Genomic DNA, 55,390 nt, shown 5'->3' on the forward strand with positions numbered 1-55,390 from the left:
GAATTGTTCGACGCACTGATCGACGATCCGCGTTTGTTGCCGCCGGATTTTTATGCCGACGCGCAACAATACGAGCGGAACGAAGGCCCAGCGGGTCGCGCGCGCGTGGTCGCTGATTACATCGCAGGGATGACGGATCGCTACGCGCTCGATGAGTACGAGCGTCTCTTCGACCCTCGCCGTCTCCGATAACGCCGCGATCCGCGGCCGACTCACGGGCCGCGAAGATCCCGCGGCGCGACATCCTCGCCGGGGTTCGCAGGCGTAGCGCCAGCGCTTGATCGGTACGCGCGTGTTTGCGGTCTGCGTTGCCTCCGCTGCGCCGGCTTCAGGATCGGTAACTAGTGCGGCTGTTGATGGCGATGATCATCCTGCCTTTTCGGCGGCGCGGCGTGTCGCTGCGCCGGCGAATTCGCCTGATGTCGTTGTGGCGATGACGATGTTCGGTGTTGCGGTTTCGGCGTCGGTGCGTGATGGGGTGCACTGCCGTGTGAGGAACTCCGCGGCTGCGAGTGGTGGCCGCTTTGCGGCGCTCGCTGAGGTGCTTGTGTCCGATGCTGCGGGGCGTGGCCGCTGCCGTGACTCGGACTGTGACGGCTGTCGTTGTTGTTGCGTGAGGCCTCGTGGGCCGGCGACCGGGGCCGCTGCTGTGTGGCTGCGTGATCGACATGCTGCTGCTGTGCATGGGGCATGCTGCGGTGGTGCTGGCGCGCGTAGTCGACGTCACGAGCGCTCGGCCGTGCACGCGTGCCGCCATGCCCGCCGTTGTAACTGACGCGATTGACCGTGACGTGCACATCGCGACGGTAGACGTTGTGCACACGCGTAACATCGACGTGATTGACGCTGCGGTTGTAGTAGAAATGCCGGTCGCGCCAGTAGCCGCCGGAATAGCCGCTACCGAAATAGCCATAGCCGTAGTTGATACCGCCGTAGTAGCCGACGCGCGGTCCCCAGTAGCCGGCGTGCCAGGTGTAGGCGCTGCCGCCCCAGCCCCAGTAGCCCGGCGTCCACAACATGCCGATCGGCGCCACGACCCAGGCGCCGGGCACCCAATACCAGGCGCCATTCCAGGCCCAGTAACCCGGCGTCCAGACATAGCCGGGTCCCGGACACAGCGGCTGCTGGTAGACGCGCAGTGCCGGCGGTGGCGTGTTGACGGAAATGTAGACCGAGGTGGCGGCTGATGCCGGTGCGGCCAGCGGCAGCGCCAGGACCAGGCCACAGGCCATGACAAGTGAACGGAGGATCTTGGGCATCGTGACGCCCTCATGTGGTGTTGCCGGCACGCTAGGTCTGCTCGGCTGAACCCCTCATGAAGTCCTGCGCAGGGTTCACGGGCGGAACCAATCCTCGACCCGCAGGCCGGTCAGGCCGGCAAACGCACTGGCGTTGCGCGTGACCAGGGTCAGGTCGCGCGTCGCGGCGATCGCCGCGGTCTGCGCGTCCAGTCCATTCCAGTTGCGCCGCTGGCGCGCCTGCTCCGCCTCGGGCCGTGCCAGCCACACCGCGGCGTCGCCGTCGAACGGCAGCACGCTGGGGCCGGCCATCAGCAACTCCTGGGCGAAGGTCTGCAACTGGATGCGCCGTGTCGACTCCAACAGTTCACCGATGCCGCGCAGCAAGGCATACGTGGTGGGTGCCCCGATCGCACAGACCGCCTGGCGCTGCTGGAACAGGGTGAAGATGCGGCGGTTGCCGTTGGGCCGCGTCAGTTCGGCCAGCACCGGCAGGTCGAGCAAGTAGACGAGCTTGGCCATCAGTCCCGCGCTTCGGCTGGCAGTGAACGGGCGCGCTTCATAGTTCTCGCCAGCGCTCCAGTTCGGCAGCGGTGATGCCTTCGATGCCGGCTGGCAGGCGCTGGCGCCAGGTCTGTGCCCAGATCGCGAAGTCGGCGGCACCGGCGGCGGCATTGCGCAGCCGCGCGTATTCGGCGTCCGACAGCAGTACGGCGACGGCTTGGCCACGGCGTGTGACCTGCACGGGCTGGCCTTCTTCGGCCTGATAGAGCAGCTCCGTCAGGCGGTTCTTGGCATCGGCAATCGAGACCTTTTTCATGCTGCAGCTGCGCGAAATCTACAAGATGGCTATTTAGATGGCCATATTGTAGCGCGCCAAGCCCTTGATTCAATTGGCTCTGAATTTGCGTGCCGGTTCCGGCCTAAAGACGGTTTGCGGTGCAGCAAACCGCTCCTTATGTTCGCTTCCCCGCCATCCCCGGCGGCTTGCCGCGCGTGGCGCGGCTGTTTTCCAGGAGCCAGCTCATGATCGACCGCCAGCCCGTCGGCCTTTATCGGCCCGACTTTGAAAAGGACAGCTGTGGCTTCGGCCTGATTGCCCACATGGACGATCAGCCGTCGCACAAGCTCGTGCAGACGGCGATTACGGCGTTGACGCGGATGACGCACCGCGGCGCCGTTGCAGCCGACGGCAAGACCGGTGACGGCTGCGGTCTGTTGATGAAGAAGCCCGACGCGTTCCTGCGCAAGGTGGCCGCCGATCTCGGCATCGACCTGGGCAACGGCGAATACGGTGCCGGCAACGTCTTTTTCTCGCGCGACGACAAGCGTCGCGAGCGCGCCCGGGCGCTGCTCAAGGAAAGCATCGAGCTGCAGGGTCTGAAGGTCGCCGGCTTCCGCGAAGTGCCGACCGACAACGGTGCGTTGGGCGAAGAAGCGATGAAGACCGTGCCGGCCATCGAGCAGGTGTTCATCACGCCGCCGGCCGGTCTGCACAAGTTCGCGTTCGAGCTGAAGCTGTTCAAGGCGCGTCGCCGCGTCGAGAAGCTGGTTGCGGCCGACGGCGACAGCGAGTTCTACGTGACGCATCTGTCGTGCCGCGTGATCGTCTACAAGGGCCTGGTCATGCCGGAGTACCTGCCGACGTTCTATCCGGACCTCGCCGACGCGTCGCTCGAATCGTCGATGTGCGTTTTCCATCAGCGCTTCTCGACCAACACCACGCCGCAGTGGCGCCTCTGCCATCCGTTCCGCTACCTCGCGCACAACGGCGAGATCAACACGATCTCCGGCAACCGCAAGTGGGCGCAGGCGCGCGCCAAGAAGTTCCAGTGCGAATCGTTGCCGGACATCGAGGAAATCGCGCCGCTGGTGAATTTGTCGGGTTCGGACTCGCAGTCGCTCGACAACATGCTCGAAGTGCTGCTCGCCGGCGGCATGGACATCTTTGCGTCGATGCGTGCGCTGATCCCGCCCGCGTGGCAGAACGTCGAGGATCTCGACTCGGACGTGCGCGCGTTCTATGAGTACAACTCGGTCAACATGGAACCGTGGGATGGTCCGGCCGGCGTGGTCATCACCGACGGTCGCTATGCGGCCTGCACGCTGGACCGTAACGGCCTGCGTCCAGCGCGCTATGTCATCACCACCGACCGCCACATCGTGCTGGCGTCTGAAATCGGCGTGCACGATTTCAAGATTCAGGACGTCGTCGAGAAGGGCCGGTTGCGCCCCGGCGAGATTCTCGCCGTCGACACCGAATCCGGCGCGCTGCTGCGCCCGGAAGACATCGACCGCATGCTGGCGTCGCGCAAGCCGTACAAGCAGTGGCTGAAGTCGAAGATGAAGCGCGTCGAGGCGTCGCTGTCGGACGACCCGAGCTCGCTGGACGTGATGCCGCCGGATACGGTGGCGACGTATCACAAGATGTTCCAGCTGACCTTTGAAGAGCGTGACCAGGTGCTGCGCCCGGCCGCCGAAGCCGGCCAGGAAGCGGTCGGTTCGATGGGCGACGACACACCGTTCGCGGTGCTCTCCGAACGTCCGCGTTCGGTCTACGACTACTTCCGGCAGATGTTCGCGCAGGTCACCAACCCGCCGATCGATCCGCTGCGTGAGCAGATCGTCATGAGCCTCGAGTGCCAGCTTGGCGCCGAAAAGGGCATGTTCGAGGAAACACCCGAACACGTCGCACGTCTGCTCGTTGACTCGCCAGTGCTGTCGGAAGCCAAGTTCAAGAAGCTGCTGGCGATCGGCGATGAAGATCCGGCGTTTGCCAGCCACGTCATCGACCTCAACTACGATCCGGCGCATGGCATCGCGGCCGCCTTGCAGGCGCTGTGCGAGGAAGCGGCGTCGGCGGTGCGCGGCGGCAAGGTCGTGCTGGTGTTGTCGGACCGCGCGATCGAGCGTGGCAAGCTGCCGTTGCATGCATTGCTCGCGGTCGGCGCGGTCAACAACTATCTGGTGCATGAAGGCCTGCGCTGCGACTGCAACATCGTCGTCGAGACCGCGACCGCGCGCGACCCGCATCAGTTCGCGTGCCTGATCGGCTATGGCGCGTCTTGCATCTATCCGTACCTGGCCTACGCCACGCTGTATGAAATGGCGCGCTCCGGGCAGATCAAGAACAAGCCGGTCGAAGCGCTTGCGCAGTCGTACCGCAAGAGCATCAACAAGGGCCTCTACAAGATCATCTCGAAGATGGGCATCAGCACCATCTCCAGCTACCGCGGTGCGCAGCTGTTCGAAATCGTCGGCCTGTCCGACGAGATCGTCGACCGCTGCTTCGAGGACACGGTGTCGCGTATTCAGGGCGCCAAGTTCGCCGATCTGCAGGTCGAGCAGCAGGAGCTGGCCGAGCTGGCGTGGAGCGCACGCAAGCCGATCGAACAAGGTGGCCTGTACAAGTACATCCACGGCGGCGAATACCACGCGTACAACCCGGATGTGATCGCGACCCTGCAGAAGGCCGTGAAGACCGGCGAATACGACGACTACAAGGTGTTCGCCACGCACGTCAACGAGCGGCCGGTCGCAGCGATCCGCGATCTGTTCAAGCTCAAGGACGCGACGCCGGTGCCGATCGAGGAAGTCGAACCGATCGAGTCCATCTTCAAGCGTTTCGATTCGGCCGGCATGTCGCTGGGCGCGCTGTCGCCCGAGGCGCACGAGGCCTTGGCGATCGCGATGAACCGCCTTGGCGGCCGCAGCAATTCGGGCGAAGGCGGTGAGGATCGCGCGCGCTTCGGCACCGACAAGATGTCGAAGATCAAGCAGGTCGCATCGGGTCGCTTTGGCGTCACGCCGGAATACCTGGTCAATGCTGAAGTGCTGCAGATCAAGGTCGCACAGGGCGCCAAGCCGGGCGAAGGCGGCCAGCTGCCGGGTGACAAGGTCAACGACACCATCGCGCGGCTGCGTTACTCGAAGCCCGGCATCTCGCTGATCTCGCCGCCGCCGCATCACGACATCTACTCGATCGAAGATCTCGCGCAGCTGATCTTTGACCTCAAGCAGGTCAATCCGCAGGCGTTGGTGTCGGTCAAGCTGGTGTCTGGTCCGGGTGTCGGCACGATCGCCGCCGGCGTCGCCAAGGCCTACGCCGACCTGATCACGATTTCTGGCTACGACGGTGGCACCGGTGCTTCGCCGCTGACCTCGGTCAAGTACGCCGGCACGCCGTGGGAACTCGGCCTGTCGGAAACGCACCAGACGTTGCGCATGAACAATCTGCGCGACAAGGTGCGCGTGCAGACCGATGGCGGCCTCAAGACCGGCCTCGACGTCATCAAGGCGGCGATCCTTGGCGCCGAGTCGTTCGGTTTCGGCACCGGGCCGATGGTGGCGCTCGGCTGCAAGTATTTGCGCATCTGCCATCTCAACAACTGCGCGACCGGCGTTGCCACGCAGAACGCGACGCTGCGCAGCAACTACTTCATCGGCCTGCCGGAAATGGTGATGAACTATTTCCGCTTCGTCGCCGAGGAGACGCGCGAGTGGATGGCGCGTCTGGGCGTGCGCACGATCAAGGAGCTGATCGGCCGCACCGACCTGCTCGAAATGGCCGAGGCCCCGCACGACAAGGCCAAGCATCTCGATCTGTCGCCGATTCTCGAGTCGGCCGGCATGGTGCTGCCGAGCGCGCAGTACTGCATGTTCAACAACGAGCCGTTCGACAAGGGCGAACTGGCCGAAGCGATGCTGCAGGACTGCCTGCCGGCGATCGAACACATGACCGGTGGCATCTTCCATTACTCGGTGCAGAACCGGCATCGCTCGATCGGTGCGCGCCTGTCCGGTGAGATTGCGCGCCTGCACGGCAACCTCGGCATGAGTGACAAGCCGATCACCGTGCGCCTCAAGGGTGCGGCCGGCCAGAGTTTCGGCGTCTGGAACGCCGGCGGTCTGCATCTGGAACTCGAGGGCGACGCCAACGACTACGTCGGCAAGGGCATGGCCGGCGGCCGCATCGTCGTCAAGCCGCCGCGCGGCGCGCGTTATGAAACGCGCGAAGCCGCGATCATCGGCAACACCTGCCTGTACGGCGCGACCGGCGGCTCGCTGTACGCCGCGGGCATGGCCGGCGAGCGCTTCGCGGTCCGCAACTCGGGCGCGCATGCGGTCGTCGAAGGCTGCGGCGATCACGGTTGCGAATACATGACCGGCGGCAGCGTCGTCATCCTCGGCCGCACCGGCGTCAACTTCGGTGCCGGCATGACCGGTGGCTTCGCCTACGTGCTCGATGAGAAGCGGACCTTCGTCGATCGCTACAACCACGAGCTGATCGACATTCATCGCGTCGTCTCCGAGTCGATGGAAGCGCATGAGAACCATCTGCGCCGTGTCGTTCAGGACTACGCCAACGTCACCGGCTCGAAGTGGGCGCAGACCATCCTCGCCGACTGGGCCGACTACGTCGGCAAGTTCTGGCTGGTCAAGCCGAAGGCGGCCGAAATCGGCTCGCTCATCGACTCCGTCCGTGCCGCGGCTTAAGACCAAGCACCCACTCTAGGAAGAACCCACATGGGCGCCAAGAACGTCAACCAGTTTCTCGACCTGCCGCGTCAGGACCCGAAGAAAGTCCAGGCCGAAGTCCGCATTCACGACTTCCGCGAAATCTATGGTCAGTTCCAGCCGGATCAGGCCAAGTCTCAGTCGGGCCGCTGCCTGTCTTGCGGCAACCCGTACTGCGAGTGGAAGTGCCCGGTGCACAACTTCATTCCGAACTGGCTCAAGCTGGTCGAGGAAGGCAACCTCTTCGCCGCCGCCGAACTGTCGCATCGCACCAACACCTTGCCGGAGATCTGCGGCCGCGTGTGCCCGCAGGATCGCCTGTGTGAAGGCGCTTGCACGCTCAACGACGGCTTCGGCGCGGTGACCATCGGCAGTGTCGAAAAGTACATCGCCGACGAGGCGCTCAAGCAGGGCTGGCGCCCGGACATGTCGAAGGTGCGCTGGACCAAGAAGCGCGTTGCCATCATCGGTGCCGGCCCGGCCGGCCTCGGCTGTGCCGACATCCTCGTGCGCAACGGCGTCAAGCCGGTGGTGTTCGACAAGTACAGCCAGATCGGCGGCCTGCTGACCTTCGGCATCCCGCCGTTCAAGCTGGAAAAGGAAGTGATCCAGCGCCGCCGCGAAGTGCTCGAAGGTATGGGCGTCGAATTCCGTCTCAATACCGAGATCGGCAAGGACATCGACTTCGACACGCTGCTCGCCGATTACGACGCCGTGTTCCTCGGCATGGGCACCTACACCTATATGAAGGGCGGCTTCCCGGGCGAAGAGCTGCCGGGCGTCTACGAGGCACTGCCGTTCTTGATCGCCAACATCAATCGCGTGATGGACCGCGCCAGCGATGCCGACATGGCGTTCGACATGAAGGGCCAGCGTGTCGTCGTGCTCGGCGGCGGCGATACCGCGATGGACTGCAACCGTACGTCGGTGCGCCAGGGCGCCGACAGCGTCGTCTGCGCGTACCGCCGCGACGAAGAGAACATGCCGGGCTCCAAGCGCGAAGTCGCCAACGCCAAGGAAGAAGGCGTCGAGTTCCTGTTCAACCGCTCGCCGGTCGAGATCGTTGGCGACGGCAAGGTCGAGGGCGTCAAGGTCGTCGAAACCAAGCTCGGCGCGCCGGATGCGCGCGGCCGCCGCAAGCCGGAAGTGATTCCCGGCTCCGAGCAGATCATCCCGGCCGATCGCGTCGTCGTCGCCTTCGGTTTTCGTCCGAGCCCGGCGTCCTGGTTCGAGCAGCACACTGTTGAGCTGCATGAGGACGGTCGCGTCAAGGTGCACGGCGAAGTGCTGGCCAAGCACAAGTTCCAGACCAAGAATCCGAAGGTGTTTGCGGGCGGCGATATGGTCCGCGGCTCGGACCTCGTCGTTACCGCCGTCTTCGATGGCCGCGAAGCCGCGGAAGGCATCCTCGACTACCTGGGCGTCTGAGGGTCGAGGTCCGAAAGCGCGCCGCAGCCCCTATCGCCGCCTGCGGGCGGCACCGTCGTTCGATCTGGGGTTCCGCGGCTCGGGCCTCGTCGTTACCGCCGTGTTCGAGGGCCGCGAAGCCGCGGAAGGCATCCTCGACTATCTGGGCGTCTGAGGGTCGAGGTCCGAAAGCGCGCCGCAGCCCCTATCGCCGCCTGCGGGCGGCACCGTCGTTCGATTTGGGGTTCCGCGGTTCGGACCTCGTCGTCACCGCTGTCTTCGAGGGCCGCGAAGCCGCGGAAGGCATCCTCGACTACCTGGGCGTCTGAGGGTCGAGGTCCGAAAGCGCGCCGCGGCCCCTATCGCCGCCTGCGGGCGGCACCGTCGTTCGATCTGGGGCTCCGCGGCTCGGACCTCGTCGTCACCGCCGTCTTCGAGGGCCGCGAAGCCGCGGAAGGCATCCTCGACTATCTGGGCGTCTGAGGGTCGAGGTCCGAAAGCACGCCGCGGCCCCTATCGCCGCCTGACGCGGGGTTTCGCGGCTCCTGTCAGAGGTAGCGGGTCCAGACCGTCGTTGCGCTGCCGGCAGTTGGTGTACTTGATGTTGTGCAGTCCGACGACGGCAACTGTGTCTGGCTGCTCGACAGACCGTCGGTGACGACCTTGATGCCACCCTGGCTGACCGTGGTGGTCGACGTACCGTTGGCGCCAACGGTAACCGTGCCGTAGATCGTCGTCGTCGCGCCGCCGGTGTCGACCGTGCCGCCGATGATGACGTTGCCGTGGATCTCCCAGCCGGAACTGCTCAGTGCGCCGTCGGTGAGAATGGCGACATTGCCGATCGGCAGTCCGGTATAGGTGGTGCCATCCGACGCGGTCCAGGTCACGAACGCCGGCTCGGTGCCGCTCATGTCGCATAGGTCCGATGGATAGAAATCGCCGCCGCAGATTTCGCTCGCCGTCGCGTAATTTGGCGCGTACAGCGGCACATGTCCGCTGCTGGTGAGGTCGACATCGCCCGTTGCGATCAGCGAATCGTAGAGGTTCGCCTGTGTCCCGGAATTGACGCCATTGACCGTCACCGGCCCGTCGAACCAGGCGACGCCCGGCGGAAATTTGTAGACGCCGGTCAGCGTCCAGCCGCTGCTTGGTGTCGCACTTCTCAGGCAGTAGCTGTCATACCAATTGCATTGCATGAAATCCTTGCCGTCGATGGTACGCACGTCGGCCGTGGTCAGGTCGTAGGGGCCGGCGTCGACCGCCGTGCCGTCGGCCGTCTTCACGTTCTGAATGCGCAGCATCGGGTGCGACGTCGTGCTGTCGAAATAGAACACGTAGTTCGCCGACGATTCGAGAGACGCGGCATCGACGCTGTCGACGCGCGTGTCACAGTACGGAATGCCGGGTAGGCCCGGCGAGGTACCGGTTTGTGAGCGGCTGACATTCATGCCAGACACGGCGGTGCCGGTCGCCAGCGCGGTTTGCGCGCTGCTGTAATAAATCGTGCCGGCGATCTTGCCGCTGGTGACGGTCGGGAAATTCCAGGTACTGGAGCCGGACGCGCCGGCGCTGGTCGCCCACAGGTAGCCGCCGCCGACCAGGTTCGAGATCGTGCCAGTGACGATCTTCAGGTTGCCGTTCGACAACAGGTTCGTATAGGTGCCGCCGTAGCCCTGGATGGTCAGCGTATGGCCCCAAAGTGTCGTGATGGTCTGCACGTAGAGGCTGATATTGCCGCCGTCGATACCGGTTGCGACGAAGCTGAGATTGTCCGGCAGCGAACCGCTGCCACTCAGCAGCTCAGCGGCACTGGCACCGCTGACGGCGCCGGTGCTGCTGTCGATGCTGACGTCGCTCATCGGCAGCAAGAAGCTGCCGCTGCCGTCGTCGAGGGTGATGACGATCGAATCGGAGGCCTGCGGCACGATCGTGCCCGTGGTCCACGGAATGTCACTGCCGGCGGTCGACGCGATGATGCTGCCGCCGACATTCGTGGTGCCGATCTTGGCGCTGCCGGAATAGACATCGGCGGTATAGGCGCCGGCTTCCATTGCCGTGAACGTGCCGGAGCCGGTATTGCCGTAGACGATGTTCTTCGCCCACATCGTCGCGCTGCTCGGCGCCGACATGCTGTTGACGGTGATCGTGCCGCCGGCCTTCAGGGTCGCGCCGGTTTCGATACCACCGCCGGACAGGCTGATGTCGCCGCTGGCGCAGCCGGAAATCTTCGCGCTGGCGCCACTGCCGACGGTGATATCGCCGGCGACCGCGACGTTGGTGAAGTCATCGGCGCTGTCGGTGACCACCAGCGAGCCGCCGCTGTAGGTGAGATCGCCGTTGAAAACCATGGCTGCGGCCGGCGTTGTTGATGCGCAGCTGGCGGTACTGCTGCCGGTACTCGCCGGCGTGACGCTGTAGACGGCGCGCACCGTGGACGTTGAATCGGCGCCGCTGCCGGTGATATTGGCGGTGACGGTGTAGGTGGTGCCGGAACCGCTCACGCTGAGGCCGCTGATCGCGACCCCCGATTCGCCGCCGACGGTGAGCGCGCTCGGCAAGCTGTCGAGCGTGGTGGTGTCGAGCGTTGCGAGATAGTCGCGCAGCAGCTCGACGCCGGACCACGCACGCGATTGCACCAGCGTCGCGGTATGGACCGCCAGGGTTTTGTCCTGGGTGCCGCGGATTTCCCACATCACGCCCAGCGTCGTCACGGTGATCGCCAAACCGACCAGCAGCACGGTCAACAACGTAGCGATCCCGCGCTGACGCTGCGCCGATGGGCGATATCGGGATCGAGGCAAGGCGGGCATGGTGGCTAACTCGGCAGATTGGAGAGGCACAGCGTTGCCGATGAGCTGAGGCCGGAGACGGCGCTGACGGCCGTCAGCCGCACGATGACGGCGGTGGCCGTGGTGCCGGCTTTGCCGAACGGCGAACAGGTGCCGACGCTGGCGGTGAAGCTCGAACTCTGATCGCCGAGCATGTCGTCGGCGACCAGCTGCGCGCTCTGCGTCCAACTGACGCTGCTCCAGCTCGCCGCGGAGTTGCAATCGCTGCCTTTTAGCATCAGCAGACCGCCATCGACGGCCAGCGCCGCCTGGCAGCTGTAGGTTGTCAGATCGTCCTTGCTGCCCCAGACCACGGCATTGCCGATCGCGCTGCCGCCGCTGGCGAGGGTTTGCAGGGTACCGCTGAGCTGGCCGTCATCATTCAGGCTGGCCCCGCTGAGCACGACGAAGTCGGTGCCGGATGCCGCGCCGGCACTGCCGCTGCCAATGCCGTAGCCGGCGCCCTGCAGATCGATCTGCTCGGCAAGCAACCCGGCGCTGATCTGGCCGTCGCTACTGGCGCGCTGCGCCGAGATGATCGATTGGCGAATCAGGTTTTTGTACAGCGACAACATTGCCACGAGTCCGAGCAACGAGATCACCATGCCGACCATCAAACTGATCAGCGTCACGCCGCGCTGTTGCCGCGCGCAGGGGCGGCGACGCTCAGCTGTCATCGTCGAGATCGCCGACAACGATCGTCCCGCTGCCGCCGAACCCATCGGCGGACGTCGCCGACAGCGTTACCGACGATGGTGCGTCGCTGACGCTGGTGCCGTTGACGCTGGCCGATGCGGTGCTGCAGCTGACCGTCAGGTCCAGCGATGTGGCCGGCGGCAGGGTGATCACCGCCAGCGACGTGTCGTCACACAGCGCCGTGCCGTAGCGCTGCAGTAGATTGCGCATTTGTGTGATCGCGATTTCGCTCGCATTGAGCTGCCGCTGGCTGACCACCGCGCGCGCCGCCGCATAGCTCATGCCGAGCCCAACGATGCCGATCAGCAACATGCCGATCAGGGCTTCGAGCAAGGCGTCGCCGCGCTCAGTAATACGCTGCCGTGACAGTGCCGGACTCCTTGGTGAGCGTAAAACCGTTGCCGGTCGAGCAGCTGTTGCCGCCGTCGCTGGCCGACGCGCTGATCGCACGCGAGCGGTTGTCGAACGCCACGCAGGTGAAAGCGGTCCCGCTCGGAGCCTGTACGCTGACGCTGTCTGCAATCTCGGTGCTCCACGTCGCGGTGCCGCTGCAAGCGGCAGCGGTGTTGCTGTCGCTCGCGGCATACAACGACAGCGTCGTGCCGCTCAGACAGACGATCGTCGCCGCCAGGCTGTCCGATACCCCGCCGGGATTACGCAGCGCCATTGCCTTGCCGCGCGCGTAGGCCTGGCCGATCTGCGCCTGTGCGTCGTGCAACTGCGTCGACACCACCCAGGCGCGGGTCAAGGGCGCGCCGAGCACCAGCATCAGGCCGACGATCGCGATGACGATCATCAGCTCGATCAGCGTGAAACCGGCCGCAGCGCGCCGCGTCACCATGTGCTGCTGCTGCCGCTTGGCGGGGTGACGGTCCGTGTGTTGTCCTGGCCCAGCGTGATGACGTAGCCGGCGACGCGGGAGCCGGTCCCGGTGGCAGCGACGACGTATGCGCTGTCCGAGCTGCTTTGCACCGTATAGGTGAAGTTGTCCCCTTCGGCCGGGTACCAACCACTAAACAAGGCCTCGGTCTGCGCGGTGGTGCTGGTCGCCGACGGATAGCTGAGCTGCTGCTGGTAGTAGTTCTCCAGGTTCAGGCTCAGCGCCACCAGGTCCGCCTCGGCAGCGCGGACCTGGCTACGCGTGATGTAAGCGCCGTAGGCCGGCAACGCGATCGCCGCGAGAATCGCGACGATGATGACCGTCACGAGCAGCTCGATCAGCGTGAAACCGGATGCGGCTTGGCGCATGGCGCAGTGCGGCGTCGCGAATGGAAATGGCTCCATTGTCGGTCGAGCCGCGATGCGCGTCCCTCTCATTTTGTAAGCAATTGCTTACGTCAGTGCCGGGGTGCCATCGCCGACACCGGCCGCGCGTTTGCCATCGCGGCGCTCGGCCCGACCTTCGGGAAAACCCCTAATTGCCGACCCGTTGCGAACCGTTTACTGACATATCGGTCAGACTGGCGTCGTTACTACTGCAGGATTGCTGCCACCATGACCTTGCTTCTTCCTCGCCCGCTGGCCCTCGCCGGGCTGATGCTGACGGCGCTGTCGTTCGTGCGACCCGCCGCTGCCGACGACGATGCGACGCTGATGCGCTTCCCGACCTTGCATGGTCAGCAGCTGGTGTTCGAGGCGCACGGCAATCTCTGGCAGGTCGATCGTACGGGTGGCGTGGCGCGGCGTCTGACCACCGAAGCCGGCTACGAGGTCATGCCGCGTTTCTCGCCGGACGGCAAGTGGATTGCGTTTACCGGCCAGTACCAGGGCAATCGCGACGTCTATGTGATGCCGGCCGGCGGCGGCACAGCCCGGCGCCTGACCTTCCATTCCGATGTGGTCCCGGACGCGCCGCTGCGCTGGGGACCGAACAACATGGTGTTGGGCTGGACGCCGGATTCGAAGAACGTCGTCTTCCTGTCGCGCGCCGAGGCTTGGAACTCGTGGTACGGCAAGCTGTTCTCGGTGCCCTTGACCGGCGGTCTGCCGACCGCGCTGCCGCTCGATCGCGGCGGTCTGATGAGCTACAGCCCGGATGGCAAGCAGATCGCCTATAACCGCATTTTCCGCAACTTCCGCACCTGGAAGCGTTACGACGGCGGTCTCGCGCAGGACGTCTACACCTACGATTTCGCCAGCAAGCAGCTGACGCGCATCACCGACTGGAAGGGCACCGACACCGCACCGATGTGGTACGGCCACACGATTTACTTCCTCTCGGATCGCGACGCCAACCGCCGCGAGAACATCTGGGCCTACGATCTCGACACCAAGCAATATCGCGAGGTCACGCACTTCAGCGACTATGACGTCGATTTCCCGTCGATCGGCATCGGCGCTGGCGCGGATGGCATCGCCTTCCAGCAAGGCGGCCACCTTTACGTGCTCGATCTGCCGAGCGAAAAGCTGCACGAGCTGAGCGTGGCGGTGCCCGACGACGGCTTGCAGACCAGCCCGCGTTACGTCGATGCTGCCGACACCATTCGCTATACGGACGTCGCTCAGCAGCCGGATTTCGACTTGTCGTCAAACGGCAAGCGCTTGCTGCTCAGTGCACGTGGCGACCTGTTCAGCGTGCCAGCCGAGCACGGCAACACGCGCAACCTCACTGAAACCTCGAATGCCGACGAGGACCATCCGGCCTGGTCGCCGGACGGCAGCGAACTGGCCTATACCACCGACGTCGACGGTGAGCAGCAGATCGCCGTGCGCCCGTCGGGCGGTGGCGCCGAGAAAATTCTCACCCACTTCAAGCGTGGCTACGCCTATCAGCCGCTGTGGTCGCCCGACGGCAAGCACCTCGCGTTTTCCGACAACGAGCACCGCCTGTGGGTGATGGATGTCGACGCCGGCGCGCCGAAGCAGATCGCGCAGGATCAGATTCAGGAGATGCACGACTACAGCTGGTCGCCGGATGGCCGCTGGCTGGCTTACAGCCTGACCGGCGCCAATCAGGTGCGGTCGATCTGGCTCTACAACCTGACGTCTGGCAAGGCGACGCGCGTCAGCGATGCGCGCGACAACGACTTCGCCCCGGTCTTCGACCCCAAGGGCCGTTGGCTGTATTTCGTTTCCACGCGGCACGAGCTGCCGACCTTCAGCGAGAGCGAATTCAATATCGCGACGCTGAAGAGTACCGGTATCTACGTCGCGACCTTGAAGGCCGACGCCCCATCGCCATTCGCCCCGCGCTCGGACGAAGCGCGCTACCCATCGGACGACGACAAGAAGGACAAGGGCAAGGACGATGGTGGCGACGAGCACTGGAAGCCGGGCGCGAGCAAACCGATCGACGTCGATCTTGATGGCCTGATGCAGCGCGCGGTGCCGATGCCGATCGCGCCGAACGACATCACCGAGCTCGAAGTGCGCGGCGATCTCGTCTACTACATGACCAGCCCGAGCCAGACCATAGACGGGCCGCTGCCCGGCGAAGATTCGGCGCTGCACATCTACGACATGCACAAGCGCAAGGACGCGACGCTGACCGAAGGCCTAGACGGCTTCCATGTGGCGGCCGATGACAGCAAGCTGCTGTACGTCAAGCATGACGAGTTCTACATCGTCGATGCCAAGCCGAACCCGGACAAGGATCAGGGCAAGAGCGACGACAAGCCGGTCGACCTGTCACACATGCGCACACGCGTCGATCCGCGTGCCGAATGGCGCGAGATGTTTGCGTCGGCCTGGCGCCTGGAACGGGACTTCTTCTTCAATCCGAAGATGAACGGTGTCGACTGGAATGCGGTGCGCGCGTCGTACGAAAAGCTGCTGCCGCTAGTGGGGTCGCGCGAGGATCTCAATTACGTGATCGGTGAGGTGCAGGGCGAGCTCGGCAACTCACACACCTACGTCGGTGGCGGCGACGACAACGACACACGGCCACACGTCGGCACCGCCATGCTCGGTGCCGATCTCGAACTCGACGCCGCATCGGGCCGCTATCGCATCGCCAAGATCTACCACGGCGACAACACGCGCGAGCGCTACCGCGCGCCGCTGACGGCGCCGGGGATCAAGGTCAAGGAGGGCGACTATCTGCTGGCGATCGACGACCACGAGCTGAAGGCGCCGACCGATCCGTACAGCCTGCTCGTCAACAAGGCCGATGGCACGGTGAAGCTGACGCTGGCGTCCAGCGTCAACGGCAAGCGTCACGACGTGGTCGTCAAACCGGTGAACAACGAGTTGGCGCTGCGCGAGCAGGCGTGGATCGATCACAACCGCGAAACCGTCGATCGGCTATCGGGCGGCAAGATCGGCTACATCTACCTGTCGGACATGGAAGCGCTGGGCATGGAGCAGTTCATCCGCCAGTTCTACAGCCAGCTCGACAAGCAGGCGCTGATCGTCGACGACCGCTGGAATGGCGGCGGCTTCATCGACCAGATCGTGCTCGAACGCCTGCGCCGCATCCTGGTCGGCATGTCGACCAATCGCGAGCGAGCGACGATGTCGATTCCCGAACAGCTGATCAACGGACCCAAGGTCTGCCTGATCAATCACTATTCCGCATCGGATGGCGACATCTTCCCGTACTACTTCCGCAAATACGGTCTCGGCAAGCTGATCGGTACCCGGACCTGGGGCGGCGTGCGCGGCATTCGCGGTTCCTGGACGCTGCTCGATGGCGGTTACATCACCGTGCCGGAGGCCAGCCTCTACGGCCTGGATTCGAACTGGGTGATCGAGAATCACGGCGTTGACCCCGACATTGAAGTCGAGGACGCGCCGGGGCCGATGCTGGCCGGTCACGACCCGCAACTCGAAACCGCCGTGAACGTGCTGCTCGACGAACTCAAGCAGCATCCGGTGAGCGTGCCGCAACCGCCGCCGCTACTGCCGGCTTATCCGCCGGCGGGCGAGCGCTGAGGGCCGCGCGGTCTGGGTGCGCTCATTGGTAGCGTGTCCAGACCGCGACGGCGGCGCCCGTCCCGCCGCTCGATGTCGTGCTGCAGTCGGCCATGCACGGCAGTGCGCCAGGCACGAACGATGACGGCAGGTTGGTCAGGTCGAGGGTCGTGCTACCGGCCCACTTGGTGGGGGTGAGCAGGCTATCGGCGCCCTGCGCGGCGACCGTGATATAGCCATGAATGGTCGTGCTGCCGGTGGTCGACAATTCGTTGCCGGCAATGACGCTGCCGTACACATCGTTTGATGCGGTGAGCTTGATATCGCCGCCGGAAAACACGCCGAGCTGATAGCCGCCCGCGAGAAACGCAATGTTGCCGAGCGGGTTCGATGTCAGCGCTTGCGTCGACAGATCGCAGAAATTGTTTGGATACAGGCCATCGAAGCGCGTATACGGCGTCGTGTCGGTCGGTTGATTGAGACATACCGCGGCATAACCGGCGTAGTTCACCGCGACCGTCTTGTTGCTGCCGCTGGTGCGGATATCCCCGCTGGCAATAAAGCTGTCGTGGTAGATGCCGTTTCCGGCGTTCAGATCACCGGCAAACCACATCACGCCAGGCGCCAGACTGGTGCCATTGAGGCTCCACTCGCCAGCGCTGTAAGAGATGCAGCTGTTGTTGTCGGACGAACCTTCGCAGATCGTGTGCTGGGGGGTGCTCGGCGTCGCGCAGCTGCTGCCGTCGGAGGCCAGCGATGTGCACAGATAATCCTTGTAGGGGCCACTGTAATTGCCGAGGTAATAAACACCATCGGTAATGCCGTTGACGTTGCGCACGGTGACTTGGCGGTGGCCGGCGCTGTCGATCTCGAACACGTAGTTCGCATCGTCCTTGAGCGCGTACGCATCGACCTTGCGATCGGTGACCTGATTGGCCTCGACCGGCGTCACCGACACCACCGCCACGTCGACCTGATAGCCGAGTTGCGTATTGACGTTGACGCTGTTGTTCCACAGCGGCTTGATGATCAAGCCGCCGACTGTGCCGCTGGCGACGGCGCCGCTGCCGGTGACCGTCAGCAGACCCTGGCCGGCGAGCCGGTTGCTGATGCTGCCGTATGACAGGGTCGTATCGCTTTTGGTGTTGACGTTGCTGACGCCGGCGCCGGTCAGGTTGACCGCACCGATCGCGTTGATGGTGGTGGAAAGATTGCCGCCGCCGTAGACCACGTAGCTGTTGGCATTGATCAGTTTGCCGGAGCCCGAGCTGGTCCAGGTGACGCTGCCATCGGTATTGATGGTCTGCACCGAAGCACCGCCGCCGGTCACGCTGACCCCGAGTATCGAGTTGACGCTGGTAGCCGACGAACTGCCGCCGAAGCTGACCAGGCCATTGCTGTTGATCGTTGTCGCCGAGGCGCTGCCGGCCAGCGTCACACTGCCCATCGCATTGATGCTCTGCAGCGCCGCCGATCCAGACAGCGACACGTTGCCGTTGGCGTTGACGGTCTTGACGGCGATCGCGCTATTGATCGAGACGTTGCCGGTCGACACGATGGTGTCGACGCCAGTGATGCTGGCGCTGGTCAGCGTGACGTTGCCGTCGACAACGAATTTCGCGTTGCCATTGCCGACCACGGTGATGTTGCCGTTCATGGTCAGATCGTTGTAGATGTTGATGACGTCGAGATCTGAATACGGTGCCGTGACGATCTCGCCGCTGCTGCCGCCGGCATAGAGCGATACGTCGTAAACCGTGCGCAGCGTCGCCGTGGCGCCGGCGCCCTCGCCGGTCACGTCAGCGACGACGCGAATATTGCCGGTGACGTCGGGGCCGGACATCGACACGATGTCGATCGAGACGCCGTCGATGCCCGTGATCGGAATCACACCATTGAGTGCCACCGTCAGCAGGGTGCCGATCTGCGAACCGAGATAGACGCGCAGCAGCTCGACACCGGACCACGCGCGTGACTCGGCCAGCGTTGCCGCATGCACCGACAGCGTCTTGTCCTGGGTGCCGCGTATCGTCGACATGACGCCGAGCGTACTGGCCGTCAGCGCCATGCCGACCAGCAGGATGGTCAGGATCGTCGCGTAACCGCGCTGGCCTCTGCGCGTCTTCATGTCAGGTAGTTGGTGATGCACAGCGCAGCGCCGGTCGGATAACCGGCGTCGACGCCGTGCGCACGCATCGTCAGGATCAAGGCCGGCAGCGGCAGCCCCTTGCCGAACGGGGCACAGCTACCGTGACTGACCGAAAATGTCGTGTCGGCCTGATCGAGCGCTCCGCTCGACACCAGATCGGCACGGCGCTGCCACTGTGCGCTGGCCCAGTCGGTCGCAGCCGCACAGCCGGACGTTGCGCGCAACAGCGTCAGGCCACCATCGCTGACGATCAGTGCGTTGCAGCGATAGGCGCTCAACGTCGGGTTGTCACCCCAGACAATGGCATTGCCGCTGACCGCCGACGAACCGATGGTCAGCGCCGTGCCATGCAGCTTCAGCTGCGCATCGAGCGTCGCGCCGCTGACCACGATGAAATCGGTGTTGCTTTTCGCCGCGCCGCTGGCGGTGGCGACGCCGTAGCCGGCGCCCTGCAATTCGATCTGTGCGGTCAGCAGACCGGCCGCAATTTCGCCGTCGTGGCCACTGCGCTGCGCCGAAGCGACGGTCTGGTAAATCAAATTCTTGTAGAGCGACAGCATCGAGACGATGCCGATCATTGAAATCGCCATGCCGGTCAGCAGGCTGATCATCGTCACACCGTGCTGGCGCTTCAGTGCCAGCATCAGCCGTTATCTCCGACCACAATGGTCCCGACCCCGCCGAACAATTCCGGCGACGTCACCGACAGTTTCACCGCCGACGGCAGTACGGTGAGGTCGATGCTGTTGATCTTCACCGACAGCAGCGCATCGCATTGCACGTCGACGCCGAGCTGGCGGTCCGGCGGCATGGTGATGACGGCCAGCGAATCGTCCGTGCACAGCGTTGTGCCATAGCGCTGCATCAATGCGCGCATTTGCGAGATCGCGATGCCCTGCGCGTTCTGGTAGCGCTGACCGACCATGACCCGTGAAGCGGTGTAGCTCATGCCGAGGCCGACAATGCCGATCAGCAGCGTGCCGATCAGCGCCTCGAGCAGCATGTCGCCGCGCTGACGACGCCGCGTCGCGCGGTCAATGAAAGCTGACCTGTTCATCGACCGACGCCTTGCTCAAGGTGAAGTCCAGCGACGTCAGGCAGTGGTCACTGCCGCTGCCGGCGACACTGGGGTTCAGCGTCAAACCACGGTTGTCGAAGGCCACGCAGCTGAAGGCGCCACCGCCGGCTTCGATCGTCGTTTGTGTCGACAACGCCGCCGACCACTGCGTCGTGTCGCTGCACGTGGCGCCGTCGGCATCGGCGGCCGTGATCAGCCGCAGTTGGTCGTTGCTGCGGCAGAGAATCGCCGCCGCTACGTCGTCGCCAACGGCGCCTGGATTGCGCAGTGAAATCGCCTTGGCACGTGCGATGCCCTGCGCCAGCGCCGCCTGCGTTTCACGTAGCTGCGCCGAGGCGACCCAATTGCTCGTCAGCGGCACGCCGAGCATGGTCAGCATGCTGATGATCGCGATGACCACCATCATCTCGATCAACGAAAACCCCCGATCCTGGCATCCCCCTTTCGTCACCAGGTCTCCGTCGTTCCGCTGGGGTGGGTCAGTACGCGGTCGTTGCCGTCATTGAGGGTCAGTACATAGCCGCTGGTGCGGCCGCTGCCGCTGGCTTTCAACGTGTAGCCGGTCGCGTCGCTGGCAGCGATGACGTAGCTGAACGTCGACGCCGCCGGATACCAGCCCTTGAACAGCGCCTCGGTCTGCGCGGTGGTCGTGGTCACCGCGGGATAGCTGAGCTGCTGCTGGTAGTAGTTTTCGAGATTGAGGCTGAGCGCGACGAGATCGGCTTCCGCGGCGCGGATCTGGCTGCGCGTGATGTATGCGCTGTACGACGGGATCGCGATCGCCGCCAGGATCGCGACGATCACGACCGTCACGATCAGCTCGATCAGCGTGAAGCCCGAGGAACGGAGCCGCCGTTGGCCCGATGAGGTTTTCATGCAGACCACGCTACTCGCGCGCGCACGGCCTGGAGGTCTACGGCGACCGGCGGTGGCGAAGAAATGACCGGCGTTCGTTATCCACCGATGCGTAGAGAAATCACACCAAGCACGCCCCGGACGCGCTGACGGTGATCATCCTGCCGCGCTGCAGAACGGCAGGGTGGGCGTGATCAGGTGTCCGAGGCGCGCCAGCAGCGATTCGAACTGCAGCGGGTGCAGCGGGCCGAACAGCGCAAGGACCAGCAGCGTGGTCGCGCCGCCGAACAGGAACAGCGGAAAGTGCATGCGCGGCAGCTCGCCACGCAGTGCGACGAACACCACCAGGCCGATTGCGCCGAGCATCATGCCGAGTATCAATTCGATGATGCTGTGCGCATGTAATGCATAGCGGCTCCAGGCGATCAACAGTACCCAGAAGACGGCGCATGCAATGACGACGAGTCGCAACCACAGGGGACGACTACGCCCGGTCAGCAGGCTGATGCCACCGTAGACGAACAGGCTGAAGCCGGCATGGCCGCTGGGGCTGTGCAGGCTGAAATGCGGCAGCGGGCAATTGAGGAAATAGGCTTTCAGCAGCGTGATCGCGCCGATGCCGACGGCAAAGCCGGCCAGCCACGCCAGGGCCGGACGGCGACCGCCGACATGGGCCAGCCACAGCAGAATCAACAAGGTGAGCGGCAACAGGACGGCGCTGTTGCCGAAGGCGGTGAGATCTCGAAGCATGGAATCGGTGTGAGCGCGACGATGGTCGCGCCCGCACACGATACGGCAGCGCTGTACTCGATGTATACGTCGCTCAGGTGCCGGATGATGGCGTCGGTCCCGCGGCCGTCAGCGGCTTGCGTTCACCGTAACGGCGATCCAGCCACAGGCGGGCGGCGAACATCACCGCCAACGGTCCGAACCATGCCAGCAGGTGCGCGCTATCGGCCCAGGCCGCCGGCAGCAGACGATTGAGGCCGATCGACAGGAAAGCGATGTGCGTGGCGACGCCGTTGCCGAGCATCGAGCCGTAGTGCTCGGTCAGCCACCAGTGTGGCGACAGTGTCCGGCGCAGGAAGCGCACCATGCACAGGCCGCGATAGATGCCGAACGCCGAGAAGCCGATCAGCAAGACCTGGCCAAGGTGCAAGCCGATCGCCAGCACCACGAGACTGCCGAGCAGCGTCGCTGCCGTGAGCGCGCGATACCAGCCGCCACGATAGGCATTGGCGTCGCGCTTCAGGCGCAACGATCGCCAGCCGGTCAGGCATGCGGACGTCGTCAGTAGCAGCAGCAAGAACAGAAAGGTCGCGGTGATGATCTGGCCGCGCAGGCCGAGGATCACGGCCATCGGCAGGGCGGTGGCGCCGATCCCGCACATCGAGATGAAGAACACGCGGCCAGCGCGCACATGCAGCCAGCCGCCCTTGCGTGCCAGGCCTGCTGTCCAGAACGACAACAGGGCACCGGTCCCGGCGATGACGTGCAGCAGCAAGAGGGTCTGGTACATGAGGATCTCCGAGGCGGCGAGCGGGAACGTGGACCGCGAATCAGGCGGCGACGGGGGTGGTTTGCGGATCGCGTCGATGGACCAGGCGCAAGCGCAGTGCGCGGCCGAGCATCGAGCCGCTGAGTGCGCCGTAGGTGAAACAAACCGCGAGCATGAAGTCCGCGTCGTGACGCCACGCCGGGTGGATCGCCATCGACACGGCGACGCCGTACTTCACTGCGAAGATCAGCAGCATCAACGCCAAGGGCGCATAGCTGCCCGGCAGATGAAAGCGGCGCGTGGTGGCGTCATACCGTGCGCCGCGGGGCGCGCCGAGGCTGCGCAAGCTCAGCGCCATCGCGCCGAGGCCGGCGGCCCAGCAGGCCAGCGCTGCAGGGTGGACGCCGAACGTCGAGCAGACCCCGAGCAGCGAGAGCACGACGAATACCCCAGGTAGCAGGAAGGCACGCGCGAGGTGGATGTCCTGCGCGCGGCGCATCGCCAGGCCGCGCTGGATCAGCACGGCCAATGCGATCCAGACCCAGATCGGTGTGTGGCGGACGATGTCGAGTGCCATGACGCGGCTCCTGTTGTTGATGACCTGAGCCCATTGTCGGCAGCCGTGGCGCGCCGCGGCAGATGACAAATGACACTTTGGGGGGTGACAAAACGCACTCCCGGCGCCGCGCGTCGCGCTCCTATACTGCGGCGATGGAACCCGATTCGACTGCGATGTTGCGGACCCGCTGGCTGGCGCCGACCGCGCCGATGAACATTGCGGTCTACGTCACCTGGGGGGTCGTGGCGTTGCAGCCGCTGCTCGGTGCGGCGCGCGGCACACTGAGCCTGACGGGGCCGACCGCCGTTGGACTCGTTGCCTTGCTCAGCACCGTTCCGCTGTGGTGGTGGCGCACGCGTTGCAGCGGCGGCCAGAGCCGCGCCGCGCTACTCCTGGTGGGCCTGCAGGCGCTGGCCGTGCTGTGTGCGTGCTGGGGCCTGCGCAATGGTGCGATCCCGATCCTGCTGATCATCGTCGCGGCGCAGCTCGGCGCCCTGTGCCCGATGCGCAGGGTTGCCGGCCTGATGTTGCCGGTCAATCTGGCGCTGCTGCTGATTCTGGCGCAGCGCTGGGGCTGGAGCGACGCCGTGCAAAGCGTGCTGTCGACAGCCGCATTCCAGACCTTCGCGGCGCTGATGACGGCCTATGCGCATCGCGCCGAGGATGCGCGCGACGACATGCTGCGCATCAACGGCGAACTGCTGGCGACGCGCCAGCTGTTGCTGGAGAGCACGCGCGGCGAAGAGCGCCTGCGTCTGTCGCGCGAGCTGCACGATGTGGTGGGCCATAAGTTGACCGCGTTGAACCTGTTGCTGCGGCTGCAGGCGCGCGACAACGGCAGAACCCCGGCGCTGGACGATTGCGAGCGGTTGGCCGGTGAACTGTTGGCCGACGTACGCGGCGTCGTCAGCACTTTGCGCGAGCACGACGGTATCGATCTGCATGGCGCGCTGCAGGCCCTGGTACCGGCCATTCCGGAGCCGCGCGTTGTGCTCGATCTGGCGCCGCGGGTGCGGGTGACAGGGCTGGCGCAGGCGCAGACGCTGCTGCGTTGTGCGCAGGAAGGCCTGACGAATGCGATGCGTCATAGCGGCGCCGAACGGGTGACCATTCAGCTGCGGGAGGCCGACGGCGGCGTCGTGCTCGAAGTCGACGACGACGGCACCGCCCGTGCGTTGCCGACGCCCGGCAACGGGCTGCGTGGCATGCGCGAGCGGGTCGAGGCGGTCGACGGACGTCTGGATTTCACGTTGCGAGCGGGTGGCGGACTCGGCTTGCGGGTCTGGTTGCCGCAGGCGGTGGCGGCATGAGTGCGACGGTACGCATCGCCCTGGCCGATGATCAGGCCCTGGTGCGCCATGGTTTGCGCGCGCTACTCGAAGGGCTGGGCGGCATCGAGGTCGCGGTCGAAGCCGAAGATGGCGCGGCGCTACTGCAGGCGCTGCAGCATCAACGTGTCGATGTTGTCGTCAGCGACGTGCGCATGCCCGGGCACTCGGGGATCGAGGTGGCCCGCGCACTGCGTGCGCGCGGCGACTACACGCCGGTCTTGTTGCTGACCACCTTCGACGAGCCGGCGCTGATGCACGGCGCGCGCAATGCCGGCGCACAGGGCTTCATGCTCAAGGACGCGGCGCCGGAGGAACTGCAACACGCGATCGCGCAGCTCGCCGCCGGTGCCACATTGTTCGCGCCGGTCAGCACGACGAAACTGGCGAGCGTCGCCGACGATGCGACGCCGGCCCACCTCACGGCGCGCGAGGCGGATGTCCTGCGCCTGGTCGCCGGCGGCTATTCGAACAAGGAGATCGGCCGCACGCTCGGCATTTCCGACGGCACGGTGCGCAACCACCTCACCGACATCATGGCGCGTCTCGAGGCACGCGACCGTACGCACGCGGTGATGAAGGCGATCGCCGCGCGCTTGATCTGACGCCGGCTCAGATGCCGATGCGCTGCAGGGCGCCGTCGATCAATGCTCGCGTCAGCGCTTCGGCATCGAGACCGCGCGCCAGGGTGCGGCTCAGCGCCGCCGCCTGACCGGCCCACAAGGACTGAAAGTCGCCGCTGCCGCCGGCTTCAGTGGCGGCGCGCAACGGGGCCAGCGCCGTGCCGGCCAGCGGAAAAGGTGGCGCATCGGCGCTGAGCGGACCGAGTTCGCGCATGACGCGATTCATCAGCCCGCGCGCCGGTCGGCCGCTGAAGACATTGGTCAGCGCGGTGTTGTCGTCGCGGGCCGCCGCCAGCGCGTCGCGATGCAAGGCGGCAATGCGCGTCTCCGGTGTATACAGATAGGCGGTGCCGATCTGCACCGCGGCGGCGCCGAGCGCGAACGCCGCGGCAATGCCCCGCGCGTCGCCGATGCCGCCGGCGGCGATGACCGGGACGTCGACGGCATCGACAAGTTGCGGCAACAGTGCGAACAGGCCGGGCTGCGTCGCCACGTCGTCGCTCAGAAACAGCCCACGATGACCACCGGCCTCGCTGCCCTGCGCGATGATGGCGTCGACGCCGCGCGCGGCCAGCCAGCGGCCTTCGGCGACGGTGGTCGCCGAGGCCAGCACCTTGGCGCCGCTGGCTTGCACACGGGCCAGCAGTGCCGCGTCGGGCAGACCGAAGTGGAAGCTGACCACGCCGGGCTGCAAGTCCTCGACGAGCGCGCAGGCCGCATCGTCGAACGGCTGGCGGTTGGCGCTGCTGACCTGCGCGTCGGTGCTGATGCCGAATTCGGCATAGTAGGGCGCTAGCCTGGCTTGCCAGCGCGCGAGTGCCGCATCGGCGTCGTGCGGTGGCGTGTGGCAGAAGAAATTGAGATTGAGCGGCGCCGTCGGCAGCGCCGCGCGAAACGCCGCCAGTTCGGCGCGGATCTGCGCCGCTGACAACATCGCGCACGGCAGCGCGCCGAGCGCACCGGCCCTGGCCGCCGCAATCGCCAGCGGTGCGGTTTGGGCGCCGGCCATCGGTGCCTGAATCAGCGGATGTTCGATGCGCAGCAAATCGCTGATGCGCGTGTCGGGCCATCGAGTCATCGATGTCTCCTGAGGTGGCGCCGGCCGGGGGTGCCGGCGCGCGCATCATCGCAGACTCGGCGCCATACGGACGGAACCCGGCGCGGCATACAAGGTCAAGGTTACGATTCGCCTTTCGAATCAGAGCCGCCGAGCCGTCATGTCTGAAATCCTGCTGAGCCCGCACGAAGCCCGCGTCGTTGCCGTCCTCGTCGAGAAGTCGATCACCACGCCGCAGTACTACCCGATGACGGTCAACGCGATCATGCTCGCGGCCAATCAGAAGACCTCGCGCAACCCGGTCATGAGCCTCAGCGAGGGCGATGTCGGCAACGCGCTGAACCTGCTGGAAGAACGCAAGTTCGTCGGCCGCGACAGCTTCAGTTCCCGCGCGCAGAAATGGCGTCAGCAGTTCCTGCACCAGATGTTGCTGAAGCCGGCCACGCAGGCACTGCTGGTGACGCTGATGCTGCGTGGCCCGCAGACCCTGGCCGAGTTGCGCAGCAACGCACAGCCGCTCGGCGGTCCCGGCGACGAGGACGCGGTGCGTACCGCGCTCGACGATCTGAGCGATCGCGCACAGCCGCTGGTGGCGACGCTGCCGCGTGCGGCGGGCCAGTCGGCAGTCCGTTACGGCCACACCCTCTGCGGTGCCGAAGCCTTTGCCGCGGCGGCCGAAATGGTTGCGCATGCGCCGGAACGGCGCGCCGAAAGCGGCGGCCGGGTCGATGCCCTGGAAGCCCGCGTCGCCGCGCTAGAGGCCAGAATTGCCGAGCTTGAACAGGCGCTTGGCGTCGGTACCGCCGATAGCTGATGCCGCGCGGCAGCGCTTGGCAAAGCCTGTGCATGTCAAAGCGGACATGTTCAATCGCGGTCCTGCATGGCGCGCTACCAGACCCGCATCGGTGCTCGCGGTTACCACTTTGATGATCTGAAAGCTGTCATGGCCTGCGCGTCGCCGCGACGCTCGGGCGACGAACTGGCGGGTCTGGCCGCGGCCGACGACGAAACACGAGTGGCGGCGCGCGAGGTCTTGGCGGCGCTGCCGCTGCGGCACTTTCTCGACGAGGCGCTGATTCCGTACGAGGCCGACGAGGTCACGCAGCTGATCGTCGACACGCATGACGTCGAGGCGTTCGCGCCGGTCGCCGGCATGACGGTCGGCGAGTTCCGCGACTGGCTGCTGTCGTACGCGGCGACGCCGGCCGCGCTCAGCGCGCTGGCGCCGGGCCTGACGCCGGAAATGGTCGCCGCGGTGTCGAAGCTGATGCGCAATGCCGACCTGATCGCGGTCGGCGCCAAGTGCCGGGTCGTCACCCGTTTTCGCACCACGCTGGGCTTGCCTGGTCGGCTCGCCGCGCGCCTGCAGCCGAATCATCCGACCGACGATCCGCTCGGCATCGCCGCGTCGACGCTGGACGGCCTGCTGTTCGGCATGGGTGACGCGGTGATCGGCATCAATCCGGCCGGCGACTCGCTGCCGGAAACCGTGCGTCTGCTGCAGATGCTCGACGAACTGCGCATGCGCTTCGCGATCCCGATGCAGTCCTGTGTGCTCGCGCACGTCACGACGTCGATCCGCGCCATCGAGCGCGGCGCGCCGGTCGACCTGGTGTTTCAGTCGATCGCCGGCAGCGAAAAGGCCAATCGCGGCTTCGGCGTCGACCTTGCCGTACTGCGCGAAGGCTACGACGCCGTCAACGGCCTGCAGCGCGCCGGCATCGGCGCCAACACCATGTATTTCGAAACCGGCCAGGGCAGTGCGCTGTCGGCCGACGCGCATCACGGCGTCGATCAACAGACCATGGAAGTGCGCGCCTATGCCGTCGCGCGCGCATTCCGGCCGCTGATCGTCAACACCGTGGTCGGCTTCATCGGCCCGGAATACCTCTACGACAGCAAGCAGATCATTCGCGCCGGCCTCGAGGATCATTGCTGCGGCAAGCTGCTCGGCCTGCCGATGGGCGTCGACGTTTGCTACACCAATCACGCCGAGGCCGATCAGGACGACATGGACACGCTGGCGACGACGCTCGCCGCCGCCGGTGTCACCTTCCTGATCGCCGTGCCCGGCGCCGACGACGTGATGCTCAACTATCAGAGCCTGTCGTATCACGACGTGCTCGGCCTGCGGCATCTGCTGAAGCTGCAGCCGGCGCCGGAATTCCAGGACTGGCTGGCGCGCATGGGCTTGCTCGACGAACAGGGCGCGCTGCCGCCGCCGAAGCCGAACGCGGTGCGCCAGTTGTTGGCGCTGCACTGAATGGCGATGTGTTCCGTCTTTCCTGCCGTTCACCCCGAGTGCCACGCGCAGCGTGGTGTATCGAGGGGGTTCAGCGCGGGTCGAAAGCTGCCGATCGCGAGGCTGCTGCCATGAGCGACGCGCCGGCCGAAAGTCCGAACGATCCGTTTGCGCGGCTGCGCATCGCCACGCGCGCGCGCATCGGCCTCGGTCGCGCCGGCGATGCCTTGCCGACGCGCGCGCTGCTCGACTTCCAGGCCGCACACAGTCGCGCGCGTGACGCGGTCCATGGCGTCGTCGACTTCGATGCGATCGCCGAGCAGCTCGACGCACAAGGCTTGCGCAGCCTGCGCATCCGCTCGCAGGTGACCGACCGCGCGAGCTATCTGCGTCGCCCCGACCTTGGCCGCCGCGTGTACGTCGACGATCTGCCCACGCTGGAGGCGGCGCACGGCGATTACGACCTCGCGTTCGTCGTCGCCGATGGCCTGTCGGCCGCCGCCGTCAACGCACACGCGGCGGCGCTGATCGGCGAGACCCGCGCCCGGCTTTCAACACTGACGCTGGCACCGGTGGTGCTGGCGCAGCAGGCGCGCGTCGCGCTCGGCGACGAGGTTGGTGCCGTGCTCGGCGCGCGCATCGTCGCGCTGCTGGTCGGCGAGCGGCCGGGCCTGTCGGTCGCCGACAGCCTCGGCGTCTATCTGACCTGGGCGCCGCGCGTCGGCCGCAGCGACGCCGAGCGCAACTGCATTTCCAACATTCACGCCGATGGCCTGACGTATGCGCAAGCCGCCGACACGCTGGCGTGGCTCATCACCGAATCGCGCCGCCGCCAGCTCAGCGGTGTGCAATTGAAACTCGACGCGGCCCCGACCGCCGTGATCGAGGCCGCCACACCGTAACGATCGAATACGCCAAGGGAGCGTAGCGCTGGGGCCGCGGTGGGGATCGCGGCCTCCTTTTTGTGGCCCGCCGTTCCTGGCGGTCACTCCCGGGGGCCATCGCTGCGCGATGTCAAGAAGTTCTCCCGGAAATATTGATGCCGGCATCGTGTGCCCGAGTGCCGGACGGGATCGGCCCGTCCGGTGCCCGAAGTGTGTTCAAGCTGCGATGCGCTCGCCGACGGACAGCGGCCGGAAGTCGATTTTCTCGCGCACCGCGCAGTTCGGGCACGGCCAGTCGGCCGGCAGGCGCGCCCACGGCGTGCCGGGGGCGATGCCTTCGTGCGCGCAGCCGATCGTTTCGTCGTAGACGTAGCCGCAGTTCGGACAGCCGTGGCGGACGGCATCCGCCGTCGCCGCGACATCGGCCGGCTGTGCATCGGTCCCGGTCGCCGGCGCCGGCGCCGGCGTCGCCGCAGTCTGCCAGCGGGCCAGCAGCGCCTCGCGCTTCGGGGGGTGCAGATTGGCCTGTCGCAGATCGCCGCGATGATGCCCGGCGACACGCTCGTCCATCAGCCGGAACCACAGCGGCGGCAGGTAGGCGACGAGGATCATCGACATGTAGCCGGACGGCAGCTGCGGGCTTTCGTCGAAGTGACGCAGCGCCTGGTAGCGCCGCGTCGGATTGGCGTGATGATCCGAATGGCGCTGCAGCTGGTAGAGGAACAGGTTGGTGACGATGTGATTGCTGTTCCACGAATGGCGCGGCGCGCAACGCTCATAGCGCTTCGTCCGTTCGTTGTAGCGGCGCAGCAGGCCGTAGTGCTCGATGTAGTTGACGACCTCGAGCAGGCTCGCGCCGACGAACGCCTGCACGGCAAGAAACAGCAGCGCCACGGGGCCGAGCCAGACCGTCAGCGCACCGAACAGCACGGCCGTCATCGCCCAGGATTGCAGGTTCTCGTTCGCAAGGCTCCAGGCCGGCTTGCCGTTGCGCGCGAGGCGTCCGGCCTCGATCCGCCACGCCGAGCGCAGGCTGCCGATCATCGTGCGCGGCAGGAAGGCCCAGAAGCTCTCGCCCATTCGCGAGCTCGCTGGGTCGTCGGGCGTCGCCACGTTCTTGTGATGGCCCTTGTTGTGCTCGATGAAGAAGTGGCCGTAAGCGACCGGCGCCAGCGTCAGCCGCGCGAACCAGCGCTCCAGCGGATCGGTCTTGTGTCCGAGCTCGTGCGCGGTGTTGATTGCCACCCCGTTGATGATGCCGACGCTCCACACGGCGCCGATCAGCGCCCACCAGCTGTAGCCGCCGGTCGCGACCAGCCAGGTGCCGAAGATCGTCGCCGCGAATTGCGCCGGGATGTAGGCGAAGACGATCGCACGGTAATAGCGATCCCGTTCGAGATCGGCGACGACGGTGTCCGGCGGATTCGTCGGATCGGCACCGATCAGGGTATCGAGCAGCGGCAGCAGTCCGTAGATGATCAGCGGCATGCCCCAGAAGAAGACGGCATTGCCGGTCGCATAGACGAGCAGCAGGAATGACAGCGACAGGACGGGAACCAGCGGGCTCAGCAGCCAGAGATAGCGTTTGCCGTCGCGCCAGGACGACGGTGGTGTGGTCAGGGTCGTGGTGCTCATTTTCGTTTCTCCTTGCTCAGATCGCGCGGCGTGCCGGCTGTGGTTTTTGACGGCGGGTGCCGGACCGGTGCGGCGATCGTGGCCCGGCATGCCGGACGCCGACCTGTCATTTATTGACATTCGCCTGTCTTTTTCGGACAGTCTGCGGCGGACAGGCGAGGAACATGCGGCGACACGACGATCCCGAAATTCCGGCGCGCTACTACGTGCGCATGGGCGAGGTGCTGGCGGCGCGCGGCGTCGACGTCGGCGCGCTGATGCGCGAGCTGCGCATCCGGCCGCAGGCGATCGTGCGTCCGGAGGCGCAGCTGCGGCTGAGCCAGGTCGAGGCGCTGGTCGACAGCGTTCTGACGCGGACCGGCCATACCGATCTGGCGCTCGACGTCGGCCGTGCGCTGAAGCCGAGCACGCACAGCATCGTCGGCTACGCGATGCTGAGCAGTCCGGACGTCGATTACGCGCTGCGTGTCGTCGCGCGCTACTTTCGCCTGGTGATGCCGAGCTTCCGCATGCGTTACCGCGCCGAGGCCGGTCGTGCCGAGATCGGTTTCGTCCCGGTCCTGCCGCTCAGCCATCGCTGCCTGGCCTTCCATCTCGAGATGATCGCGGTGACGACGTACTGGGAGCTGCGCGAGCTGATCGGTGGGCCGGTGCCCGATTGCGTGCTGCATCTGTCGATCGCCCCGCCGGCGCATGCCGCGCGCTATGCCGAGCTGGTCGGCGCGCAATGCCGTTTCAACAGTGCGGCGACGCCGGGCCTGCGCTTCGTGTTCGCCGCCGACTTCCGCGACTATCCGCTCGCCTTCGCCGATGCCGACGCCTTGAAGATGGCCGAGGCACGCTGTGCCGCGCTCGTGCGCAGCGCCGTGGCGAGAAACCGCGTCAGGGACTGGGTCGAAATGATGCTGCGCGAGAGCGGCGGCGGCATGCCGTCACTGGCCGAGCTTGCGCAAACCTTGAACCTCTCGTCGCGCACGCTCGATCGTTATCTCAAGCGCGAAGGCTGCCGTTTCCGTGCGCTGTCGCTGCGCGTCCGTCACGACCGCGCCTGCGAACTGCTTGGCCGCGGCGAACTGAGCGTGACGCAGATCGCGCACGAGCTCGGCTACACCGATGCCGCCAATTTCACGCGCGCCTTCCGCCGCGCCGCCGGGTGCAGTCCCAGCGCGCACCGTCGCCGAGCGTAGCGGCGGCGCGCGCGTGCCGGTCCGGATCGGGCGGAAGCGTAAAATCCGCTCCGGGACGACGTGCGATCAGGGGAAGACTGTCATGATGAGACCGCTGCTGCTGGCCGCAGGCGGATGGTTCGCGGCGCTTGCGTCGCTTCAGGCCGTTGCCGGTATCGAGGATTTCAAGACCCGCACCGTAGCGCCCGCGCCGTCTCCGGCGCTGACGCAGGCGCTCGGTCTCGATGTCGCGCCGTGGCACAAGCCCGGTGCGCACATGAAGCATGTAAATCTGCCGCCGGACACGCTGCAACATTCCGCCGAGGCGGCGCTGCGGGCGCTCGATGCGCTCGATCCGGCTGCGATGCAGAACGATTTCGATCGTGCGTGGGTCGCGTTTCAGCGTGCGGCGGCACTGCGCGATGCCGGGCACGAAGACGAAGCGCGTACGGCGTTCGAGCGGGTGCTCGGCATGCCGAGAACCAAGGCGCAGGACCGGCAAGTGATGGCGGCGCTGAATGCGCTCGGCGAGCAGCAATACCCGGGCATCTGCCCTGCCGTACATCTCGGCGGCACCGTTGTGCGGCCGCAGTATCCGCGCGTCGCGGCGGAACACGGCATCGAAGGCTGGGTCGACGTGTGGATGGACATCGAGCCCGGCGGGGCGATCGCCTATGCGTTCATTAATGCGTCCAGCATGCGGGGCTTCGAAGCGCCGACGCTGGACTGGTTGAAACGGCAGCACGCGGAACCGTCCGATCCGACGCATCCGCTCGATCGCCCGTGCACAGCGAAGACCCGCGTCGTGTTCAAGATTCAGGGGGCGCCCGCCGCGTTTCCGGTCGACAGCATCGCCAACGACAACGGCTACACGTACCGTTCCATCGGCGCGGCAATCCGGGTCCGCGTCGACGCCTACAACGCGATCATCGATGCGCACGACGCGACGAATTGAACGCATCGCGCGCTCAATGCACCATCAAGAACACCTGTAGCTCGCCGACCAGAAAGCCGAGCAGGGCGCCGATCGCGATGAGGATCCACTCGTCTTCCTTGAACACCGGGCGCAGCATGCCTTCGAACTGCTCGGCGGACAGTTGCTGCATCTTGGTCGTCAGCGTGTTGCGGATGTCCATCGCGCGCTCGGCGTAGCGGTTCACCGATTGCAGCGCCTGTGGTAGTTCGCGGATCAGGCTGTCGGCGACGGCCTGCTTCATTTCCACGTATTTCTGCGAGCCGATCATCATCGACAGGATCGGCCGCGCGGCACCGGCCTGCTCGTCGACCGCCTGCATGACGTGGCGTTGCATCAGTTCGAGTACACGATCCGACAGCGGGCCTTCGAGCACGGCGATCCAGATCTTTTCCGGCGTCAGGATCTGATCGGCGATCAGGTTGCCGTAGTCGTGCGCAACCTCCTGCTGGCGGCGCAGGAACAGGCCCTGGATCTTCAGGCCCATGACGCGGCGCGGACGCAGCGGTCGGAACAACATCTGCAGCGCGATCCAGTCGCTGGCGAAGCCGACGAACAGGCCGAAGGCCGGCAGCATCCACGCCTGTTTCCAGAGGATCCAGCAGATCATCTGCACGACGCCGATGCCGAAGCCGAAGTAGAAGCCGGCGGTGCCGAAGAACTTGAACTCCTGCTTGCCGGTTTCCCAGAAGATGCGATTGAGCAGGGTCTTGTCGCGAACCAGATTGCCGACCACCATCGCCTTGAGGTCGAACAGCGTCTCGATATGGTCGCTGACGTCGCGCATGATGTCGGCGATCGTGTCGGGCAGATCGGCCTGCACGCGCTGCACGATGCGCTTGCGCACGAACTCCGGCAGCGAGTTCCACAGGCCCGGCTGGTAGCGCTCGGCGACGTCGCGGGTGATGTGGTCCATCACCTCGATCAGGTGCGGCTCCAGTTCCTTGGCGATCCGCTCCGGTTCCAGGCGTTCGAAGACTTCGCGCACGGTAATGAGCTGCGAGGTCATCAGATCGACGGAGATACCTGCCATCTTCGCCGCGTTTCGCGGGATAATGCCCTGCCAGCCCAGATACGGCGGTTTGATGCCGATAAAATTCATGGGCTGGAACATCATGCGGATCGCCACCACTTTGGTGACGTAACCGATGATCGCGCTGACGAAAGGCAGCGACAGATAGATCCAGAAATGCTGCCGGACATCCGCCGCGATGGCGTGCCAGTCGACGAGATGCCTCAACCAATCCATATGCGCTCCCCCGCGCAATGCCGGACTTCGGCTTTCTTTGCTTTGATGAACCGGATTGTGCCCAAGCTGCCGGCCGCTGCCTATCGGCCGCGGCGCCCACGGCCATGATCGCTGCGGCCATGCTCGACACGCTGCGCGCGCGGCTCGACGCCCAGCAGCATGAGTTGCTGGCGCGCGACCATGTCGGTTTTGTGCGTCTGCTGGACCGCGCACGACGCGGCGCCAAGATCGATCTGGCGCGGCTGGACCGCGATGTCGCGCAGGCCAGGCTGCGTTACGAAAATCGCGTGCGCTTGCGGCCGGAGCGCATCCGCTATCCCGAAGACCTGCCGGTGGTGCAGGCCAGGGATGAGTTGCTCGATGCGATTCGCGAGCATCAGGTCATCGTCGTCTGCGGTGAAACCGGCTCCGGCAAGACCACGCAGCTGCCGAAGCTGTGCCTGGACCTCGGCCGCGGCACGCGTGGCCTGATCGGCCACACGCAGCCGCGCCGGCTTGCTGCGCGCAGTGTCGCCAATCGCATCGCCAGCGAACTCGACAGCCGTCTCGGCGACCTGGTTGGCTACGAGACCCGCTTCGACCGCCGCGTGTCCGAGCGCTCGATGGTCAAGCTGATGACCGACGGCATCCTGCTCGCCGAGCTGGGCCGCGATCATCTGCTGACCGCCTACGACACCATCATCATCGACGAGGCGCACGAGCGCAGCCTCAACATCGACTTTCTGCTCGGCTGGCTCAAGCGCGTGCTGCCGCAGCGGCCGGACCTGAAAGTCATCGTCACCTCGGCGACGCTGGACCCGGAAAAGCTGTCGAACCACTTCGGCGGCGCGCCGATCAAGTTCGTCTCCGGACGCACCTATCCGGTCGAGCAGCGCTACCGGCCGCCAGCCGATGACGGCGACAGCGAAGCTGCGATCGCTGCGGCGATCGACGAGCTGTGGCGCGGCCGGCCGAATGGCGATGTGTTGCCCCGCCAGGCTTCACCTGGCGATGTATTGGTCTTCCTGCCCGGCGAGCGCGAGATCGGCGATGCCGCGCGCGTGCTCTCGGGCCGGTATCCGCGCGCCGAAGTGCTGCCGTTGTACTCGCGGCTCGCCGCCACCGCCCAGGACAAGGTGTTCCAGACCGGTGCTCAGCCGCGCATCGTGCTGGCGACCAACGTCGCCGAAACCTCGGTGACGGTGCCCGGCATCCGCTACGTCGTCGATACCGGCACCGCGCGCATCAACCGCTTCGCGCCGCGCACCGGTGTGCAGCAGTTGCAGATCGAGCCGGTCTCGCAGGCCGCCGCCAATCAGCGCGCCGGCCGCTGCGGTCGTCTCGGCCCCGGCATCTGCGTGCGCCTCTACGCCGAGGACGATTTCGACGCGCGGCCCGCGTTCACCGATCCGGAAATTCGCCGCGCCAATCTGGCCGGCGTGATCCTCAGCATGACCGCGCTGGGCCTCGGCGACGTCGAGGACTTTCCGTGGGTCGATGCGCCCGACAATCGCCACGTCACCGATGCCTACCGCGTGCTGCAGACGCTCGGCGCGCTCGACGACGCGCGCCAGCTCACGCCGCTCGGCCGGCGTCTGGCGCGGCTGCCGCTGGACCCGCGGATCGCGCGCATCGCACTGGCCGGCGAAGGCGGCATTGCGCAGGAGATGATCCTGGTGCTGGCCGCGGCGCTGTCGGTGCAGGACCCGCACGAAGTGCCGGCCGATGCGCAGGACACGGCGCGGCAGAAGCACGCCGCATGGCGGCATCCGCGCTCCGATTTTCTGACGCTGCTCAAGCTCTGGCAGCAGTGGCGTGACTGGAGCGCGGCGTCGAGCAACCGCCAGCTGCGCCGCGTCTGCCGCGAGCACTACGTGTCGTTCCTGCGCATGGAGGAATGGGAAGCGGTGTGGAAGCAGCTCTGCGATCTGCTCGGGAGGCGAGAGGCGGGAGGCGGGAGGCGCCAGGACGTGCGCTGGACGGATGAATATCTCGATGAGCGTTTCGCCGCGATTCACGAGGCGCTGCTCGCCGGCCTGATCGACCACATCGGCTACAAGCTGCCGGAAAAGAGCGACTACCAGGGGCCGCGCAACCGACGCTTCCGCATTCATCCCGGCTCGTCGCTGGTCAAGAAGCAGCCGCGCTGGGTGATGAGCGCGCAGCTCGCGCAGACCACGCAGCTCTACGCGCGCACCAATGCGGCGATCGAGCCGGAGTGGCTGGAGCGTGTCGCGCCGCATCTGATCAAGCGCACGATGCTGCATCCGGAATGGAATGCCACGCGCGCCGAGGTGACCGCCACCGAGCACGTCAGCCTGCTCGGCCTGCCGCTGCTGACGCGCGCGCGCCACTACGGCTCGACGCACCCGGCCGAGGCGCGCGAGATCTTCATCCGCGAGGCGCTGGTCGGTGGCGATCTGCCGCGCAAGCCGGCATTTCTCGACGCCAACCTGAAGCTGATCGAGTCGATCCGCGACAAGGAAGCCAAGATGCGTCGGCCCGATCTGCTGGCCGGCGACGAGCAGCTCCATGCGTTCTACGACGCGCAGGTGCCGGCCGATGTCTGCACCGGTGCGGCCTTGAAGCGCTGGCTGCACCGCGAGCCGGCCGCCCAGAAGCGGCTGACGATGCGTGAAGCCGACGCCCTGCGGCCGGGCGCCGACGCCAATGTCGAAAGCCTGTTCCCGGACCGCCTGAAGATCGCCGGCACCACGCTGAAGCTGTCGTACTCGCACGAGCCGGGCGAGGAGCACGACGGCGTCACCTTCCATATCCCGCTGGCGCAGGTCCATCAGTTGCCGCCGGAGCGCTTCGACTGGTTGGTGCCGGGCCTGCGTTCGGCCAAGCTCGAAGCGCTGATCCGGACCCTGCCGCAGCATCTGCGCCGGCAGGTGATGCCGGCCGCCGAATACGCGCGCGCCCTCGACGAGCGCCTCAAGCCGGACGACGGCGCGCTGCTGCCGGCGATGTGCGAGGCGCTGCAGCAGATGACCGGGGTGCGCCTGACGGCGGACGACTTCGCCACCGACAAGCTCGACGCCTATCTGCTGCCGCGTCTGCAGCTCGAGGACGACAAAGGCAAGCTGCTTGGGGTCGCCAACACGCTGGACGGCCTGCGCGGCCGCTTCAGCGGCGCGGCGCGCACCGCGCTCAATCAGGCGGCGAGCCGCGACGACAGTCTCAAGCGCTGGGCGCGCCAGGATCTGCGCGATTGGGACTTCGACGACCTGCCCGACGCAGTGCCGTTGCCGAGCGGCGCGCGCGGCTATCCGGCGCTGGCGCTCGACGGCGCGCGCGTCGACCTGCGCCTGTTCGAATCGCGCGAAGCGGCCGCGACGGCACACCGCGGCGGCGTGTTGGCCCTGCTGCTGCAGCGCATGCCGGAGCGCACGCGCGACATCGGCAAGGGCACGCGCAGCAAGCTCGGTCTGTTGGCGGTGAGCTTCAAGCTCGACGTCGAACGCGTTGCCCAGCAGCTCGGCACGCGTGCTGCCGCGGCCAGGCTGCTCGACGACGACGAGCCGATCCGCACGCGCGCGGCGTTCCAGGCCGCGCTCGAACGCCGCGCCGCATTCAGCATCGACGCGCTGGCGCGGCTCGACACCTTGGTCGGCTGGCTGCAGACCGCGCAGGCGCTGCGCAAGACCCTCGATGCCGACGCCAAAGCCTGGCCGACGCCGGTCGCCGACATGCGCGCGCAGCTCGACAGCCTGTTCGCGCCCGACTTCGTCGCCGCCATTCCGGACGCGCACTGGTCGCGCATCGCCGTCTATCTGCGTGCCCTGCAGATTCGCCTCGAACGCTTGCGCAACAAACCGCAGCGCGACGAAGATCTGACCCGGCAGGTCGCGCCGTTCCAGGCGCAGCTGCCGGACCTGTCGCACCCGGCGCGTTGGTTGCTGGAAGAATGGCGCGTGGCGCTGTTCGCACAGGAACTCAAGGCGGTCGGCCGACCGTCGGCGCAGGTGTTGCGCGACGCGCTGGTGGAGAACAAGCGATGAACTGGCTGGCGATCTGCGGAAGCCTGCGGCGGCAGTCGACGAATCTGGCCGTGCTGCACGCCGCCGCGCGGTTGGCGCCACCGGGGATTGCGGTGCGCGTCTATTCGCTGGCGGCGCTGCCGCTGTTCAATCCCGACCTGGAAGCCGAGATGCCGGCGGTGGTGCGCGAGTGGCGTGCGGCGGTCGCCGCCGCAGACGGTCTGCTGATTTCCAGCCCGGAATACGCGCACGGCGTGTCCGGCGTGTTGAAGAACGCGCTTGACTGGCTGGTCAGCGGCCCGGAGTTCGTCGGCAAGCCGGTGGCATTGCTGAACGCCTCGACCCGTGCCGAGCACGCGCCGGCGCAGCTTGTCGAAATCCTGCGCACGATGTCCGGCATCGTCGTCGAATCGGCATCGCTGGATTTGCCACTGCTCGGTACCCAGCGAGATGCCGACGCGATCGTCGTCGATCCGTCGATGACCACCCTGCTCCAGGCGGCCCTGCAGAATTTCGCGGCGACGATCGCGGCGGTGGTCTGAGCGGCTAGATCGAGAACTGCAGTCGCATCTGGTAGGCGACCGGCTTTTGTCCGTCGTAGCTGCCGCCGTCGACCTTGAGCACCTTGACGACGTTGGCACTGACACGCAGGTAGCGGTTCAGATACCACGACAGGCCGAACGTCAGATCGCGCTCGTTGCCGCCAGTCACGCTGCCGTCATCGAGGTCGAGCTGTGACATCCGCGCGGCGACTTCGAACGCGCCCCAGCCCTGGGCGCCGAATGGCGTGTTCGGCACGATGGCGCCGAAGCTGCCCTTGGATACGCTGTACGGGCGCGCTTCGCCGGTCAGCGTGTAGGCCAGCTGGGCGTACCAGCTGCTGAACGCCAGATCGTCCTGGCCATTGTCGCGCTGTACGTTGATCCACAGGTATTCGCTTTGCAGCGATGCGGCGCCGAGCGCGGCGGCGAACTCGGCGTTGCTCAGCCGATAGCTGCCGACGTCGAGCATGGCTTTGGTGCTGACGAAACTCGGCGCCTGCCCGGATTCGGGTTTGCCGCTGAAGGTGACGGCGCTGGTCGACGGTGTCGTGCCGCTGTTGTCCTGCGTCGGTTTGCGCCAATTGATGCCGGCGCCGAGGTGCACGACGCGATGATTCGCCACGTATGGCGCGAACGTCGCGCGTGCGGCGATGCCCCAGCCTTCGTCGCCGCTGCTGCTGTTGCCGAGCGGTTCGCCGGATACGCCACCGGCCAGCGACCAATGCCGGCCGGTACTGGACAGCTGCACGCCGGGCGCGCGCAGGATCGGCGAGATCACGTAGGCCGGCAGGCCGCGCTCCATGAAGGTGGTCGTCGACGCCGAGCTCAGCGATTCCATCGAGAACGGCAGCTTGGCCTGGCCGAGTTTCACCGTCAGCGGCTTGAAGCCTGCGTACGTGACGTAGGCGTCGGTGATCGACGCGCTGCCTTTGGCGAACTCGTACTGAAAGCGATACTGCCAGTCGCTGCCGAGCTTGCCGCCGAGCGCGATGCGCGAGCGGCGCAGCTGGCTGCCATCGGCGAGGTCGCTGCCATCCGCGTCGTATGCCGCGAAGTCGAGCTGCTGGAAGATGCCGAACTGCAGCGTGTACGCGCCATCGGCGGTGGCCAGCGTCAGGCCCTTGTCGGCGGAAAACGTCGCGCCAGGTGTCGTGGCCTGATCATGCTGTTGCTGGTCGCGCAGCTGACGATACTCATCGTCGCTGAGGATGCCTTTCTGCTTGAGCGTATCGAGCAGATCGGGGTTGGCGGCATGGGCTGGCGCCGCAACGGCCGCAACGCTGCACAGGGCCGCGCCAGCGGCCCACGAAATCTTCTTCATCTCGGTACGTCTCCCTGTCGTTGTCCGGCCTGACGCCGGCGCTTTTTCACTTGCGATATATAATTCGCTATATAGCGTTACTGATTGCCGCCATTCACGTCGACCGAAAGCGGATTTCCATGAAGCCCATCGCTTACACCCTGTCCGCCTGGCTGTGTCTGATGTTCGCGTTGCCGGCGGTTGCCGCGCCGGCGGTACGGATCTATGCCGCAGCGAGCCTAACGACCGCGCTGACGGCGATCAGTAGTCAGTGGCAGACGGCCGGTCACGCTCAGCCGACGACAGTGTTCGCGTCGTCGTCGACGCTGGCCAAGCAGATCGAGGCCGGCGCGCCGGCCGACATCTATGCGTCCGCCGACCTGGCGTGGATGGACGATGTCGAGAAGCACGGCGTGCTCAAGCCGGGCACGCGCGAAGACCTGCTTGGCAATGCGCTGGTGCTGATCGCGCCCAAGGGCCATGCGCCCGCCGGCATCGCGCTGAAGGCCGGCGGCAATTTGCCGCAGGCCTTCAGCGGCAAGCTCTGCACCGGCGAGCCGAGCCACGTGCCGGCCGGCATCTACGCCAAGCAGGCGCTGACCCATCTGGGTTGGTGGAACGTGCTGCAACCGCGCATTGTCGGTGCCGACGACGTGCGCGCGGCGCTGGCCTTCGTCGAGCGCGGCGAGTGTCCGTTGGGCATCGTTTACGCCACCGACGCGGCGATCAGCGACAAGGTCGAGGTCGTCGCCACCTTCCCCGAGTCGTCGCACCCGCCCATCGTCTATCCATTCGCGCTGCTCAAGGGCGCGTCGCCCGAAGCCGCCGCGTTTCTCGCCTATCTGAAGACGCCGGCGGCGGCGAAGATTTTCGAGCGCTACGGCTTCACACTGAAGACACGCTAAGCGCCGGCGGTTGCCGGGTGGGACGTGGACGCGGGACAATCCGCTGTCCGTCCCCGATTTTCCTTCCGGTCCATGCCCATGATCGCCCCGCAGGAGCGCCTTATCGCTGCGCTCGACGTGCCGACCGCCGCCGACGCGCGCCAGCTCGTCGCGACGCTCGGCGACGCCGTGCATTTCTACAAGATCGGCCTCGAGCTGCTGATGGCGCCGGGCTTCTTCGAGCTGCTGGCGGCCTTGAAGGCCGAGCAGAAGAAGGTCTTCGTCGACCTCAAGTTCTTCGACATTCCGGAAACGGTGGCGCGCGCGGTGCGCAACCTGTCCGAGCGCGGTGCGGACTTCTGCACCATCCACGGCAACCAGTCGATTATGGAAGCGGCGGCCAAGGCCAAGTCCGGCCACACCAAGGTGCTGGCGGTGACGGCGCTGACCAGTCTCGACCAGGGTGATCTCGACGACATGGGCTTTGCCTGCGACGTCGCCGAGCTGGTGCTGTCGCGTGCTCGCCGCGCGCTGGCCGCCGGCTGCGATGGTGTCGTCTCGTCGGGTCTGGAAGTCGAGAAGCTGCGCCTCGAAGCGCCGCGCGAACTGATCTGCGTGACGCCGGGGATCCGCCCGGTGGAAAACCGCGTCGAGGCCGACCAGAAGCGCATCATGACGCCGACCGCAGCGATCCGGGCCGGTGCCGATTATCTGGTCATCGGCCGGCCGATTCGCGACGCCGCCGATCCGCGGGCGATGGCGCTGAAGATTCAGGCCGAGATCGCCGACGCACTCGGAGCGCGTGCATGAGCGCCGGTCGCCAGCTGGACAATGATCGTTTCCTGCGCGCGCTGAAGCGCGAGCCGGTCGACCGTACGCCGGTGTGGATGATGCGCCAGGCCGGCCGCTATCTGCCGGAATACCGCGCCACACGCGCGCAGGCCGGCGACTTCATGTCGCTGTGCCGAAACCCTCAAGCGTGTTGCGAGGTGACGATGCAGCCGCTCGATCGCTACGGTCTCGACGCGGCGATCCTGTTCTCCGACATCCTGACGATTCCCGATGCGATGGGCCTGGGCCTGCGCTTCGTGCAAGGTGAGGGGCCGATCTTCGACCATCCGGTGCGCGACGAGCGCGCCATCGAGAAGTTGCCGATCCCCGATCCGGGCGCCGAGCTGCGCTACGTGATCGACGCGGTGACGACGATCCGCGCCGCGCTGGGCAGCCGCCTGCCGCTGATCGGTTTCGCCGGCAGCCCGTGGACGCTGGCCACCTACATGATCGAAGGCGCCGGCGGTTCCGACTACGCGCGCATCAAGCAGATGGCCTATGACGCGCCGGAAATGCTCGATGCGCTACTGGCCAAGCTGTCGGCGTCGGTCAGCCTCTACCTGGAGGCGCAGATCGCTGCGGGTGCCGATGCGGTCATGGTGTTCGACACCTGGGGCGGCGTGCTGGCGCCGGCCGACTACCTGCGTTTCTCGCTGGAGCCGATGGCCAAGATCGTGGCCCACCTCAAGCGTGTCGCGCCGACCGTGCCGGTGATCCTGTTCACCAAGAACGGCGGCCAGCACCTTGAAGCGATGGCGGAGACCGGCTGCGATGCGCTGGGCCTGGATTGGACCACCGATCTCGGCAAGGCGCGCACGCGCGTCGGCCATCGCGTGGCGCTGCAGGGCAACCTCGATCCGGCGTGGCTGTTCGCCAGTCCGGAGAAGATCGAAGCGGCGGTGCGCCGCGTGCTCGACAGCTACGGCCAAGGTTCCGGCCACGTCTTCAATCTCGGCCACGGCATCCTGCAGCAGACGCCACCCGAGCACGCCGGCGTGATGATCGAGGCGGTGCGCGCGTTCAGCCCGGCCTATCACCAGCTGGGCTGAGGTCGGGCCGCGGCGGCGAAGGCCGCTATGAGACAATGACGGCGACGCCCGCTGCTTGAGCGGGCGGGCGCGGTGACGAGCCGCCAGCGAGGTACAGCATGTTCTCGGTGATCTTTCCGCCCAGCGTCGTCGGTGCCCTCACGGTTGCGGCGTATCTTGCCGCGACCGTCGCCGCTTTCGTGCCGTTGGCGCCGGCACTCCTACTCAAGCTCATCCCCTATCGCCCGTTACAGCGGGCGTGCAGCCGCTGGTGCGTCGGCGTTGCCACGACCTGGGTCGCAGTCTGCAAGATGGTGTTCCGCCTGCTGCACGCCGAGCAATGGCAGCTCGATTTGCGCACGCCGCTGGAGCCGGGCCGCAACTATCTGCTGATCAGCAACCATCAGTCGTGGGCGGATATCCTCGTGCTGTTCGACCTGCTGCACGGCCGCGCGCCGTTCCCGCGCTTCTTCCTCAAGCACGCACTGCTCTATGTGCCGGTGATCGGCATGGCCTGCTGGGGCATGGATTTCCCGTTCATGCGCCGCTACAGCAAGGCGCAGCTGGCCGCACACCCTGAGCTGAAAGGCCAGGACGTCGAGGCCACGCGACGCGCCTGCGAGATCTATCGCAGCGAGCCGGTCACCGTCATCAATTTTCTGGAAGGCACGCGCTTCTCCGAAGCCAAGCGCGTCGCGCGGCAGTCGCCGTACCGACATCTGCTGCGACCCAAGGCCGGTGGCCTGTCGTTCACGCTCAATGCGATGGGCGAGCAGTTCGCCGGCATCATCGATGTGACCATCGCCTATCGGCCGAGCCGGCATTCGTTGCTGTGGAGCTGGGCCAGCGGCGAGCAGGATCAGCTGGCCGTCCACGTCGACGTGTTGCCGATTCCGGCGGAGCTGGCGCAGGGCGACTATGAGCATGACGCCGAGTTTCGTGCGCGCTTCCAGACTTGGGTCAACACGCTGTGGGCGCGCAAGGATGCCCGTCTCGGACGCATGCTCGACGCGCGTCCGACCATGCAGGAACAGCGCCCCGCCGCACTCTGAGCGCCGTCGCCCCTGCGCGCGACACCGTTCGTCGGCCGGCCCCGGGGTGCGCCAAACGCTGGCCGATAATTGACCAGACCTACAGTGGGGAGAATCCATGCGCGTCGGGATCGTGACCGATGCGAGCTGCGATCTGCCAGGCGAATTCCTGCGCGAACACAACATCGGCGTGATGCCGGTGCTGATTACGCACGGCGCCGGAATGTTCGAGGACGATCGCGACGCGACGCTCAGTGCGCGCTACCACGCCGGCGACTGGCTGACCGGCGTCGGTCGCGCGCGGACGCAGGCGCTGCCGCTGGCGGCGACGCGGGCGTATCTGGTCGAGCGCGTACTGCCGTTTGCCGACTACGCGTTCTGCATTACCGTTGGTTCGATCTTTGGCGACGTTCACGACAACACCGCGAAGGCGGCGACCGCGCTACTCGCCGATCAACAGTCCGGCCCGGACAGCGGCATGCCGCCGTTCGTGCTGCGCGTCGTCGATTCGCGCTCGATGCTCAGCGGTCCCGGCTTGCTGGTGGCCGAGGCCGCGCGTTGCATCGCCGATGGCTGGTCGGCGATCGAACTGCGCCAGCATCTCGAAACCCTGCGCGACCGCATCTGCGTCTACTGGGTGCCGGACGATCTCTACGAACTGCGCCGCCGCGCGCGGGCGCGCGGGCCGCGCCGTGTCGACTGGCTGCAGGCCGTCGTCGGTTCGGCCTTCGATCTGCGCTCGCTGGTCCTGGCGCATCGCGACCGCGTCGAACCGGTCGGTCCGATCGGCACACGGGCGCGGGTCTCGCAACGCCTGTTCGAGCGCGTCGCGCGGCGCATCGAGAACGGCATCGACGTGCCGGACATCTGCATCAGCTACGGCGGCACGCTCGATGCCTTGCACGCGCTGCCCGGCTATTCGCGCCTGGCATCGGCTGCGCAGGGGTGTGGCGTGCGCCTGCTGGAAAGCGTGATGTCGATCAGCGGCGCCGTGAACGTCGGCCGTGGCTGCCTGTCGGTCGCCTATCTGGGCGAGACCCTGAGCCTCGACGCCTGAGCGTGGCTCAGGCGCCGGCGTTGACCTGCGCCACCAGTGCCTGCAGGGCCGCGAGTCGCGTCTGCAGCGCGTCGTCGTCGGCTGCCGTCACCGTCGCGTGACCGACCTTGCGCAGTGGCTTCGGCGATTTGCCGTAATGGTGGATGTGCACGCCGGGAATGGCCGCGAGTTCGGCATTCGGCGGCACGTCGCCGATGAAATTGACCATCACCGACGGGCCGCGCAGTGCGGTGGAGCCCAGCGGCAGGCCGGCCACGGCGCGCAAATGGTTTTCGAACTGCGAGCACTCGGCACCTTCGATGGTCCAGTGCCCGGAGTTGTGCACGCGTGGCGCGATCTCGTTGGCCAGCAGTTGCCCGTCGGCGACGAAGAACTCGAACGCCAGCACGCCGACATAGCCGAGCTGCTCGCAGATGCGGCGCGCGTAGTCTTCGGCCTGCGCCTGCAGCGGATCGTCGAGCTTGGGCGTCGACGTGCGCAGGATGCCGTCGCGGTGCACGTTCTCGACCACCGGGTAGAAGCGCAGTTCGCCGTCCTTGCCACGCACCGCAAGGCACGACAGCTCGCGCTCGAACGGTACGAAGGCTTCGAGGATCAGCGGCTGGCCGCCGATCGCGGCCCAGGCGCGGTCCAGGTCTTCCGGCGTGCGCAGTACCGCCTGGCCCTTGCCGTCATAGCCCATGCGCCGCGTTTTCAGCACTGCCGGCAGGCCGACATTGCGCACGGCAATTTCCAGTGCCTCGCGTGTTGCCACCGGCATGAAGCGTGGGACCGGAATACCCAGGCGGTCGAACATCGTCTTTTCGGACAAGCGGTCCTGCGCCACGTCCAGCGCGTTCGGCGGCGGCAGCAGCGGAATGCGCGCGGCGACGAACTCGGCGGTCTTGGCCGGTACGTTCTCGAACTCGTAGGTGGCGATGTCGACGCTGACGCACAGCTCGGTCAGTGCGTGCTCGTCCACGTAGTCGGCGTGAATGTGCTCGCCGAGCGGCGCGGCGCAGGCGCCGGTCGCCGGATCGAGAAACACAAAATCGAGGTCGAGGGGATAACCTGCGAGGGCCAGCATACGACCGAGCTGGCCGGCGCCGAGAATACCGATCTTCATGAAAACCTCAGGCCGGCAGCTTCAGCGGCTCGTCGTTGAGAACCCGCTCGGTCTGTTCGCGGCGGAACTTGTCGAGCCGCGCGGCGAGGCGCTTGTCGGTGGTGGCCAGAATCGCGGTGGCCAACAGCGCCGCATTGGTGGCGCCGGCCTTGCCGATCGCCAGCGTGCCGACCGGGATGCCGGCCGGCATCTGTACGATCGACAGCAGCGAGTCGTGGCCGCTGAGCGCCTTGCTCTGGACCGGCACGCCGAGCACCGGCAGCGCGGTCTTGGCCGCGCACATGCCCGGCAGATGTGCGGCGCCGCCGGCGCCGGCAATGATCACGCGGATGCCGCGGCCGCGGGCCTTTTCGGCGTAGTCGAACAGCAGGTCCGGCGTGCGATGCGCGGAAACCACGCGCGCCTCATACGGCACGTTCAGGTCTTCGAGTGTCTGCGCGGCATGGGCCATCGTCTCCCAGTCGGAGCGCGAACCCATGATGATGCCGACCACGGGGGCGGCGGATGACGATGTCTTGCGGCTGGCCACTTTCGGCCCCTCGGGGTTCCGGGGAAAGAAAGCGCAGGATTATCGCATTGCCCGGTGTCAAACGCACAATGCAGGCACCTATTGGCTTTGCCGCGCATTGCGCGACAAAGCCATGTGTGATTTTGAATGAGATAAAACGATGAAAATCTATATTTATCTCACAGGCCGACCGTCTAGGGCAGCAGATCGAACTGTGCGCTGACGTTGGCGCTGTACTTGATCTCGCCGCTGGCGAAGCCCATCTCGCTGTTGCCGCTGTCGGCAGCCGGCGCGCGCGCCGCCTTGGCCATCATCATCATCGGCACCGGCGGCCGTGCCTCGCTGTCGTTGGCATTGAGGCTGCGCACCGCGCCGAGCTTCATGCCCAGCGTGTCGGCCAGCAGCCTGGCCTTGTCGCGTGCATCGGTGGCGGCCTGCGCCAGCGCCTCGCGACGCAGCGCGTCGGCGCGGCTCGATTCAAGCACCGGCGAGTTGACGTGATTGACGCCCGCCTCGGTGGCCTGCAGTACGAAGTCGCCAAGCCGGTCGAGCTGGGTCACCGTGATATTGATGTCGCGGCGTGCCCGGTAGCCGACCAGCTTCTGCTGCTTGGCGTCGTTGTCCCAGACATATTCGGGGCTGACGCTGATGCCGGCGGTGGAGATGTCCTTGTCGGCAGCGCCCAGCTTGCGCGCGTCGGCCAGATACGCGCGGACCACGGCGTTGACCTTGGTTTCCGCCTTCTTCAGGTCCGGATCGACGGCGTCGACCGCCAGACTCAGTTGCGCGCGGTCCGGTTGCACGCTGACCTCGCCCTGGCCGTCGACGGAGACCGTGCGCGGCGGCGTGTCGGCCGGATCGGCAGCGTGGGCGGCGCTGCACAGCAGCAGGGTGATAGGCATCAGCCAGGCGATTTTCTTCATGTCGGTCGCTCCGCGGCTCTTGTACGGTGGGATTTCGATCATAGAACGATGACTGAAGCGTCGCGACCCGACCCTGAACCGCCGCGCTGGTTTAAACTGATCGTTCCTGTTTCTCGCGCCCGCGGGCGCGGATCCCCCGGATTTCCATGAGTGCGTTCCACGAACCCGTCAGCCTGACGCGCGACGTCATCGGCATCCTGATCCCGCAAGGCACCAAAGTCGAGCTGCCCGAAGGCGCGCGCGCGCAAATCACGCAGGCGCTCGGCGGCAGCTTCACCGTGCAGGTCGAAGGCCATCTGTTCCGCATCGAAGGCAAGGATGCGGACGCCATCGGCCAGGAAGTCGCGCAGGGGCCGGACGTGCCGGCCGACGCCAGCGATGAAGACATCGAAAAAGCCGTCTGGGATCAGCTCAAGACCTGCTATGACCCGGAAATCCCGGTCGACATCGTCGAGCTGGGCCTGGTCTACGAGTGCAAGGTCGAAACGCTGGAGCCTGGCAAGCGTCGCGCCATCGTGCGCATGACGCTGACCGCGCCGGGCTGCGGTATGGGCGACATACTGGTCGCCGACGCACGCAGCAAGATCGAGCAGATTCCGACCATCACCGAAGTGGACATCGAACTCGTGTTCGACCCGCCGTGGAACCAGTCGATGATGTCGGAAGCCGCCAAACTCGCCACCGGCATGTACTGATACGGAGCATCACGACGATGTCGGACACCGTGACCCGAGGCATCCGCATCATCGTCGAGCCGCGCTTCATTGCCGAGCAGTCCAACCCCGACGCCGGCCACTGGCTGTTCGCCTACCACGTGACCATCCGCAACGAAGGCAGCGAGACCGTGCAACTGATCAGCCGCCACTGGGTGATCACCGACGGCGAAGGTCACGTCGAGGAAGTGCGCGGCCCCGGCGTCGTCGGCTACCAGCCGGTGCTCGCCGCAGGCGAAGAATTCCAGTACACCAGCGGCTGTCCGCTCGGCACGCCGGTCGGCACCATGCACGGCGAATTCAACATGGTGCTCAGCGACAGCCAACAGCGCTTCGACGCGCACATCAAACCGTTCCGCCTCGCGGTCCCGACCGTGCTGAACTGAGCGGCCGCGCCGCGCCGTTTCGTAGGGCGGGATTCATCCCGCCGTAGCGGCGGCGGCTTTGCTCTGGAGCTCGTGGAACGCGACCGGCGGAATGAATTCCGCCCTACGCTAGCTGCCGGCGGCAGTCGGGACATCACGGCCTGCGTCAAGCTCCGTTTCAGGGCTGTCGTCAGACGGCTCGAGCTTGATCAAGGCGATGCGAAATCCCGAAAACGTCGATGTCAGCGTGAGCCACATGATCCAGATCCCGAATAGCACCGCGAGCACCCAGAAAGTGGCGCGGAAGGCCCACAAAATGGCGCGCGAGTTCATCCAGCCGTGGGGAAGCGCCACCGAGATCGCCAGACCCGCGAGGAAAGCGCTCAGCCCGCCGTACAGCATCATGCGCCAGGTGAACGCCCACCAGATCTGTGTGCTGCGTCGCAAGGTAATCGGAAGCTCGTCCATCTTCTATTCTCCGTGCCGGAGCCGTCGACTGACGACGCATCGCAAGCTCGCGAATCCTTCAAGCAAAGAATGGACCGTCTCGGTTGGCACGGTTTCGCCGCCGTCTGGGCTCCCCACAAACGGCGGTCAAAGCACGCGCCACGATCCTGTCAGTTCTCACGGATTGGCAAAAAGAACCCACTGATTCTGACGGTTCGAGCTAGGCCGGCTCGTAGCGCACCAGCGAGTGGTCTTCTCCGCTTAGCTCGCTTTCGATGATGTCGGCAATGGTGCTCCAATCGCCGCCAGCGAGGCCGGCACCGATCTGCGGGTAGCCGATGCGCTGGCCAGAAAATTCGGTGCGTACGTGCCGCATGACGCTGCGCACCGCGTCATAGTCGACCTTGACGCCGCGCCCGCGCCAGGCGAACTGGGTGTAGCCGTTCACGATCGCGAATGACGTCGCCCCACGCGTGATCGTGGCGAAGCTGATGGTGCCCAGCTTCTCGCGCGCGCCCTTCACCGTTCGCAGATCGGCCTCATAGGCCTCCGGAAACAACGCCTTGATCTGCTTGGCGATCCCGGCGCCCATCGTGCATTGGCAATTGCAGCCGTGAACGATGACGTCGAATCGACCGTCCAGCGCAAAGTTCAACAAGTCGCCGCGAATTGTGATCATTTCAGCTAGTCTTCTTCGTGCTCAGCCGGCGTTAGAAACGGAACCGAGGGGTGAAGCCTTGCCCGCATGCACTCACCATGCGCAAACATTGATTGATACCCATCCTGCGGAAGCGAAAGGTGTATTTTCAACGGAGTTTCCGCTTTTATTGCTTCTCCGCAGAAACAGCACTTCATCTGCGGCGAGAACGCTTGCCTTAGAGACTTGAGCATGGGGTACTGGTTTTCCTCTCGATGCCAGCGGTTATTGCAGCTGGTCGGCTATGAAAGGATTCTTCGTCTAGAAGCGCGCGCGGCCGAAAGGTCATCGTGTGCCGACAAAGGTGGCGGGAAAAGTAAATGCCACTCTAAAATCGCTATTTTGCCCACGCTTTCCGATTTGCCACTAAGGTAATGATGGCGAAGACGACGAAGCCGCAGCCCATGGCGATGCTAAAGGGTGACGCCTTTGTTTTCGTGATGATGCCGGAAAGCAGGAATGCCGCGCCCAAGAATGCGTAGAAGCCAGGCACGACGAAGGAGCCGTGCTTGTTAATGGAGCTGATTCGAATGCTTCTTGAGAGGAGCGCATTCGTGGCTTCTACGAATTGCTCGTGCTCGCCCTTGCACGCCAACCCTAGCCCAAGATCACTCGCGCACTGAGTACATAGGCCTTTGTAACAGGCCTTGCATACGCCGACGGCTTCGACATCCTGATGGGTGAAGCAATGCATGTCGGCTCCTGTGTGTCCAATTTCACTGAGATGAAATTGGATTGTCCGATAACCACCAGCGAATGTCTGATAACTCCGTCACGGTTTTCTGCAGGTGACTTATTACAGGGCAAGGTGGGCGTATGAAGCCGAAACGCTTCCAGCACTCGCTGCTCTTGAAGGAATTACGACCCTTTCGTCCTTCGCCGTGCCCCGTGCATCCGCCACGCCGTTCGGTACTCGTCGAGCAGGTAGCGCCAGAACGCGCCGAAGACGCCGAGTTTGAGATTCGGGCGCAGGCCGTCGGCGAGGCGGTAGAGCTGCAGGTAGTACCAGCCTTGCTGGCCGAGCACGTTGATGATGCGAAACAGGAAGACGGTCGTGGTCGGGCCGAGGATGCCGGGGCCGAGTTGCATGCGCTTTTCGTAGCGCGGCATCTCGTCGGTCTGGCGGGCGAGGATGCGCTTCGGCAGGTCCGGTTCACCGCATAGTGGGCGGCCGAGTCCGACGACGTCGACGGCGCCGCTGTTCAGCGCTTCTTCCATGCCGGCGCGGGTGCGAAAACCGCCGGTGACCATCAGCGGCATGGTCGCGATCTTGCGGACGTCGGCGGCGTAGTCGAGGAAATAGGCTTCGCGTTGTTGGGTGCTTTGCCGCTGTTCGCCGACGGCTTCCGATGCCTTGCCGATGTACCCGAGCAGGCGCGGCTGTTCGTAGGTGCCGCCGGACAGTTCGAGCAGGTCGAGCTTCTCGTCGTTGAGCCAACGCACCAGTTGCAGGCATTCGTCGTGGGTGAAGCCGCCCTTGCGGAAATCGTCGGAGTTCAGCTTCAGCGCGACCGGAAAGTCGTTGCCGACGGCCTTGCGCGTTGCGCGTATCGTTTCGATCAGCATGCGCGCGCGGTTTTCGAGCGAGCCGCCCCAAGCATCGCGGCGCTGGTTGGTGATTGGCGACAGGAACGAGCTGAGCAGGTAGCCGTGCGCCGAATGAATCTGCACGCCGGTGAAGCCGGCGTCGCGTGCGGTCTGCGCGACGCGCGCGTAACGGCCGATGAAGTCGACGATTTCGTCCTCACGCAGCGCGCGCGGCTTGGCGTAGTTGGCGAGCAGCTTGAGCTGCACCGCCGACGGCGCCAGCGGCTGGCGCGTGACGTACCACGGCGATTGGCGGCCGGCGTGCGAGATCTGCATCCACAGGTGATTGCCGGCGACGGTGCCGGCGCGGGCCCAGTCGCGCAGGCGGCGTAGGGTCTCGGCGTTCGCCGGTGCCGGGTCGATGGCGACGTTGCCAGGACGTTCGAGGACGCGGCGGTCGATCTGCACGTTGCCGGTCAGCAGCAGGCCGGCGCCGCCCTCGGCCCAACGCCGATACAACTCGCCGAGGCGTGGTGTCGGGCGCAGCTGGGCATCGGCCAGGCCTTCGGTCATCGCCGCCTTGCAGATGCGGTTGGTCAGCCGCGCGCCGCAGGGCAGGTTGAGCGGCTGGGCGAGCGGGTCGACAACGGCGTTCATGTTGAGTCCCGGGCGTTGGCCAGATGCGGGCGCAGGATCAGCAGCAGCGTGAGCAGAACGCCGCCAACCAGCAGGTCGACGGCGATGCCGAGGCGAAAGCCCAGCGCGTAGCACAGGCCCGCGTCGAGCGGCAGCCAGGTCAGCGTTGCGGCGAGCAGCGCGTCGCAGGCCCAGCGGTGCTGACGGCGGATGCCGTGGCGGATCAGGAACCAGGCCAGCAGCCCCCAACTCGCCAGCGTCGGTCCGATCAGCGCATAGGCATAGCGGGCGGCGGCGACGCCGGGCAGCCAGCGGTCGAGCAGCGAACTGCCGATCAGCAGCAGCGGCCAGATCAAGCCGCCTGCGACCAGCAGCAGGGCCAGGACGGCGAGCGCGTCGCAGAGTCGCTGTTCCTGCGGGGCGAGTGCGCCGAGTCGTGGCGGCGGCGGCCAGGGGCGTGGCGTACTCATGCCGGTCGTCCGCTGGTGGCCAGCCGCAGGCCGAACAGGACGAAGACGGCGCCGGTGCCGCGGTCGAGGGCGCGGACCAGCATCGGCCGGCGCAGCCAACGCGACAGCGGCCGTGTCGCCAGCGTCAGCGCCGCAAACCACAGCACGCCGAGCAGTGCGTGGATGGCCGCCAGCAGCGACCCGAACGCGACGAGGTTGACGCCGGCCGGTATGAACTGCGGCAGAAAGCTCACATAGAACACGCCGACCTTGGGGTTCAGCAGATTCGTCAGCAGGCCGCGACGGAACGATTGCGCATCGCTGGGCACGGCCGGGCTCGGCGCTGCCGCGACGCTGTCGCGCGGTTTCAGCAGGAGCTGCGCGCCCAGCCACAGCAGATAGACCGCGCCGGCGATGCGCAAGACGTCATAGGCGATCGCCGATACCGAGAAGACGGCGCCGAGCCCGGCCGAAACCAGCAGGCCCCAGACCAGGCAACCGCTGCAAATGCCGGCGCCGGCCAGCAATGCGGCGCGGCTGTTGCCGGCAATGGCGGTGCGTAGCACCAGCATGGTGTCGAGGCCCGGCGTGATCGTCAGCAGCCCGGCCGCGGCAGTAAACAGCAGCAATGCTTGCCATGTGGTCATTGCGCGATCCCGTGAAATCCCTGTTCGTTTTACATCCCCGAGCAACGGGGCCGATTGTGCCACTGCGCCCGCAAACGCGGAGCTGACGTCGATCTGACATCGAGGACGGGCAATGCGGTGATGCAGGGAAATCCCGGATGCGGCGTCGGCATTCGCATCGGACACTCGGGGCGGGGGTTGTTCGTTTGTCGGCCGCAGGGCCGGGGTTCAGGGGGAAACATCATGCGGTTTTGTTCATCGGTCCGGGGCGCTGCCCTGGCCCTCTCAGTCTTGTGTCTGCCGGCCTGGGCGACCGGTTCGCCGTATGTCGATGCGGCCTGGGTGGCCAAGGTCGACACCGAGCTGTTGTCGAAGGCGCAGGCCGACGGCGTCGCCGAGTTCGCGATCCGCCTGAGTGATCGCGCCGATCTGTCGGCTGCGCGTGCGGCCCGTACCAAGGCCGAGAAAGGCCGGCTGACGGTTGCCGCGCTGCAGGCGGCGGCGAACCGCTCGCAGGCGCCGGTCGTGGCGCTGCTGAAGGCGCGCGGTCTGTCGTACCAGGCCTTCTGGGCCGCCAATGTCATCACGGCGCGTGGCAGCTCGGCGGACATTCAGGCGCTCGCCGCGCTGTCGGCGGTCGACGCGGTCGACTACATCACCGCCGAGCCGGTGGTGCCGGCCGGCCGCCATCTCGAAACGCCGGCGCCGGCGGCGAAGAACGCCAGTGCCAAGCTCGCCGCAAAGGCCGCCGGCATCGAGCCGAGCATCGCGCTGGTGCACGCGCCGGAGGTCTGGGCGCTCGGCTACAAGGGCCAGGGTGTGGTGGTCGGTGATCACGACATCGGCGTGCAGTGGGACCACCCGGCACTGCAGGCCCAATACCGTGGCTGGGATGCGACGACGCAGACCGCCGACCACGACTACAACTGGCACAACGCGTTCAGCCTGATCGATCCGTTCTGCCCGGATACGTCGGTGCCCTGCGATTCCAACGGCCACGGTACGCACACGACCGGCACCATGGTCGGCGACGATGGCGCCGGCATGCAGATCGGCATGGCGCCGTCGGCACAGTGGATCGCCTGCCGCTCGCTGCTCGATCCGGTGGTCGGCGTCGGTACGGTGCCGACCTATCTCGACTGCATGCAGTGGATGCTGGCGCCGTATCCGACCGGCGACAGCGCGGCCGCCGATGCGGCGATGGCGCCGGACGTCGTCAACAATTCTTGGGGCTGCGCCGAAGGCTGCGCGCCACCGATCCTGCAAGACGTCAACGAAGCGACCGAGGCGGCCGGCATCGTGCAGGTGGTGTCGGCCGGCAACGACGGCGATCTGTGCAACACCATCCTCTATCCGCTCGCGGTCTACGATTCGTCGTTTACCGTCGGCGCCACCGACAACAGCGACGCGATGGCCAGCTTCTCCAGCCGCGGCGCGGTGTTGTCGGACCTGTCGCTGCGCATCAAGCCGAACGTGGTCGCGCCTGGCGTCGACACCCTGTCGTCGTGGAACGACGGTGACTACAACACCATCAGCGGCACCAGCATGGCGGGCCCGCATGTCGCCGGTCTGGTCGCGCTGATCCTGTCTGCGGAGCCGAAGCTGATCGGCCGCGTGCGTGACGTGCGCAGCCTGATCGAAAACACCGCGGTGCCGATCGTCAGCGGCGAAACCTGCAGCGGCACCACGGATGCGGACATTCCGAACAACACCTGGGGTTACGGCCGCATCGACGCGCTGGCGGCGATCCAGGGGCTGCCGAAGCTGAGCTTGAGCAGCACCGTGGCGACCAGCGCTGAGCCGGGCGTCGAGTACGCGTATGCACTGACCGCGAGCCTGCCGACCAGCGCCAAGATCGACGCCACCGGGGTCGCGATCGCGGTCACGCTGCCGGCCGGGACGACGCTGGTGTCGAGCAGCGAAACGGCGGCGGCCGATGCGATCGAGGGCGCTGCGCTTGTATTCGCGCACGACGCGCTGGCGCCGGGCGAAAGCTGGACGGTGAGTTTGACGCTACGCTCGGACAACGCCGGTACGCAGATGCTCGCGGCCAAGGCCGTGTCCGATCAGCAGACCGAGATGCCGGCGACCAGTGACAGCGTGGCGGTTGGCGACGCCGGCTCGGGCGGCTCGTCCGGTGGCGGCGGCGGCGCGCTCGACGGCTGGGTGCTCGGCGTGTTGCTGGCCGCCTGGGCGTCGCGCCGTGGTCTGCGTCGTCGCCGAGCGTGATGGCGTGAGGGACGGCCCGCGGGGCGCCGTCCCTCACTTCAACGTTGGCAGCCCGGGCAGTAGCAGGACGCGCGGCCGCCGAGCACCAGGCCCTTGATCGGCACACCGCAGGTGCGGCAGGGCTGGCCGTCGCGGCCGTAGACGAACAGCTCCTGCTGGAAGTAGCCGGACGCGCCGTCGGCGCCGAAGAAATCGCGCAGCGTGGTGCCGCCGCGCTCGACGGCCTCGGCCAGCACTTCGCGGATTTTCTCGGCGAGCCGCGTGCAGTCGGCACGGGTCAGCTTGCCGGTGCGCCGTGTCGGGCGGATGCCGGCGCGGAACAGGCTCTCCGCCGCGTAGATGTTGCCGGCGCCGACCACGATGTGGCCGTCCATGATGAAGTTCTTCACCGCGATTTCGCGGCCGCGCGATTTGCGGAACAGATAGTCGCCGTTGAACGCATCTTCGAAGGGCTCGGGTCCCATGGTCGCCAGCAGCGGATGCGCGTTCTCGACAGCCGGCCACCACAGCACGGCGCCGAAGCGGCGTGGATCGTGAAAGCGGATCAGGCGCTGATCGTCGAGCAGGAAGTCGACATGGTCGTGCTTGACGACCGGGTGCGTGGCATCGAGGACGAACATGCGGCCGCTCATGCCCAGGTGCCAGATCATGCGGTCGCCGCTGTCGAGCGTGACGATCATGTACTTGCCGCGACGGG

General features: G+C 66.2%; 52 protein-coding genes and 2 pseudogenes (2 of these 54 running past the window's edge). 24 read left to right on the forward strand and 30 right to left on the reverse strand.

What is annotated here, in order from left to right; all coding sequences use genetic code 11:
• Positions 1-192: the final stretch of a deoxyguanosinetriphosphate triphosphohydrolase gene (locus G7Y82_RS02455; RefSeq protein WP_168146398.1), read on the forward strand. It extends 963 nt beyond the left edge of the window; the window shows 192 of its 1,155 coding nt (coding positions 964-1,155); its start codon lies beyond the left edge, outside the window; its stop codon occupies positions 190-192.
• A gap of 149 nt (positions 193-341) precedes the next feature.
• On the opposite strand, the gene G7Y82_RS02460 is transcribed toward G7Y82_RS02455, so the two are convergent.
• From G7Y82_RS02460 to G7Y82_RS02470, 3 genes are all read right to left on the reverse strand, one after another.
• Positions 342-1,259 carry a YXWGXW repeat-containing protein gene (locus G7Y82_RS02460; protein ID WP_168146399.1) on the reverse strand — a complete coding sequence of 306 codons (918 nt, stop codon included), beginning with the start codon at positions 1,257-1,259 and terminating at the stop codon, positions 342-344.
• A gap of 75 nt (positions 1,260-1,334) precedes the next feature.
• Positions 1,335-1,760 (reverse strand): type II toxin-antitoxin system VapC family toxin, encoded by a 426-nt coding sequence (locus G7Y82_RS02465; RefSeq protein WP_168146400.1) that lies wholly within the window; start codon positions 1,758-1,760, stop codon positions 1,335-1,337.
• A 37-nt stretch (positions 1,761-1,797) separates the two neighbouring features.
• Positions 1,798-2,058, reverse strand: coding sequence for a type II toxin-antitoxin system Phd/YefM family antitoxin (locus G7Y82_RS02470; RefSeq protein WP_168146401.1), 261 nt, complete (start codon positions 2,056-2,058; stop codon positions 1,798-1,800).
• 206 nt (positions 2,059-2,264) lie between these two features.
• Here G7Y82_RS02470 and gltB point away from each other — a divergent pair, with 206 nt between their 5' ends.
• The 4 genes and pseudogenes from gltB to G7Y82_RS22005 form a co-directional block, all read left to right on the forward strand.
• Positions 2,265-6,734, forward strand: a complete 4,470-nt coding sequence (gene gltB / locus G7Y82_RS02475; protein WP_168146402.1) for a glutamate synthase large subunit — start codon at positions 2,265-2,267, stop codon at positions 6,732-6,734.
• Positions 6,735-6,764: 30 nt separating this feature from the next.
• Positions 6,765-8,183, forward strand: a complete 1,419-nt coding sequence (locus G7Y82_RS02480; RefSeq protein ID WP_168146403.1) for an FAD-dependent oxidoreductase — start codon at positions 6,765-6,767, stop codon at positions 8,181-8,183.
• 224 nt (positions 8,184-8,407) lie between these two features.
• Positions 8,408-8,491: pseudogene (locus tag G7Y82_RS21840) on the forward strand (hypothetical protein); the annotation flags it as partial.
• Positions 8,492-8,561: 70 nt separating this feature from the next.
• Positions 8,562-8,645, forward strand: a pseudogene (locus tag G7Y82_RS22005) (hypothetical protein); the annotation flags it as partial.
• Between the two features lie 65 nt (positions 8,646-8,710).
• Here the strand turns inward: G7Y82_RS22005 and G7Y82_RS02485 are convergent.
• The 5 genes from G7Y82_RS02485 to G7Y82_RS02505 all read right to left on the reverse strand — a co-directional run bounded on the left by G7Y82_RS02485 (position 8,711) and on the right by G7Y82_RS02505 (position 12,934).
• Positions 8,711-10,909: a beta strand repeat-containing protein gene (locus G7Y82_RS02485; RefSeq protein WP_168146404.1), complete on the reverse strand. Its 2,199-nt coding sequence runs from the start codon at positions 10,907-10,909 to the stop codon at positions 8,711-8,713.
• Positions 10,910-10,977: 68 nt separating this feature from the next.
• The gene (locus G7Y82_RS02490; protein ID WP_168146405.1) at positions 10,978-11,667 is read right to left on the reverse strand and encodes a prepilin-type N-terminal cleavage/methylation domain-containing protein; all 690 of its coding nucleotides are present in this window, start codon (positions 11,665-11,667) and stop codon (positions 10,978-10,980) included.
• Entirely contained in the window at positions 11,657-12,019 is a 363-nt protein-coding gene (locus G7Y82_RS02495) for a hypothetical protein (protein ID WP_168146406.1), read from the reverse strand. The genes G7Y82_RS02490 and G7Y82_RS02495 overlap by 11 nt, the downstream gene beginning before the upstream one ends.
• Positions 12,020-12,032: 13 nt before the next feature.
• On the reverse strand, positions 12,033-12,527 hold the full coding sequence (locus tag G7Y82_RS02500) for a pilus assembly FimT family protein (RefSeq protein WP_168146407.1): 495 nt from the start codon (positions 12,525-12,527) through the stop codon (positions 12,033-12,035).
• On the reverse strand, positions 12,521-12,934 hold the full coding sequence (locus G7Y82_RS02505; RefSeq protein ID WP_168146408.1) for a type IV pilin protein: 414 nt from the start codon (positions 12,932-12,934) through the stop codon (positions 12,521-12,523). The genes G7Y82_RS02500 and G7Y82_RS02505 overlap by 7 nt, the downstream gene beginning before the upstream one ends.
• A gap of 246 nt (positions 12,935-13,180) precedes the next feature.
• Here G7Y82_RS02505 and G7Y82_RS02510 point away from each other — a divergent pair, with 246 nt between their 5' ends.
• Positions 13,181-16,558, forward strand: a complete 3,378-nt coding sequence (locus G7Y82_RS02510) for a S41 family peptidase (protein WP_168146409.1) — start codon at positions 13,181-13,183, stop codon at positions 16,556-16,558.
• Between the two features lie 22 nt (positions 16,559-16,580).
• Here G7Y82_RS02510 and G7Y82_RS02515 read toward each other — a convergent pair whose 3' ends face one another.
• The 8 genes from G7Y82_RS02515 to G7Y82_RS02550 form a co-directional block, all read right to left on the reverse strand.
• Entirely contained in the window at positions 16,581-18,665 is a 2,085-nt protein-coding gene (locus G7Y82_RS02515; RefSeq protein ID WP_168146410.1) for a hypothetical protein, read from the reverse strand.
• A complete protein-coding gene (locus G7Y82_RS02520; protein WP_168146411.1) occupies positions 18,662-19,330 on the reverse strand; it encodes a PilW family protein in 669 nt (222 codons plus the stop codon). The genes G7Y82_RS02515 and G7Y82_RS02520 overlap by 4 nt, the downstream gene beginning before the upstream one ends.
• Positions 19,330-19,743, reverse strand: coding sequence for a type IV pilus modification PilV family protein (locus G7Y82_RS02525; protein ID WP_168146412.1), 414 nt, complete (start codon positions 19,741-19,743; stop codon positions 19,330-19,332). Before G7Y82_RS02525 ends, G7Y82_RS02520 begins: the two co-directional genes overlap by 1 nt.
• Positions 19,721-20,215 carry a pilus assembly FimT family protein gene (locus G7Y82_RS02530; protein ID WP_168146413.1) on the reverse strand — a complete coding sequence of 165 codons (495 nt, stop codon included), beginning with the start codon at positions 20,213-20,215 and terminating at the stop codon, positions 19,721-19,723. The genes G7Y82_RS02525 and G7Y82_RS02530 overlap by 23 nt, the downstream gene beginning before the upstream one ends.
• Positions 20,212-20,640, reverse strand: coding sequence for a type IV pilin protein (locus G7Y82_RS21640; protein ID WP_168146414.1), 429 nt, complete (start codon positions 20,638-20,640; stop codon positions 20,212-20,214). Before G7Y82_RS21640 ends, G7Y82_RS02530 begins: the two co-directional genes overlap by 4 nt.
• A 135-nt stretch (positions 20,641-20,775) precedes the next feature.
• On the reverse strand, positions 20,776-21,369 hold the full coding sequence (locus G7Y82_RS02540; protein ID WP_168146415.1) for a phosphatase PAP2 family protein: 594 nt from the start codon (positions 21,367-21,369) through the stop codon (positions 20,776-20,778).
• Positions 21,370-21,442: 73 nt separating this feature from the next.
• A complete protein-coding gene (locus G7Y82_RS02545) occupies positions 21,443-22,138 on the reverse strand; it encodes a hypothetical protein (protein WP_168146416.1) in 696 nt (231 codons plus the stop codon).
• Between the two features lie 40 nt (positions 22,139-22,178).
• On the reverse strand, positions 22,179-22,694 hold the full coding sequence (locus G7Y82_RS02550) for a DUF6622 family protein (RefSeq protein ID WP_168146417.1): 516 nt from the start codon (positions 22,692-22,694) through the stop codon (positions 22,179-22,181).
• 155 nt (positions 22,695-22,849) lie between these two features.
• Here G7Y82_RS02550 and G7Y82_RS02555 point away from each other — a divergent pair, with 155 nt between their 5' ends.
• Positions 22,850-23,986, forward strand: coding sequence for a sensor histidine kinase (locus G7Y82_RS02555; protein ID WP_168146418.1), 1,137 nt, complete (start codon positions 22,850-22,852; stop codon positions 23,984-23,986).
• Entirely contained in the window at positions 23,983-24,609 is a 627-nt protein-coding gene (locus tag G7Y82_RS02560) for a response regulator (RefSeq protein WP_168146419.1), read from the forward strand. The genes G7Y82_RS02555 and G7Y82_RS02560 overlap by 4 nt, the downstream gene beginning before the upstream one ends.
• 7 nt (positions 24,610-24,616) lie before the next feature.
• On the opposite strand, the gene G7Y82_RS02565 is transcribed toward G7Y82_RS02560, so the two are convergent.
• Positions 24,617-25,705, reverse strand: a complete 1,089-nt coding sequence (locus G7Y82_RS02565) for an NAD(P)H-dependent flavin oxidoreductase (protein ID WP_168146420.1) — start codon at positions 25,703-25,705, stop codon at positions 24,617-24,619.
• 139 nt (positions 25,706-25,844) lie between these two features.
• Here G7Y82_RS02565 and G7Y82_RS02570 point away from each other — a divergent pair, with 139 nt between their 5' ends.
• From G7Y82_RS02570 to eutC, 3 genes are all read left to right on the forward strand, one after another.
• Positions 25,845-26,498 carry a YceH family protein gene (locus G7Y82_RS02570; RefSeq protein WP_168146421.1) on the forward strand — a complete coding sequence of 218 codons (654 nt, stop codon included), beginning with the start codon at positions 25,845-25,847 and terminating at the stop codon, positions 26,496-26,498.
• A 66-nt stretch (positions 26,499-26,564) separates the two neighbouring features.
• Positions 26,565-27,947 (forward strand): ethanolamine ammonia-lyase subunit EutB, encoded by a 1,383-nt coding sequence (locus tag G7Y82_RS02575; RefSeq protein WP_168146422.1) that lies wholly within the window; start codon positions 26,565-26,567, stop codon positions 27,945-27,947.
• Between the two features lie 110 nt (positions 27,948-28,057).
• The gene (gene eutC / locus G7Y82_RS02580) at positions 28,058-28,828 is read left to right on the forward strand and encodes an ethanolamine ammonia-lyase subunit EutC (RefSeq protein ID WP_168146423.1); all 771 of its coding nucleotides are present in this window, start codon (positions 28,058-28,060) and stop codon (positions 28,826-28,828) included.
• Between the two features lie 198 nt (positions 28,829-29,026).
• On the opposite strand, the gene G7Y82_RS21645 is transcribed toward eutC, so the two are convergent.
• Positions 29,027-30,445 (reverse strand): fatty acid desaturase, encoded by a 1,419-nt coding sequence (locus G7Y82_RS21645; protein ID WP_168146424.1) that lies wholly within the window; start codon positions 30,443-30,445, stop codon positions 29,027-29,029.
• Between the two features lie 164 nt (positions 30,446-30,609).
• Between G7Y82_RS21645 and G7Y82_RS02590 the strand changes: the two genes are divergently transcribed.
• Together G7Y82_RS02590 and G7Y82_RS21845 are read left to right on the forward strand one after the other, a co-directional pair.
• The gene (locus tag G7Y82_RS02590; RefSeq protein ID WP_168146425.1) at positions 30,610-31,632 is read left to right on the forward strand and encodes an AraC family transcriptional regulator; all 1,023 of its coding nucleotides are present in this window, start codon (positions 30,610-30,612) and stop codon (positions 31,630-31,632) included.
• A 13-nt stretch (positions 31,633-31,645) separates the two neighbouring features.
• Positions 31,646-32,566, forward strand: coding sequence for an energy transducer TonB (locus tag G7Y82_RS21845; protein WP_168146426.1), 921 nt, complete (start codon positions 31,646-31,648; stop codon positions 32,564-32,566).
• Positions 32,567-32,579: 13 nt separating this feature from the next.
• On the opposite strand, the gene G7Y82_RS02600 is transcribed toward G7Y82_RS21845, so the two are convergent.
• Positions 32,580-33,833, reverse strand: coding sequence for a DUF445 domain-containing protein (locus tag G7Y82_RS02600; protein WP_168146427.1), 1,254 nt, complete (start codon positions 33,831-33,833; stop codon positions 32,580-32,582).
• A 104-nt stretch (positions 33,834-33,937) separates the two neighbouring features.
• On the opposite strand from G7Y82_RS02600, the gene hrpA reads away from it, so the two are divergent.
• Together hrpA and G7Y82_RS02610 are read left to right on the forward strand one after the other, a co-directional pair.
• On the forward strand, positions 33,938-37,816 hold the full coding sequence (hrpA, locus tag G7Y82_RS02605; RefSeq protein ID WP_168146428.1) for an ATP-dependent RNA helicase HrpA: 3,879 nt from the start codon (positions 33,938-33,940) through the stop codon (positions 37,814-37,816).
• A complete protein-coding gene (locus tag G7Y82_RS02610) occupies positions 37,813-38,337 on the forward strand; it encodes an NADPH-dependent FMN reductase (protein WP_168146429.1) in 525 nt (174 codons plus the stop codon). The genes hrpA and G7Y82_RS02610 overlap by 4 nt, the downstream gene beginning before the upstream one ends.
• Positions 38,338-38,341: 4 nt before the next feature.
• On the opposite strand, the gene G7Y82_RS02615 is transcribed toward G7Y82_RS02610, so the two are convergent.
• The gene (locus G7Y82_RS02615) at positions 38,342-39,658 is read right to left on the reverse strand and encodes an OprO/OprP family phosphate-selective porin (RefSeq protein WP_168146430.1); all 1,317 of its coding nucleotides are present in this window, start codon (positions 39,656-39,658) and stop codon (positions 38,342-38,344) included.
• 119 nt (positions 39,659-39,777) lie between these two features.
• Between G7Y82_RS02615 and modA the strand changes: the two genes are divergently transcribed.
• From modA to G7Y82_RS02640, 5 genes are all read left to right on the forward strand, one after another.
• A complete protein-coding gene (modA, locus tag G7Y82_RS02620; protein ID WP_168146431.1) occupies positions 39,778-40,542 on the forward strand; it encodes a molybdate ABC transporter substrate-binding protein in 765 nt (254 codons plus the stop codon).
• 78 nt (positions 40,543-40,620) lie between these two features.
• On the forward strand, positions 40,621-41,331 hold the full coding sequence (pyrF, locus tag G7Y82_RS02625) for an orotidine-5'-phosphate decarboxylase (RefSeq protein WP_168146574.1): 711 nt from the start codon (positions 40,621-40,623) through the stop codon (positions 41,329-41,331).
• Complete coding sequence (gene hemE, locus G7Y82_RS02630; RefSeq protein WP_168146432.1) at positions 41,328-42,401, forward strand: uroporphyrinogen decarboxylase; 1,074 nt, start codon at positions 41,328-41,330, stop codon at positions 42,399-42,401. Before pyrF ends, hemE begins: the two co-directional genes overlap by 4 nt.
• A 98-nt stretch (positions 42,402-42,499) precedes the next feature.
• Complete coding sequence (gene yihG, locus G7Y82_RS02635; protein ID WP_168146433.1) at positions 42,500-43,432, forward strand: 1-acylglycerol-3-phosphate O-acyltransferase, YihG family; 933 nt, start codon at positions 42,500-42,502, stop codon at positions 43,430-43,432.
• Positions 43,433-43,529: 97 nt separating this feature from the next.
• Positions 43,530-44,468, forward strand: a complete 939-nt coding sequence (locus G7Y82_RS02640; RefSeq protein ID WP_168146434.1) for a DegV family protein — start codon at positions 43,530-43,532, stop codon at positions 44,466-44,468.
• Positions 44,469-44,475: 7 nt separating this feature from the next.
• On the opposite strand, the gene G7Y82_RS02645 is transcribed toward G7Y82_RS02640, so the two are convergent.
• A complete protein-coding gene (locus tag G7Y82_RS02645; protein ID WP_168146435.1) occupies positions 44,476-45,573 on the reverse strand; it encodes a 5-(carboxyamino)imidazole ribonucleotide synthase in 1,098 nt (365 codons plus the stop codon).
• Positions 45,574-45,580: 7 nt separating this feature from the next.
• Positions 45,581-46,051: a 5-(carboxyamino)imidazole ribonucleotide mutase gene (gene purE / locus G7Y82_RS02650; RefSeq protein WP_168146436.1), complete on the reverse strand. Its 471-nt coding sequence runs from the start codon at positions 46,049-46,051 to the stop codon at positions 45,581-45,583.
• Here purE and G7Y82_RS02655 point away from each other — a divergent pair.
• Positions 46,050-46,232 (forward strand): hypothetical protein, encoded by a 183-nt coding sequence (locus tag G7Y82_RS02655; protein WP_168146437.1) that lies wholly within the window; start codon positions 46,050-46,052, stop codon positions 46,230-46,232. The genes purE and G7Y82_RS02655 overlap by 2 nt on opposite strands.
• Before the next feature lie 43 nt (positions 46,233-46,275).
• On the opposite strand, the gene G7Y82_RS02660 is transcribed toward G7Y82_RS02655, so the two are convergent.
• Complete coding sequence (locus G7Y82_RS02660) at positions 46,276-47,004, reverse strand: SIMPL domain-containing protein (protein ID WP_168146438.1); 729 nt, start codon at positions 47,002-47,004, stop codon at positions 46,276-46,278.
• Between the two features lie 146 nt (positions 47,005-47,150).
• Here G7Y82_RS02660 and sufT point away from each other — a divergent pair, with 146 nt between their 5' ends.
• Both sufT and apaG read left to right on the forward strand, forming a co-directional pair.
• Positions 47,151-47,699 (forward strand): putative Fe-S cluster assembly protein SufT, encoded by a 549-nt coding sequence (sufT, locus tag G7Y82_RS02665; protein ID WP_168146439.1) that lies wholly within the window; start codon positions 47,151-47,153, stop codon positions 47,697-47,699.
• Positions 47,700-47,716: 17 nt separating this feature from the next.
• Complete coding sequence (gene apaG, locus G7Y82_RS02670; protein ID WP_168146440.1) at positions 47,717-48,103, forward strand: Co2+/Mg2+ efflux facilitator ApaG/CorD; 387 nt, start codon at positions 47,717-47,719, stop codon at positions 48,101-48,103.
• A gap of 108 nt (positions 48,104-48,211) precedes the next feature.
• Here the strand turns inward: apaG and G7Y82_RS02675 are convergent, their stop codons facing one another.
• The 6 genes from G7Y82_RS02675 to G7Y82_RS02700 form a co-directional block, all read right to left on the reverse strand.
• A complete protein-coding gene (locus tag G7Y82_RS02675; protein ID WP_168146441.1) occupies positions 48,212-48,550 on the reverse strand; it encodes a hypothetical protein in 339 nt (112 codons plus the stop codon).
• Positions 48,551-48,749: 199 nt separating this feature from the next.
• Complete coding sequence (locus tag G7Y82_RS02680) at positions 48,750-49,208, reverse strand: macro domain-containing protein (protein WP_168146442.1); 459 nt, start codon at positions 49,206-49,208, stop codon at positions 48,750-48,752.
• Between the two features lie 355 nt (positions 49,209-49,563).
• A complete protein-coding gene (locus G7Y82_RS02685; protein ID WP_168146443.1) occupies positions 49,564-49,920 on the reverse strand; it encodes a hypothetical protein in 357 nt (118 codons plus the stop codon).
• 164 nt (positions 49,921-50,084) lie between these two features.
• Positions 50,085-51,410, reverse strand: coding sequence for an NADH:flavin oxidoreductase/NADH oxidase family protein (locus G7Y82_RS02690; RefSeq protein WP_168146444.1), 1,326 nt, complete (start codon positions 51,408-51,410; stop codon positions 50,085-50,087).
• Entirely contained in the window at positions 51,407-51,859 is a 453-nt protein-coding gene (locus G7Y82_RS02695; protein WP_168146445.1) for a hypothetical protein, read from the reverse strand. Before G7Y82_RS02695 ends, G7Y82_RS02690 begins: the two co-directional genes overlap by 4 nt.
• The gene (locus G7Y82_RS02700) at positions 51,856-52,485 is read right to left on the reverse strand and encodes a LysE family translocator (protein WP_168146446.1); all 630 of its coding nucleotides are present in this window, start codon (positions 52,483-52,485) and stop codon (positions 51,856-51,858) included. Before G7Y82_RS02700 ends, G7Y82_RS02695 begins: the two co-directional genes overlap by 4 nt.
• 270 nt (positions 52,486-52,755) lie before the next feature.
• On the opposite strand from G7Y82_RS02700, the gene G7Y82_RS02705 reads away from it, so the two are divergent.
• A complete protein-coding gene (locus G7Y82_RS02705; protein ID WP_168146447.1) occupies positions 52,756-54,693 on the forward strand; it encodes a S8 family serine peptidase in 1,938 nt (645 codons plus the stop codon).
• Between the two features lie 38 nt (positions 54,694-54,731).
• Here the strand turns inward: G7Y82_RS02705 and mutM are convergent, their stop codons facing one another.
• Positions 54,732-55,390 carry the 3' portion of a bifunctional DNA-formamidopyrimidine glycosylase/DNA-(apurinic or apyrimidinic site) lyase gene (gene mutM / locus G7Y82_RS02710; protein ID WP_168146448.1) on the reverse strand. It continues 160 nt past the right edge of the window, so only the last 659 of its 819 coding nucleotides appear in the window; its start codon lies off the right edge, out of view; the stop codon is at positions 54,732-54,734.

Source organism: Solimonas marina (genome assembly GCF_012241385.1).
Taxonomy (GTDB): Bacteria; Pseudomonadota; Gammaproteobacteria; order Nevskiales; family Nevskiaceae; genus Solimonas; species Solimonas marina.

What these genes read in the sequence shown, in the direction of transcription:
- G7Y82_RS02660 (WP_168146438.1), bottom strand. Translation starts at nt 47,004, where the DNA reads ATGAAGAAAATCGCCTGGCTGATGCCTATCACCCTGCTGCTGTGCAGC.
- G7Y82_RS02690 (WP_168146444.1), bottom strand. Translation starts at nt 51,410, where the DNA reads ATGAACGCCGTTGTCGACCCGCTCGCCCAGCCGCTCAACCTGCCCTGC.
- G7Y82_RS02610 (WP_168146429.1), top strand. Translation starts at nt 37,813, where the DNA reads ATGAACTGGCTGGCGATCTGCGGAAGCCTGCGGCGGCAGTCGACGAAT.
- G7Y82_RS02640 (WP_168146434.1), top strand. Translation starts at nt 43,530, where the DNA reads ATGCGCGTCGGGATCGTGACCGATGCGAGCTGCGATCTGCCAGGCGAA.
- purE (WP_168146436.1), bottom strand. Translation starts at nt 46,051, where the DNA reads ATGGGTTCGCGCTCCGACTGGGAGACGATGGCCCATGCCGCGCAGACA.
- G7Y82_RS02590 (WP_168146425.1), top strand. Translation starts at nt 30,610, where the DNA reads ATGCGGCGACACGACGATCCCGAAATTCCGGCGCGCTACTACGTGCGC.
- G7Y82_RS02465 (WP_168146400.1), bottom strand. Translation starts at nt 1,760, where the DNA reads ATGGCCAAGCTCGTCTACTTGCTCGACCTGCCGGTGCTGGCCGAACTG.
- G7Y82_RS02560 (WP_168146419.1), top strand. Translation starts at nt 23,983, where the DNA reads ATGAGTGCGACGGTACGCATCGCCCTGGCCGATGATCAGGCCCTGGTG.
- G7Y82_RS21645 (WP_168146424.1), bottom strand. Translation starts at nt 30,445, where the DNA reads ATGAGCACCACGACCCTGACCACACCACCGTCGTCCTGGCGCGACGGC.
- G7Y82_RS02490 (WP_168146405.1), bottom strand. Translation starts at nt 11,667, where the DNA reads ATGACAGCTGAGCGTCGCCGCCCCTGCGCGCGGCAACAGCGCGGCGTG.
- G7Y82_RS02500 (WP_168146407.1), bottom strand. Translation starts at nt 12,527, where the DNA reads ATGGTGACGCGGCGCGCTGCGGCCGGTTTCACGCTGATCGAGCTGATG.
- G7Y82_RS02555 (WP_168146418.1), top strand. Translation starts at nt 22,850, where the DNA reads ATGTTGCGGACCCGCTGGCTGGCGCCGACCGCGCCGATGAACATTGCG.
- G7Y82_RS02525 (WP_168146412.1), bottom strand. Translation starts at nt 19,743, where the DNA reads ATGAACAGGTCAGCTTTCATTGACCGCGCGACGCGGCGTCGTCAGCGC.
- G7Y82_RS02515 (WP_168146410.1), bottom strand. Translation starts at nt 18,665, where the DNA reads ATGAAGACGCGCAGAGGCCAGCGCGGTTACGCGACGATCCTGACCATC.
- yihG (WP_168146433.1), top strand. Translation starts at nt 42,500, where the DNA reads ATGTTCTCGGTGATCTTTCCGCCCAGCGTCGTCGGTGCCCTCACGGTT.
- hrpA (WP_168146428.1), top strand. Translation starts at nt 33,938, where the DNA reads ATGATCGCTGCGGCCATGCTCGACACGCTGCGCGCGCGGCTCGACGCC.
- G7Y82_RS02480 (WP_168146403.1), top strand. Translation starts at nt 6,765, where the DNA reads ATGGGCGCCAAGAACGTCAACCAGTTTCTCGACCTGCCGCGTCAGGAC.
- G7Y82_RS21640 (WP_168146414.1), bottom strand. Translation starts at nt 20,640, where the DNA reads ATGAAAACCTCATCGGGCCAACGGCGGCTCCGTTCCTCGGGCTTCACG.
- G7Y82_RS02695 (WP_168146445.1), bottom strand. Translation starts at nt 51,859, where the DNA reads ATGAGTACGCCACGCCCCTGGCCGCCGCCGCCACGACTCGGCGCACTC.
- eutC (WP_168146423.1), top strand. Translation starts at nt 28,058, where the DNA reads ATGAGCGACGCGCCGGCCGAAAGTCCGAACGATCCGTTTGCGCGGCTG.
- G7Y82_RS02600 (WP_168146427.1), bottom strand. Translation starts at nt 33,833, where the DNA reads ATGGATTGGTTGAGGCATCTCGTCGACTGGCACGCCATCGCGGCGGAT.
- G7Y82_RS02645 (WP_168146435.1), bottom strand. Translation starts at nt 45,573, where the DNA reads ATGAAGATCGGTATTCTCGGCGCCGGCCAGCTCGGTCGTATGCTGGCC.
- G7Y82_RS02700 (WP_168146446.1), bottom strand. Translation starts at nt 52,485, where the DNA reads ATGACCACATGGCAAGCATTGCTGCTGTTTACTGCCGCGGCCGGGCTG.
- G7Y82_RS02470 (WP_168146401.1), bottom strand. Translation starts at nt 2,058, where the DNA reads ATGAAAAAGGTCTCGATTGCCGATGCCAAGAACCGCCTGACGGAGCTG.
- G7Y82_RS02520 (WP_168146411.1), bottom strand. Translation starts at nt 19,330, where the DNA reads ATGCTGGCACTGAAGCGCCAGCACGGTGTGACGATGATCAGCCTGCTG.
- G7Y82_RS02565 (WP_168146420.1), bottom strand. Translation starts at nt 25,705, where the DNA reads ATGACTCGATGGCCCGACACGCGCATCAGCGATTTGCTGCGCATCGAA.
- hemE (WP_168146432.1), top strand. Translation starts at nt 41,328, where the DNA reads ATGAGCGCCGGTCGCCAGCTGGACAATGATCGTTTCCTGCGCGCGCTG.
- G7Y82_RS02545 (WP_168146416.1), bottom strand. Translation starts at nt 22,138, where the DNA reads ATGTACCAGACCCTCTTGCTGCTGCACGTCATCGCCGGGACCGGTGCC.
- G7Y82_RS02510 (WP_168146409.1), top strand. Translation starts at nt 13,181, where the DNA reads ATGACCTTGCTTCTTCCTCGCCCGCTGGCCCTCGCCGGGCTGATGCTG.
- sufT (WP_168146439.1), top strand. Translation starts at nt 47,151, where the DNA reads ATGAGTGCGTTCCACGAACCCGTCAGCCTGACGCGCGACGTCATCGGC.
- G7Y82_RS02460 (WP_168146399.1), bottom strand. Translation starts at nt 1,259, where the DNA reads ATGCCCAAGATCCTCCGTTCACTTGTCATGGCCTGTGGCCTGGTCCTG.
- G7Y82_RS02675 (WP_168146441.1), bottom strand. Translation starts at nt 48,550, where the DNA reads ATGGACGAGCTTCCGATTACCTTGCGACGCAGCACACAGATCTGGTGG.
- G7Y82_RS02505 (WP_168146408.1), bottom strand. Translation starts at nt 12,934, where the DNA reads ATGCGCCAAGCCGCATCCGGTTTCACGCTGATCGAGCTGCTCGTGACG.
- G7Y82_RS02540 (WP_168146415.1), bottom strand. Translation starts at nt 21,369, where the DNA reads ATGCTTCGAGATCTCACCGCCTTCGGCAACAGCGCCGTCCTGTTGCCG.
- G7Y82_RS02575 (WP_168146422.1), top strand. Translation starts at nt 26,565, where the DNA reads ATGGCGCGCTACCAGACCCGCATCGGTGCTCGCGGTTACCACTTTGAT.
- pyrF (WP_168146574.1), top strand. Translation starts at nt 40,621, where the DNA reads ATGATCGCCCCGCAGGAGCGCCTTATCGCTGCGCTCGACGTGCCGACC.
- G7Y82_RS02680 (WP_168146442.1), bottom strand. Translation starts at nt 49,208, where the DNA reads ATGATCACAATTCGCGGCGACTTGTTGAACTTTGCGCTGGACGGTCGA.
- G7Y82_RS02550 (WP_168146417.1), bottom strand. Translation starts at nt 22,694, where the DNA reads ATGGCACTCGACATCGTCCGCCACACACCGATCTGGGTCTGGATCGCA.
- G7Y82_RS02570 (WP_168146421.1), top strand. Translation starts at nt 25,845, where the DNA reads ATGTCTGAAATCCTGCTGAGCCCGCACGAAGCCCGCGTCGTTGCCGTC.
- G7Y82_RS02685 (WP_168146443.1), bottom strand. Translation starts at nt 49,920, where the DNA reads ATGCATTGCTTCACCCATCAGGATGTCGAAGCCGTCGGCGTATGCAAG.
- G7Y82_RS02655 (WP_168146437.1), top strand. Translation starts at nt 46,050, where the DNA reads ATGATGATGCCGACCACGGGGGCGGCGGATGACGATGTCTTGCGGCTG.
- apaG (WP_168146440.1), top strand. Translation starts at nt 47,717, where the DNA reads ATGTCGGACACCGTGACCCGAGGCATCCGCATCATCGTCGAGCCGCGC.
- modA (WP_168146431.1), top strand. Translation starts at nt 39,778, where the DNA reads ATGAAGCCCATCGCTTACACCCTGTCCGCCTGGCTGTGTCTGATGTTC.
- gltB (WP_168146402.1), top strand. Translation starts at nt 2,265, where the DNA reads ATGATCGACCGCCAGCCCGTCGGCCTTTATCGGCCCGACTTTGAAAAG.
- G7Y82_RS02615 (WP_168146430.1), bottom strand. Translation starts at nt 39,658, where the DNA reads ATGAAGAAGATTTCGTGGGCCGCTGGCGCGGCCCTGTGCAGCGTTGCG.